Annotated in this window: 43 protein-coding genes, 5 tRNA genes and 1 pseudogene (1 of these 49 running past the window's edge); 37 read left to right on the top strand and 12 right to left on the bottom strand. The window is 73.0% G+C overall.

What is annotated here, in order from left to right; translation table 11 throughout:
* Both AB0953_RS26245 and AB0953_RS26240 read right to left on the bottom strand, forming a co-directional pair.
* A partial coding sequence (locus AB0953_RS26245) for a roadblock/LC7 domain-containing protein (RefSeq protein WP_360880323.1) occupies positions 1-102 on the bottom strand: 102 nt, incomplete at its 3' end.
* Positions 103-3,831 (bottom strand): nitrate- and nitrite sensing domain-containing protein, encoded by a 3,729-nt coding sequence (locus tag AB0953_RS26240; protein ID WP_366862019.1) that lies wholly within the window; start codon positions 3,829-3,831, stop codon positions 103-105.
* Between the two features lie 563 nt (positions 3,832-4,394).
* Between AB0953_RS26240 and AB0953_RS26235 the strand changes: the two genes are divergently transcribed.
* The 9 genes from AB0953_RS26235 (at position 4,395) to AB0953_RS26195 (ending at position 8,490) form a co-directional block, all read left to right on the top strand.
* Positions 4,395-4,583: a hypothetical protein gene (locus tag AB0953_RS26235; RefSeq protein WP_366862018.1), complete on the top strand. Its 189-nt coding sequence runs from the start codon at positions 4,395-4,397 to the stop codon at positions 4,581-4,583.
* Positions 4,584-4,752: 169 nt separating this feature from the next.
* On the top strand, positions 4,753-5,553 hold the full coding sequence (locus AB0953_RS26230; protein WP_366862017.1) for a fumarylacetoacetate hydrolase family protein: 801 nt from the start codon (positions 4,753-4,755) through the stop codon (positions 5,551-5,553).
* Positions 5,546-7,024 (top strand): glutamate--tRNA ligase, encoded by a 1,479-nt coding sequence (gene gltX / locus AB0953_RS26225; RefSeq protein ID WP_366862016.1) that lies wholly within the window; start codon positions 5,546-5,548, stop codon positions 7,022-7,024. The genes AB0953_RS26230 and gltX overlap by 8 nt, the downstream gene beginning before the upstream one ends.
* Before the next feature lie 151 nt (positions 7,025-7,175).
* Complete coding sequence (locus AB0953_RS26220) at positions 7,176-7,904, top strand: HAD family hydrolase (protein WP_366862015.1); 729 nt, start codon at positions 7,176-7,178, stop codon at positions 7,902-7,904.
* Between the two features lie 85 nt (positions 7,905-7,989).
* Positions 7,990-8,061: transfer RNA gene (locus tag AB0953_RS26215), tRNA-Gln, on the top strand.
* A 27-nt stretch (positions 8,062-8,088) separates the two neighbouring features.
* Positions 8,089-8,161: transfer RNA gene (locus AB0953_RS26210), tRNA-Glu, on the top strand.
* A 61-nt stretch (positions 8,162-8,222) separates the two neighbouring features.
* Positions 8,223-8,295, top strand: a tRNA-Glu gene (locus AB0953_RS26205).
* Positions 8,296-8,318: 23 nt separating this feature from the next.
* Positions 8,319-8,390: transfer RNA gene (locus AB0953_RS26200), tRNA-Gln, on the top strand.
* Positions 8,391-8,417: 27 nt separating this feature from the next.
* A tRNA-Glu gene (locus AB0953_RS26195) sits at positions 8,418-8,490 on the top strand.
* 172 nt (positions 8,491-8,662) lie between these two features.
* Here AB0953_RS26195 and ndgR read toward each other — a convergent pair.
* Positions 8,663-9,379 carry an IclR family transcriptional regulator NdgR gene (gene ndgR / locus AB0953_RS26190; protein WP_114054338.1) on the bottom strand — a complete coding sequence of 239 codons (717 nt, stop codon included), beginning with the start codon at positions 9,377-9,379 and terminating at the stop codon, positions 8,663-8,665.
* 185 nt (positions 9,380-9,564) lie between these two features.
* Between ndgR and leuC the strand changes: the two genes are divergently transcribed.
* The 4 genes from leuC (at position 9,565) to AB0953_RS26170 (ending at position 12,808) form a co-directional block, all read left to right on the top strand.
* Positions 9,565-10,995 (top strand): 3-isopropylmalate dehydratase large subunit, encoded by a 1,431-nt coding sequence (gene leuC / locus AB0953_RS26185; protein ID WP_366862014.1) that lies wholly within the window; start codon positions 9,565-9,567, stop codon positions 10,993-10,995.
* Positions 10,996-10,997: 2 nt separating this feature from the next.
* A complete protein-coding gene (gene leuD / locus AB0953_RS26180; RefSeq protein WP_366862013.1) occupies positions 10,998-11,591 on the top strand; it encodes a 3-isopropylmalate dehydratase small subunit in 594 nt (197 codons plus the stop codon).
* A gap of 137 nt (positions 11,592-11,728) precedes the next feature.
* Positions 11,729-11,956, top strand: a complete 228-nt coding sequence (locus AB0953_RS26175) for a hypothetical protein (protein WP_362166723.1) — start codon at positions 11,729-11,731, stop codon at positions 11,954-11,956.
* Positions 11,957-12,100: 144 nt separating this feature from the next.
* Positions 12,101-12,808 carry an HU family DNA-binding protein gene (locus AB0953_RS26170; RefSeq protein WP_366862012.1) on the top strand — a complete coding sequence of 236 codons (708 nt, stop codon included), beginning with the start codon at positions 12,101-12,103 and terminating at the stop codon, positions 12,806-12,808.
* Between the two features lie 284 nt (positions 12,809-13,092).
* Here the strand turns inward: AB0953_RS26170 and cofC are convergent.
* A pseudogene (cofC, locus tag AB0953_RS26165) lies at positions 13,093-13,767 on the bottom strand (2-phospho-L-lactate guanylyltransferase); the annotation flags it as partial.
* A 166-nt stretch (positions 13,768-13,933) separates the two neighbouring features.
* Between cofC and AB0953_RS26160 the strand changes: the two are divergent.
* The 3 genes from AB0953_RS26160 to AB0953_RS26150 are packed head-to-tail and all read left to right on the top strand — an operon-like array spanning position 13,934 to position 16,890.
* Positions 13,934-14,686, top strand: coding sequence for a lysophospholipid acyltransferase family protein (locus AB0953_RS26160; RefSeq protein WP_366862011.1), 753 nt, complete (start codon positions 13,934-13,936; stop codon positions 14,684-14,686).
* A complete protein-coding gene (locus AB0953_RS26155; RefSeq protein WP_366862010.1) occupies positions 14,683-15,693 on the top strand; it encodes an NAD(P)H-dependent glycerol-3-phosphate dehydrogenase in 1,011 nt (336 codons plus the stop codon). The genes AB0953_RS26160 and AB0953_RS26155 overlap by 4 nt, the downstream gene beginning before the upstream one ends.
* A gap of 39 nt (positions 15,694-15,732) precedes the next feature.
* The gene (locus tag AB0953_RS26150) at positions 15,733-16,890 is read left to right on the top strand and encodes a D-alanine--D-alanine ligase family protein (protein WP_366862009.1); all 1,158 of its coding nucleotides are present in this window, start codon (positions 15,733-15,735) and stop codon (positions 16,888-16,890) included.
* Between the two features lie 90 nt (positions 16,891-16,980).
* Here the strand turns inward: AB0953_RS26150 and AB0953_RS26145 are convergent, their stop codons facing one another.
* Both AB0953_RS26145 and AB0953_RS26140 read right to left on the bottom strand, forming a co-directional pair.
* The gene (locus AB0953_RS26145) at positions 16,981-17,475 is read right to left on the bottom strand and encodes a DUF3515 family protein (RefSeq protein ID WP_366862008.1); all 495 of its coding nucleotides are present in this window, start codon (positions 17,473-17,475) and stop codon (positions 16,981-16,983) included.
* Positions 17,476-17,498: 23 nt separating this feature from the next.
* Complete coding sequence (locus AB0953_RS26140; RefSeq protein WP_030162831.1) at positions 17,499-17,732, bottom strand: Lrp/AsnC ligand binding domain-containing protein; 234 nt, start codon at positions 17,730-17,732, stop codon at positions 17,499-17,501.
* Between the two features lie 245 nt (positions 17,733-17,977).
* On the opposite strand from AB0953_RS26140, the gene AB0953_RS26135 reads away from it, so the two are divergent.
* Positions 17,978-18,961, top strand: a complete 984-nt coding sequence (locus AB0953_RS26135; protein ID WP_366862007.1) for a thiamine-phosphate kinase — start codon at positions 17,978-17,980, stop codon at positions 18,959-18,961.
* Entirely contained in the window at positions 18,958-19,761 is an 804-nt protein-coding gene (gene thiD, locus AB0953_RS26130) for a bifunctional hydroxymethylpyrimidine kinase/phosphomethylpyrimidine kinase (protein WP_366862006.1), read from the top strand. Before AB0953_RS26135 ends, thiD begins: the two co-directional genes overlap by 4 nt.
* Positions 19,762-19,923: 162 nt before the next feature.
* On the opposite strand, the gene rpmB is transcribed toward thiD, so the two are convergent.
* Complete coding sequence (gene rpmB / locus AB0953_RS26125) at positions 19,924-20,109, bottom strand: 50S ribosomal protein L28 (protein WP_064070327.1); 186 nt, start codon at positions 20,107-20,109, stop codon at positions 19,924-19,926.
* A gap of 147 nt (positions 20,110-20,256) precedes the next feature.
* On the opposite strand from rpmB, the gene AB0953_RS26120 reads away from it, so the two are divergent.
* The 9 genes from AB0953_RS26120 to mutM all read left to right on the top strand — a co-directional run bounded on the left by AB0953_RS26120 (position 20,257) and on the right by mutM (position 29,490).
* Positions 20,257-21,981, top strand: a complete 1,725-nt coding sequence (locus AB0953_RS26120; RefSeq protein ID WP_366862005.1) for a DAK2 domain-containing protein — start codon at positions 20,257-20,259, stop codon at positions 21,979-21,981.
* Between the two features lie 16 nt (positions 21,982-21,997).
* Entirely contained in the window at positions 21,998-24,208 is a 2,211-nt protein-coding gene (gene recG / locus AB0953_RS26115) for an ATP-dependent DNA helicase RecG (protein ID WP_366862004.1), read from the top strand.
* A gap of 157 nt (positions 24,209-24,365) precedes the next feature.
* On the top strand, positions 24,366-24,941 hold the full coding sequence (rsmD, locus tag AB0953_RS26110) for a 16S rRNA (guanine(966)-N(2))-methyltransferase RsmD (protein WP_366862003.1): 576 nt from the start codon (positions 24,366-24,368) through the stop codon (positions 24,939-24,941).
* Positions 24,942-24,970: 29 nt separating this feature from the next.
* Positions 24,971-25,450: a pantetheine-phosphate adenylyltransferase gene (gene coaD, locus AB0953_RS26105; protein WP_366862023.1), complete on the top strand. Its 480-nt coding sequence runs from the start codon at positions 24,971-24,973 to the stop codon at positions 25,448-25,450.
* Positions 25,451-25,554: 104 nt separating this feature from the next.
* A complete protein-coding gene (locus AB0953_RS26100) occupies positions 25,555-26,619 on the top strand; it encodes an ATP synthase F0 subunit B (protein ID WP_366862002.1) in 1,065 nt (354 codons plus the stop codon).
* Positions 26,620-26,730: 111 nt separating this feature from the next.
* A complete protein-coding gene (locus AB0953_RS26095) occupies positions 26,731-27,399 on the top strand; it encodes a DUF177 domain-containing protein (RefSeq protein WP_366862001.1) in 669 nt (222 codons plus the stop codon).
* Positions 27,400-27,401: 2 nt separating this feature from the next.
* The gene (gene rpmF / locus AB0953_RS26090; protein WP_026165248.1) at positions 27,402-27,575 is read left to right on the top strand and encodes a 50S ribosomal protein L32; all 174 of its coding nucleotides are present in this window, start codon (positions 27,402-27,404) and stop codon (positions 27,573-27,575) included.
* 19 nt (positions 27,576-27,594) lie between these two features.
* Positions 27,595-28,431: a ribonuclease III gene (gene rnc / locus AB0953_RS26085; protein ID WP_366862000.1), complete on the top strand. Its 837-nt coding sequence runs from the start codon at positions 27,595-27,597 to the stop codon at positions 28,429-28,431.
* A 189-nt stretch (positions 28,432-28,620) separates the two neighbouring features.
* Positions 28,621-29,490 (top strand): bifunctional DNA-formamidopyrimidine glycosylase/DNA-(apurinic or apyrimidinic site) lyase, encoded by an 870-nt coding sequence (mutM, locus tag AB0953_RS26080; RefSeq protein WP_366861999.1) that lies wholly within the window; start codon positions 28,621-28,623, stop codon positions 29,488-29,490.
* Here mutM and AB0953_RS26075 read toward each other — a convergent pair.
* Together AB0953_RS26075 and AB0953_RS26070 are read right to left on the bottom strand one after the other, a co-directional pair.
* Entirely contained in the window at positions 29,463-29,858 is a 396-nt protein-coding gene (locus AB0953_RS26075; RefSeq protein WP_366861998.1) for a helix-turn-helix domain-containing protein, read from the bottom strand. The two genes, mutM and AB0953_RS26075, sit on opposite strands and share 28 nt — an antisense overlap.
* A 61-nt stretch (positions 29,859-29,919) precedes the next feature.
* A complete protein-coding gene (locus tag AB0953_RS26070; RefSeq protein WP_366861997.1) occupies positions 29,920-30,849 on the bottom strand; it encodes a CAP domain-containing protein in 930 nt (309 codons plus the stop codon).
* 136 nt (positions 30,850-30,985) lie between these two features.
* On the opposite strand from AB0953_RS26070, the gene AB0953_RS26065 reads away from it, so the two are divergent.
* The 4 genes from AB0953_RS26065 to AB0953_RS26050 all read left to right on the top strand — a co-directional run bounded on the left by AB0953_RS26065 (position 30,986) and on the right by AB0953_RS26050 (position 37,669).
* A complete protein-coding gene (locus AB0953_RS26065; protein ID WP_366861996.1) occupies positions 30,986-31,267 on the top strand; it encodes an acylphosphatase in 282 nt (93 codons plus the stop codon).
* A 349-nt stretch (positions 31,268-31,616) separates the two neighbouring features.
* A complete protein-coding gene (locus AB0953_RS26060) occupies positions 31,617-31,832 on the top strand; it encodes a hypothetical protein (RefSeq protein WP_361905666.1) in 216 nt (71 codons plus the stop codon).
* A gap of 181 nt (positions 31,833-32,013) precedes the next feature.
* Positions 32,014-36,000: an AAA family ATPase gene (locus tag AB0953_RS26055; protein ID WP_366861995.1), complete on the top strand. Its 3,987-nt coding sequence runs from the start codon at positions 32,014-32,016 to the stop codon at positions 35,998-36,000.
* Positions 36,001-36,235: 235 nt separating this feature from the next.
* Entirely contained in the window at positions 36,236-37,669 is a 1,434-nt protein-coding gene (locus AB0953_RS26050) for a sugar porter family MFS transporter (RefSeq protein ID WP_366861994.1), read from the top strand.
* Between the two features lie 48 nt (positions 37,670-37,717).
* Here AB0953_RS26050 and AB0953_RS26045 read toward each other — a convergent pair whose 3' ends face one another.
* Positions 37,718-38,704, bottom strand: a complete 987-nt coding sequence (locus tag AB0953_RS26045; RefSeq protein WP_366861993.1) for an LLM class flavin-dependent oxidoreductase — start codon at positions 38,702-38,704, stop codon at positions 37,718-37,720.
* A 63-nt stretch (positions 38,705-38,767) separates the two neighbouring features.
* Positions 38,768-40,279, bottom strand: coding sequence for a cytosine permease (locus tag AB0953_RS26040; RefSeq protein WP_366861992.1), 1,512 nt, complete (start codon positions 40,277-40,279; stop codon positions 38,768-38,770).
* A 146-nt stretch (positions 40,280-40,425) separates the two neighbouring features.
* On the opposite strand from AB0953_RS26040, the gene ftsY reads away from it, so the two are divergent.
* Positions 40,426-41,643, top strand: a complete 1,218-nt coding sequence (gene ftsY, locus AB0953_RS26035; protein WP_366861991.1) for a signal recognition particle-docking protein FtsY — start codon at positions 40,426-40,428, stop codon at positions 41,641-41,643.
* A 120-nt stretch (positions 41,644-41,763) separates the two neighbouring features.
* Here ftsY and AB0953_RS26030 read toward each other — a convergent pair whose 3' ends face one another.
* Complete coding sequence (locus AB0953_RS26030) at positions 41,764-42,432, bottom strand: bifunctional DNA primase/polymerase (RefSeq protein WP_366861990.1); 669 nt, start codon at positions 42,430-42,432, stop codon at positions 41,764-41,766.
* Positions 42,433-42,867: 435 nt separating this feature from the next.
* Between AB0953_RS26030 and AB0953_RS26025 the strand changes: the two genes are divergently transcribed.
* The 5 genes from AB0953_RS26025 to ffh form a co-directional block, all read left to right on the top strand.
* Entirely contained in the window at positions 42,868-44,358 is a 1,491-nt protein-coding gene (locus AB0953_RS26025) for a hypothetical protein (RefSeq protein ID WP_366861989.1), read from the top strand.
* A gap of 327 nt (positions 44,359-44,685) precedes the next feature.
* Positions 44,686-46,038, top strand: a complete 1,353-nt coding sequence (locus AB0953_RS26020) for an ammonium transporter (RefSeq protein WP_366861988.1) — start codon at positions 44,686-44,688, stop codon at positions 46,036-46,038.
* Positions 46,035-46,373 carry a P-II family nitrogen regulator gene (locus AB0953_RS26015; RefSeq protein ID WP_366861987.1) on the top strand — a complete coding sequence of 113 codons (339 nt, stop codon included), beginning with the start codon at positions 46,035-46,037 and terminating at the stop codon, positions 46,371-46,373. Before AB0953_RS26020 ends, AB0953_RS26015 begins: the two co-directional genes overlap by 4 nt.
* Positions 46,374-46,388: 15 nt before the next feature.
* Positions 46,389-48,815: a [protein-PII] uridylyltransferase gene (locus AB0953_RS26010; RefSeq protein ID WP_366861986.1), complete on the top strand. Its 2,427-nt coding sequence runs from the start codon at positions 46,389-46,391 to the stop codon at positions 48,813-48,815.
* Between the two features lie 284 nt (positions 48,816-49,099).
* Positions 49,100-49,171: the start of a signal recognition particle protein gene (gene ffh / locus AB0953_RS26005; protein ID WP_366861985.1), read on the top strand. Its footprint extends 1,494 nt past the window's final position; only the first 72 of its 1,566 coding nucleotides appear in the window; the start codon lies at positions 49,100-49,102; its stop codon lies beyond the right edge, outside the window.

The raw sequence follows: 49,171 nt of genomic DNA, 5'->3' as shown, positions 1-49,171 counted from the left end.
GTCGGCGGAGACCACCACCGTGTGGGACACCCCGGGGGTGTTGTCCACGAAGTTGGTGATCAACCAGTTCAGGTTCTGTGCCGCCTGGCTCATCGAACTCAACTAACGCTCCTGCTGGTAAGTGGGGTCGATGGGGTAGCTGCCGGTCGCCGGTCCGTTGCCGGCCTGGCGACCCTGCTGGATACCGCGTCGGAGGTTGGTCAGACGGCCGCGGACGTCGTCCGGTGCGCGGCTGACCTGCGGGCCGGCCTGAGTGTCGGCCTGCTGTTGTGCGGTGCCGGCCACGAGGTTCGCCCGCGGTACCCGGCGCGGCAGCCCCGAGGTGGTGATGCCGCCGGCGGCGGGCTGGCGCACGCGCTCGGCCTGCCGCATCAGCTCGTCGTTCGGAGACGACTTCCAGCTGACGGTCGGAGTGGTGCCGGTCGTCGCCTGCGCCGGCTCGGCCGCGGGCTCCTGGCCGCGCCGCTGCAGCGGCTGCTGTGGGCGCTGCCGGGCGGCCGGCGCGGGAGCCGGGGCGGCGGCCTGCGGGTGCTGGGGCACCGCCGGCATCTGACCGGTGGACTGCATCGGCCCGGTCGCCTGGGTGCCCTGCTGCGGGTACCAGTTCGACTCGAGCGTCTCGAAGATCGGGCTGCGCTCGCCGCCGAGGCCCTGGGCCGGGGGCAGCGCCTCCGGCTGGGGGGCCTGGGGCAGCTGCGCCTGCGGCAGCTGTGCCTGCGGCTGCGGGGCGTAGCCGCCGACGCCGGGACCGCCGGGCCGCGGGGCCGGGAGGTCGGGCCGGGCGAACTGCCCCGTGGTGGAGGGGTCCGCCGGGCCGCGCACGTCCGGGCGCTCGAACTGGCCCGTGGTGGAGGCGTGGCCGGCCTGCGGGAGCGGCGCGTTGAAGTCCGGGCGGGGGAACTCGGCCGTCGAGCCGGGGCCCGAGAGCTCGTCGTGGCCGCGCGGGACCTCCTGGCCGCCGGGGCGGGCCGGATCGGCACCCCAGCTGGTGCTCTGCGGGGCCCCGGCGGGCGCACCGCCGGTGCCCGGGAGCTCCGGGCGCAGGGCGCCGCCGCGCGGCGGCAGCTGCGGCCGCGGGCCGCGCTGGGGAGCCGGGGCGGGAGCGGGAGCCTGGGCCTGGCCGGCGGCCGGGCCGGTGGGGGCGCCGGGCTGCGGCGGCTGCGGCCGCTCGAAGCCGTTGCCCTGCGGGAAGCCGGCCGGACCGGAGGGAGCGGAGGCGGGACGGCCCTGGGGGCCGCCGGCAGGGCCGCGGTTCGGCTGCGGAGCGCCGCCGCCGAAGGCACCCTGGCCCTGGCCGGTCGGCGCGGACGGCATGCCGGGACCGCCCGCCATGCCGGGACCGCCGGACATCCCCGGACCGCCGGGCATCCCCGGACCGCCCTGAGGACGCCCGCCGGGACCGCCCTGCCCGGGCAGCGCGGCGCGCTGGCCCATGGCGGCGGCGATACCGGCACGCTGGCCGGCGCCCACGGGCTGGCGGCCACCGCCGCCCGGGCCGGGGCCCTGGCCCGCGGAGGCGCCGGGACCGCCCTGCGGACCGCCGGAGCCGGGGCCGCCGGGGCCGCCCTGGCCGCCGGGACCGCCCTGGCCCGGCTTCTTGCCGCCCTGGGCGACGTCCACCGGAAGCATGACGAGGGCCGTCGTACCGCCCGAGTCGGACGGGCGCAGCTGGATGCGGATGCCGTGTCGCAGGGACAGGCGGCCGACCACGAACAGGCCCATGCGGCGGGAGACGGAGACGTCCACGGTGGGCGGCGAGGCGAGCCGCTCGTTGATGGACGCGAGGTCCTCGGGGGAGAGGCCGATACCGGTGTCGTGGATCTCGACGAGCACGCGGCCGTCGGGCAGGGCGTGGCCGGTGACCTTGACCTTGGTCTGCGGGGAGGAGAACGAGGTGGCGTTCTCCAGCAGCTCGGCGAGCAGGTGCACGAGGTCGTTGACGACGCGGCCGGCGACGTCGGTGCCGGGCACCGCCGCCAGCTCGATGCGCTCGTACTGCTCCACCTCGGACGCGGCGGCGCGGAGCACGTCGACGAGCGGGACGGGGCGGGTCCACCGGCGGCCCGGCTCCTCGCCCGCGAGGACGAGGAGGTTTTCGCCGTTGCGCCGCATGCGGGTGGCGAGGTGGTCGAGCTTGAAGAGCGAGGACAGCTGGTCCGGGTCGGCCTCGCGCGACTCCAGTTCGGAGATGAGCGACAGCTGGCGCTGGATGAGGCCCTGGGAGCGGCGCGAGAGGTTGGTGAACATCGCGTTGACGTTGCCCCGGAGGAGGGCCTGCTCGGCGGCGAGGCGGACGGCCTCGCGGTGCACGTCGTCGAAGGCCGCGGCCACCTGGCCGATCTCGTCGCGGGTGTGCAGGCCGACGGACTCCACGGAGGTGTCGACGTCCTGCGGGTCGGACTCGGACAGCTGCTTGACGAGCTCGGGCAGACGGTCCTGGGCGACCCGGGTCGCGGTGTCCTGCAGGCGGCGCAGCGAGCGGATCATGGACCGGGCCATGACGAAGGCGCCGACGAGGGAGACACCGAGCACGAGGAGGATCAGGGCACCGTTGATGATCGCGTCGCGCTGCGACTCGTTCTTCAGCTCACGGGCCTTCTGCTCCATCTCCTCGAGGAGGGTGAGCTCGATGACCTTCATCGCCTGGAGCTTGTTGTCGTCCGCGTCGTACCAGTCCAGCCAGGACTTGTACTGGGTCTCCTTGGAGAACTGGTCGGCGGTCGACAGGACGCGGCGGGTGTAGTGGTCCGCCTTGCCGATCTCGGGGTTGCCGTCGCCGAGCGCCGCGAGGAGGTCCTCGGACTTGCCCTGGTAGACGAGCTCGAAGGTCTTCTTCGCCTGGCTCTCGCCGCGGAGCGCGGAGAGGGCGTACAGGCGGTCGTTCTCGGTCAGCTTGGCCGCGGTCTTCTCGTTGCCGTCGGGCAGCGAGGCGGCGATGATCGCGCGCTGGATCGAGGCGTACTCCTTGGCGGAGGAGAACGCCGCCAGGGCGCGGGTACGCTTGATCATCTCCGGGCTGGAGGTGGCCTGGGCCATGTCCTGGGAGAGGGAGAGCAGCGAGACGATCAGGGCGTTGTACTCGGTGACGGTCTGCTGGGCGCCGTTCTGGTACGCCTTCTTGCGGATCGACTCGATCTCGGTGAGCTGGCGGCCGATCTGCAGGATGTTGTTGCGGATCGACTTGAGGGTCTCGTCCTTGTCCTCCGAGCTGTCGACCTTGTCGGTCGCGGCGGCGAAGGCCTTGGCGGCGGCGTCGGTCGTCGCGCGGACGCCCATGACGGAGCTGTCGGGCTTGTCCGTCTTGTTGATGGACAGCGGACCGGCCGACTTGTCGCGCTCCTCCTGGAGCGCGGCGGCCAGGTTGGTGGCCTGCCGGGTCATCGTCGTGAGCAGCTGCATGTGCTCGAGCTGCGCGATGTCGGTCAGCGAGTCGTTGATGCGGAAGCCACCGAGGGTGGTGGCGGCGACGACGGGCAGGGTCAGCAGCGACACCAGGCGCGTGCTGATGCGCCAGTTCTGCATGTGCAGACGGGAACCGGGGCCGGGCGGGGCCTTCGGTATCGAGCCGTCCTTCTCCGCGGACTCGTCGGTCGCCGCCGTGCCCTTGCCCTTGCCCTTGGTCTTGCCCCGGGGCTTGATGCGGGAGGCCTTGGCCTTGGCTTCGGAGGAGTCGGGGCCTGCGCCTTCGATGGCGGGCCCGCGGCCCTGGGCGTGCTGGGGCGAGGAGCCGCGGTCGGTCCCGCCGCGCGGGTCCTGCTCCGCAGCAGCTTCCCCTCGGCCCTGAAGGGCCTGGGGAGACCCCTTGCCATCCCTCTTGAATCGTCCCTGCACTAGCGTCGCAACCTCTGGACCAGGCGTCCCGCCGGGTGACCGGTGGGACGGTGTCGAGTCGTGGGGCGTCGCGGCCCCATGGTGGTCGTCGGTGACCGGCGCGTCTTTGTCTCCTTGCACCACCGCGCGGCGCGTCTCGCGCCACCTGCGCGCCGGCTGTCTCCCGCGGCGGTCCCGCGAATTCCAGCACAGTGGCGGATCTCCAACAAGGTGCGCGTGTCGGCCTCCAGCGTCGGCCACGATGCGTGACAGGCACGCTACGCGATGTGGCACAGGTTTCGGGGCGAATCGGACTTACGCCGCCCAAACGCCGAGGCTGGCAAGGTGTCCCAGTCGTAATGATCAGGAGCGGAATGGCTGATTCAGTGGCGCAATGTCCGTTTCGTGTACCCGAATTGACTGACTGTTATGCCCGTATTGTCGGCTCGCTGGTGAGCAAACTCACATGGCCGTGGCCAATACTTCCCGGTTCAGGCGGGGAATCGGATGTTTAGCCTTGCCCTTTACAGGGTTGACGGAACCGACAACCCCACCGACGACCGAGCCGAGGGCCCGAAAATCCGATGAAGACGACGATGATGTTCCGCAACATAGCCAACCCGCGCCGCACCACCCTCGCGCACCTCAAGGACGCCGAGGAGCTGCAGGCCGTCGAGGCTCCGGAGCACGCCGTCGAGCTGCCCACCCAGACCGCGAACCCGCGCCGCACCGTGCTGATGCACGCCCCGGCCGCCGCCCCCGCCGCCCCGTAACAGGGGCCCGCGGCTCCGGGAGCGCTCCGGAGCAGCCCGGGAGGGAGCACGCAGACGCCCCGCCGCCGGCCCGGCGGCGAAATGAGCGCGGGGCGCCGCTGCCCGCCGCGTTAGCCTGGAGTCCGCAGACTCCAGCCAGCGGACAAACAAAGAGGGGCAGACGCAGCACGTGCGCATCGCCAGGTTCTCGATCGACGGCAATGTCGCGTTCGGCGCGGTCGAGGGCGACACCGCCCCCGGCGCCGAGGGTGAGCTCGTCCTCGACATCATCAAGGGCATCCCGTTCGCGGACTTCGAGCTCTCCGGCACGAAGGTCCCGCTGAGCAAGGTCCGGCTGCTGCCGCCCGTGCTCCCCAACAAGGTCGTGGCCGTCGGCCGCAACTACGCGGAGCACGCCGCCGAGCTCGGCCACGAGGTCCCGGACGCCCCCCTCACCTTCTTCAAGCCCTCCACCTCGGTGGTCGGCCCGGGCGACCCGATCACGTACCCCTCCTTCTCCCAGGACCTCCACCACGAGGCGGAGCTCGCCGTGGTCATCGGCCGCATGTGCCGCGAGGTCCCGCGCGAGCGCGTCAAGGACGTGATCCTCGGCTACACCTGCGCCAACGACGTCACCGCGCGCGACGTCCAGCAGCGCGAGAAGCAGTGGGCCCGGGCCAAGGGCTTCGACAGCGCCTGCCCCCTCGGCCCCTGGATCGAGACCGCCCTGGACCCGGAGGCGGTCTCCGCCGGCCTGGCCGTCCAGTGCACGGTGAACGGCCGGCAGCGCCAGCTCGGCAGCACCCGCGACATGGTCCGCTCCGTCGAGGACCTGGTCGTCCACATCACCGAGGCCATGACGCTGCTCCCCGGCGACGTCATCCTCACGGGGACCCCGGCCGGAGTCGGCCCCCTCAACGTCGGCGACGAGGTCGCCGTCACCATCGAAGGCATCGGCACTCTCACCAACAAGGTGATCAAGCGTGGCTAACGCGACCCCCGTCCGCGTACGTTTCTGTCCCTCCCCGACCGGCAACCCCCACGTGGGCCTGGTCCGCACCGCCCTGTTCAACTGGGCGTTCGCCCGCCACCACGGCGGCACGTTCGTCTTCCGCATCGAGGACACCGACGCGGCCCGCGACTCCGAGGAGTCCTACACCCAGCTGCTCGACTCGCTGCGCTGGCTCGGCTTCACCTGGGACGAGGGTCCCGAGGTGGGCGGCCCGCACGAGCCGTACCGCCAGTCGCAGCGCATGGACATCTACGCGGACGTCGCGAAGAAGCTCAAGGACGGCGGCTACGCGTACGACTGCTACTGCACCACCGAGGAGCTCGACGCCCGCCGCGCGGCCGCCCGCGCCGCCGGCAAGCCCTCCGGCTACGACGGCCACTGCCGCGAGCTGACCACCGTGCAGCTGGAGGCGTACCAGGGCGAGCACCGCACGCCCATCGTCCGCTTCCGGATGCCCGACGAGCCGATCACCTTCACCGACCTGGTCCGCGGCGAGCTGACCTTCACCCCGGAGAACGTGCCGGACTTCGGCATCCTGCGCGCCAACGGCGCCCCGCTGTACACGCTCGTCAACCCCGTCGACGACGCGCTGATGGAGATCACCCACGTCCTGCGCGGCGAGGACCTGCTGTCCTCCACCCCGCGCCAGATCGCGCTGTACAAGGCGCTGATCGAGCTCGGCGTGGCCAAGGGCGTCCCGCAGTTCGGCCACCTGCCGTACGTGATGGGCGAGGGCAACAAGAAGCTCTCCAAGCGCGACCCCGAGTCCTCGCTCAACCTCTACCGCGAGCGCGGCTTCCTCCCCGAGGGCCTGCTGAACTACCTCTCGCTCCTCGGCTGGTCCTTCTCCAAGGACCAGGACATCTTCTCGATCGAGGAGATGGTGGCGAAGTTCGACATCACCGAGGTCAACGCCAACCCCGCCCGCTTCGACCTGAAGAAGGCCGAGGCGATCAACGCCGACCACATCCGCCGGCTGGACCCGAAGGCCTTCGCGGACGCCTGCGCCCCCTGGCTGCAGGCCCCGTTCGCCAACTGGGAGCCCGAGGAGTTCGACACCGCGGCCTGGGAGGCCATCGCGCCGTACGCCCAGACCCGCGTGACCGTCCTGTCGGACATCACCGCCAACGTCGACTTCCTGTTCCGCAAGGAGCCCGTCGAGGACCAGGCCTCCTGGGACAAGGCGATGAAGGGCGAGCCCGCGGCCCTGCTGACCACGGCCCGGGCCCACCTGGAGGCCGCCGACTGGAGCGACCCGGAGTCCCTCAAGCAGGCCGTCCTGACGGCGGGCGAGGCCCACGGCCTCAAGCTCGGCAAGGCCCAGGCGCCCGTCCGCGTGGCCGTCACCGGTCGCACCGTCGGCCTGCCCCTCTTCGAGTCCCTCCAGATCCTGGGCAAGGACCGCTCCCTGTCCCGCATCGACGCGGCCCTGGCCAAGCTGGCCGCGTAGGCGCCCGCGCACCCCGTACGTCCCCGCAGGGGCGGCAGCCGGACCTCCGGCCGCCGCCCCTGCGGCGTTTCGGGCGCCGGCCGGCGCGGGCCGGCGGCGGAGTTCGCCGAGGCGCCCCCGCGGGACGGGCGGGCGGCGTAGCCTCGGCCGTATGCCGATCCGTGCCGTGCTGTGGGACATCGACGACACCCTCTTCGACTACACGGGTGCCGACAGCGCGGGCCTTGCGCGCCGGCTCGCCGAGGACGGGATCGCGCACCGGTACGGGACCCCCGCCGAGGCCCTCGTGCGCTGGCGGGAGGCCACGGCGCGGCACTGGGACCGCTTCGCCGCGGGGGAGGTGTCCTTCCAGGGGCAGCGCCGGGACCGGGTGCGGGACTTCCTGGAGGACCCCGCGATGGACGACGACACCGCCGACGCCTGGTTCGAGCGGTACGTGGAGCACTACCAGGCCGCCTGGACGGTCTTCCCGGACGTCGTGCCCGCCCTGGACGTCCTGGCTGGCCGCTACCGGCACGGGGTGCTGTCCAACTCCTCCAGCGCCAACCAGGACCCCAAGCTGCGCCGGCTCGGCCTGCGCGAGCGCTTCGAGGTGCTCGTGTGCGCCGCCGAGCTCGGGGTCAGCAAGCCCGAGGCCGCGGCCTTCCTCGCGGCCTGCGAGGCGCTGCGCCTGCCCCCGGGCGAGGTGGCGTACGTGGGGGACCAGCCGGAGATCGACGCGCGCGGCGCGCGGGACGCCGGGCTGACCGCGGTCTGGCTGGACCGCGACGGCGGCCGGGGCCCCGGACCCGACGGGGTGCACCGGATCGCCGGGCTCTCCCAGCTCGCCGGGGTGCTGGCCGGGGATACCCGTTTTGGAGCACGGTCAGGCATCCGGTAATGTTCTTTCTGCGCCGCCGAGCGGGCCGAAAGGCCGGACGGAGGCGCCGCCCGAAGGAAAGTCCCCGCAAGGGATTGACTTTTGGTGGGGTATGGTGTAATTGGCAACACGAGGGTTTCTGGTTCCCTTATTCTAGGTTCGAGTCCTGGTACCCCAGCGCAGTGCAGCAGTAACGCAGTGCTTTGCCCCCGTTGTGTAGCGGCCTAGCACGCCGCCCTCTCAAGGCGGTAGCGCCGGTTCGAATCCGGTCGGGGGTACAGATCCTTCCCGCGAGGTGTTCTGGGTAGCTCCCGGACGTCTTGATGCAGGATCGCTAGGGCCCCCGTTGTGTAGCGGCCTAGCACGCCGCCCTCTCAAGGCGGTAGCGCCGGTTCGAATCCGGTCGGGGGTACTGAGGTCTGGTTTAGACCACCTTGGGCTATGGTGTAATTGGCAACACGAAGGTTTCTGGTTCCTTTGTTCTAGGTTCGAGTCCTGGTAGCCCAGCGCAGTGCAGCGTCAGCTGCAAGGCATGCCCCCGTTGTGTAGCGGCCTAGCACGCCGCCCTCTCAAGGCGGTAGCGCCGGTTCGAATCCGGTCGGGGGTACGCATACAGGAGGCCCTCCGCGTTCATCGCGGAGGGCCTCCTTGCTGTTCCCGCCCGACCGGGCCGGGCCCCCCACAAGTACGGGCCCGGAGGCGCGTGTTCGGACGTGTGCGGCGTCGTACGCGCCCCCGGGCCCGGGGGAGTGGGGGAGGGATCTGCGGCCGGAAGCGGCTCAGCCGGCGCGGCGCAGCGCCTCGGTGAGGCGGGCCGCGGCGTCGATGACGGCCTGGGCGTGCATCCGGCCCGGGTGGCGGGTCAGGCGCTCGATCGGCCCGGAGACCGACACGGCGGCCACCACGCGGTTCGACGGCCCGCGCACCGGCGCCGAGACGGACGCCACACCGGGCTCCCGCTCGCCGATCGACTGCGCCCAGCCGCGGCGCCGCACGCCCGACAGGGCCGTCGCCGTGAAGCGCGCGCCCTGCAGGCCGCGGTGGAGCCGCTCCGGCTCCTCCCAGGCCATGAGGATCTGCGCGGCCGAGCCGGCCTTCATCGGGAGCGTGGAGCCCACCGGGACGGTGTCCCTGAGGCCCGACAGCCGCTCCGCGGCCGCCACGCAGATGCGCATGTCCCCCTGCCGGCGGTAGAGCTGTGCGCTCTCGCCGGTCACGTCGCGCAGGTGGGTCAGTACCGGTCCCGCCGTGGCCAGCAGGCGGTCCTCGCCGGCCGCGGCGGCGAGCTCCGCCAGCCGCGGTCCGAGGATGAACCGGCCCTGCATGTCCCTCGCCACCATCCGGTGGTGTTCCAGTGCCACGGCCAGGCGATGTGCCGTGGGTCGTGCGAGCCCTGTCGCCGCGACCAGCCCGGCGAGGGTGGCCGGACCGGACTCCAGTGCGCTCAATACCAGAGCTGCCTTGTCGAGAACGCCGACGCCGCTAGAGTTGTCCATGAAACGATATTCACGTCTCACACTGTGAAACGCAAGTTCAATTTTTCCAAGAACAAGCGAGTCTGTATGTGCGGGTCCACGAACCACTGGGTCCGAGGCCGTCGTCCGGCACGTGGGGTACCGGCGATCAGCCGCACCAGATCTCTATGAAGCGCCGGCCCCACCGGCCGGCCGGAGGGAAAGCGATGGGTAGGACACTCGCGGAGAAGGTCTGGGACGACCACGTCGTCCGGCGCGCCGAGGGCGAGCCCGACCTCCTCTTCATCGATCTGCACCTGCTGCACGAGGTGACCAGCCCCCAGGCCTTCGACGGTCTGCGCCAGGCCGGCCGCAAGGTCCGCCGTCTCGACCTCACCATCGCGACCGAGGACCACAACACCCCCACCCTCGACATCGACAAGCCGATCGCGGACCCGGTCTCCCGGGCCCAGCTGGAGACCCTGCGCAAGAACTGCGCCGAGTTCGGCGTGCGCCTGCACCCGCTGGGCGACGTCGAGCAGGGCGTCGTCCACGTGGTGGGACCGCAGCTGGGCCTGACCCAGCCGGGCACCACCGTGGTCTGCGGCGACTCGCACACCTCGACGCACGGCGCCTTCGGCGCGCTGGCCTTCGGCATCGGCACCAGCCAGGTCGAGCACGTCCTGGCCACGCAGACGCTGCCGCTGGCCCGCCCCAAGACGATGGCGATCACCGTCACGGGCGAGCTGCCGGAGGGCGTCACCGCCAAGGACCTGATCCTGGCGATCATCGCCAAGATCGGCACCGGCGGCGGCCAGGGCTACGTCCTGGAGTACCGCGGCGAAGCCATCGAGAAGCTCTCGATGGAGGCCCGGATGACCATCTGCAACATGTCGATCGAGGCCGGCGCCCGGGCCGGCATGATCGCTCCCGACCAGACCACCTTCGACTACCTGCAGGGCCGCGACCACGCCCCGCAGGGCGAGGACTGGGACGCGGCGGTCGCGTACTGGAAGACGCTGCGCACCGACGAGGATGCGGTCTTCGACGCCGAGGTCGTCATCGACGGCGCCTCCCTGGCGCCGTTCGTCACCTGGGGCACCAACCCGGGCCAGGGCGCGCCGCTGTCCGCCAGCGTCCCCGACCCCGCTTCGTACGAGGACGCCTCGGAGCGCCTCGCCGCCGAAAAGGCCCTGGAGTACATGGGGTTGACCGCCGGGCAGCCGCTGCGCGACATCAAGGTCGACACCGTCTTCGTAGGTTCCTGCACCAACGGCCGGATCGAGGACCTGCGCGCCGTCGCCGGCGTCATCAAGGGCCGCAAAGTCGCCGACGGCGTGCGGATGCTGGTCGTCCCCGGCTCGGTCCGGGTCGCCCTGCAGGCCGTCGAGGAGGGCCTGGACCGGGTCTTCAAGGAGGCCGGCGCCGAGTGGCGGCACGCGGGCTGCTCCATGTGCCTGGGCATGAACCCCGACCAACTGGCCCCCGGCGAGCGCTCCGCGTCCACCTCCAACCGCAATTTCGAGGGCCGGCAGGGCAAGGGCGGCCGGACGCACCTGGTCTCCCCGCCGGTGGCCGCCGCCACCGCGGTGCTGGGCCATCTGGCCTCGCCCGCCGACCTGTCCGACGTCCCCGCCACCGCCACCGCCGGAGTCTGAACATGGAAGCCTTCACCACCCACACCGGCCGGGCCGTACCGCTGCGCCGCAGCAACGTCGACACCGACCAGATCATCCCGGCCCACTGGCTGAAGAAGATCACCCGCGACGGTTTCGAGGACGGGCTCTTCGAGGCCTGGCGCAAGGACCCCGAGTTCATCACGAACCGCCCGGAGCGCGCGGGCGCGACGGTGCTGGTCGCCGGCCCCGACTTCGGCACCGGATCCTCGCGCGAGCACGCCGTGTGGGCCCTGCAGAACTACGGATTCAAGGCGGTCATCTCCTCCCGCTTCGCCGACATCTTCCGCGGCAACTCGCTGAAGAACGGCCTGCTCACGGTGGTCCTGCCGCAGGAGACCGTCGACCGGATCTGGGAGCTGACCGAGGCCGACCCCACCGCCGAGGTGACGGTCGACCTGGTCGCCCGGCAGGTCCGTGCAGCGGGAATCGAGGCCGAGTTCGAGCTCGACGACAACGCGCGCTGGCGTCTGCTGGAGGGACTGGACGACATCTCGCTCACCCTTCAGAACGAAGCCGACATCGCCGCGTACGAAAGCGCGCGCCCCGCCTTCAAGCCGCGCACGATTCGGGCCTGATTCCAGCCTGATCAGCGCTTATTCACCTTCGGGTGATCACGTGAAGAACACTGTGCCCCTCGCCTTCCGGCGGGGGGCACAGCTGTGTGTTGAGGCCCCGTGGGGCGACAACTCGCCCCAGATGGCACAATCTGTGCATGGAACGCGACAGTCAACTTGAGCTCTACGAACTCGTCGCGGACCGGTTGAAAGAAGCACACACACGGGTGCGCACACTGCAAGTCCCGGAGGCGGTAAGGATGGCGCTGTCCCGGAAGCTGTTGGTCGTCACGGCCGCGGCGAAGCACGATCTCGCCGATGCGGCAAGGCGCCTGGACAGGTTGATGAAGGACCTCGACGAGGGTCGATTCCCTGAAGGCGACTGATGCGAAGGAACTCCGCAACGGGCACTTCCGTTGCGGCACTAGGGTGATTAGCCCGTTTCGTGTTTGATTTGCGGTATATATCCGCCTAACGTGCGAAATAAGCTTGAACACATTCGTTCTGGCGAAGTCTCCGAAGGGGAAGACGTGAACAAGGCGCAGCTCGTAGAAGCGATTGCCGACAAGCTGGGCGGCCGCCAGCAGGCCGCTGACGCTGTCGACGCGGTACTGGACGCCATGGTCCGCGCGGTCGTCGCGGGCGACCGGGTCTCGGTCACGGGCTTCGGCTCGTTCGAGAAGGTCGACCGGCCGGCCCGCTACGCCCGCAACCCGCAGACGGGTGAGCGCGTCCGGGTCAAGAAGACCTCGGTTCCCCGCTTCCGCGCGGGCCAGGGCTTCAAGGACCTGGTCAGCGGCACCAAGAAGCTCCCCAAGGGCGAGGAGATCGCCGTCAAGAAGGCCCCCAAGGGCAGCCTGATGGCGGCGGCCGCCGCCGGCATCAGCAGCCGCAGCACGATCAAGAAGGCCGCGGCGAAGAAGACGACCACCGCGAAGAAGACCACCGCCAAGAAGGCGACGCCGGCCGCCGCGAAGAAGACGACCGGCGCGGCGAAGAAGACGACCGCGGCGGCGACCAAGAAGAGCGCGGCGGCGAAGAAGACGACCCCGGCGGCCGCGAAGAAGGCCACCACGGCGAAGAAGGCCGCTCCCGCCAAGAAGACGGCCACCGCCAAGAAGACGGCGCCCGCCACCAAGGCCGTCGCGAAGAAGGCCCCCGCCAAGAAGGCCGCCGCGCGCTCGACCGCCACCAAGAAGACCACCACCGCGAAGAAGACCACCGCCCGCAAGAAGTAGGGCGCACGGTCACACACGCCGGGCCGGCTTCCCCCTGGGGGAGGCCGGCCCGCGGTGCGTTTTCGCAGGTGAGCGGCTCAGAACGTCTGCAGCGTGACCAGGGTGATCCGCAGGCCGGCGCCCTCGCCCTCGGTCTCGATCCGCACCCGCTGGCCGGGGCGCAGCAGCCGCAGCCCGCCCGCGTCGAACGCCGCCGCCTCGAAGGGCACGGGGGTGCCGTCGTCGAGCAGCACACTGCCGCTTCGGGTCCGGGAGTCGTACGTGTACGCGGTCGCCTGCATACGGGAACTGTATCGGGCCGTGTGGGGGCCGACGCCGAGGGAGAGGGCCGTGCGCAGATCCGCCCCGGTGTCCACGTCCCGGCGCACGCTGTCCACCCCCGCCAGCGCGATTTCCGACGCCCCGGACGCGGAATGCCGGGCCCGCGACGGGCCCCCGAACGAGGGTGCCAATTCCGACTCCGGACCCGCGGAAAGCAGCGTCGTACCGATTCCCGCCGCATCCGCCAGAAATGCCCGGGGAAATACCGATGCGGCTTCGAGCACGCGTAGCAATTCCCGCGGGCGCAGAGCGGGGAGATCCGCGTTCATCGCCGCGACGGCCGCCCCCGGCCGGGCCGCCCGTATCCGCCGGGCCCCGTGGGCGAGCGCCGCGTTGAGACCCGCCGCCGGGGCGTCCGGCACGATCCGCGCCCCCAGCCGGGCCAGTTCCGCCCCGGCCGCCGCGTCGTCCGTGACGACCACCACATCCCGCACCGCCGTGCAGGCCAGCGCGCCCGCCACCGTGTCCTGCGCGAACGCCAGGGCCAGGCCCGCCCGGGAGGCGCCCACGGCCGCCGCGAGCCGGCTCTTGGCCACCGCCAGGGGCTTGAGCGGGATCACCAGGCTCCAGACGGCGTTCGTGGCGGACCCCTTCCCTCCGGTGCCCTGCGGCACGTGCCCGGACCACGGCCGGGTCATGGCCTGGTCATGCGTCGGCCCATTGTCACCCGCGCCCGGGCAACCCGGAGGTCCGGCGGCCGGAGCGGGGCGTACGGTGTTCTCGACAGACTCCGGACCTGACGCCACACTTGTCCGGCCGACGAGGTGCCCAAGCCGCGCACCGGTCATAGAGGAAGGTGTTCCAGTGTCCCGCCGCAGAATCGGCTTCTGGTACCGCCTGGCGGCGGTCATTGCAAAACCGCCGCTGGTGGTGCTCTTCAAGCGGGACTGGCGGGGAGCGGAGCACATGCCGGCCGACGGCGGGTTCATCACCGTCGTCAACCACAACTCGTACCTGGACCCGCTGTCCTACGCGCACTTCCAGTACAACACCGGCCGGGTGCCCCGCTTCCTCGCGAAGGCCGCCCTGTTCAAGGTGCCCTTCGTCGGTGCGATCCTGCACGGCTCCGGCCAGATCCCCGTCTACCGCGAGACCACCAACGCCCTGGACGCGTTCCGGGCCGCCGTGGACGCGATCCAGCGCGGGGAATGCGTGGCCTTCTACCCGGAGGGCACCCTCACCCGCGACCCCGAGGTCTGGCCGATGGCCGGCAAGACCGGTGCGGCCCGCGTCGCGCTGATGACCAGGGCGCCGGTCGTCCCGGTGGCCCAGTGGGGCGCCAACCTCGTGATGCCGCCCTACGCCAAGGAGAACAAGGTCCGGCTCTTCCCCCGCAAGACCCTCCAGGTGCTCGCGGGACCGCCGGTCGACCTCTCCGCGTACTACGACCGGGAGCCCACCCCGGACGTGCTCAAGGAAGTCACCGAGATCATCATGGCGGCCATCACCGCGCTGCTGGAGGAGCTGCGCGGCGAGAAGGCGCCCGAGACGCCCTACGACCACCGCAAGGCCCGGGCGGAGCAGCGGCGCAAGGCCGCGGGGGAGGACCGCAAGTGACACGTCCCGTGAAGGCGGCCGTCTTCTCGGCGGGCTCCTGGGGTACCGCCTTCGGCATGGTGCTGGCCGACGCCGGCTGCGAGGTGGTCCTGTGGGCACGCCGCCCGGAGGTCGCCGACGCCATCAACACCGGCCGGACCAACCCGGACTACTTCCCCGGTGTGGAGCTCCCGGCGAACCTGCGCGCCACCACCGATCCGGCCGAGGCCGCCCGCGGCGCCGACCTCACCGTGCTCTCGATCCCCTCCCAGACCCTGCGCGGCAACCTCGCCGAGTGGGCCCCGCTGCTCGAGCCCGACACCGTCCTCGTCTCCCTGATGAAGGGCATCGAACTCGGCAGCGCCAAGCGGATGAGCGAGGTGATCGAGGAGGTCGCGAAGGTCCCCGCCTCCCGCGTCGCCGTGGTCACCGGCCCGAACCTGGCCCGCGAGATCGTCGCCAGGCAGCCCGCCGCCGCGGTCGTGGCCTGCGCCGACGAAGCGGTCGCCCAGCGCCTCCAGGCGGCCTGCCACACCCCGTACTTCCGCCCGTACACGAGCACCGACGTCATCGGCTGCGAGCTCGGCGGCGCCGTGAAGAACGTCATCGGCCTCGCCGTCGGCATCGCGGACGGCATGGGCCTCGGCGACAACACCAAGGGCTCCCTCATCACCCGAGGGCTGGCCGAGGCGACCCGGCTGGGCCTGGCGATGGGCGCCGACCCGCTCACCTTCTCGGGCCTCGCCGGCCTCGGCGACCTGGTCGCCACCTGCTCCTCGCCGCTCTCCCGGAACCACACCTTCGGCACCAACCTGGGCCGCGGGATGACCCTGGAGGAGACCATCGCGGTCACCAAGCAGACCGCCGAGGGCGTCAAGTCGTGCCAGTCGGTGGCCGATCTGGCGCGCCGCCACGGGGTCGACATGCCGATCACCGACACGGTCGTCGACATCGTCCACCACGGCAAGCCCCCGCTGGTCGCGCTGAAGGAACTCATGGCGCGCAGCGCCAAACCGGAACGGCGCTGACTCCTTTCCGGACGTCTGAGCGGGTACTCTCGTGGCGATATGAGCAGCGAGAACCTCCCCCAGTCCCCGGAGCAGCAGGGGCGCAAGCCCCGCGTGGCCGTCGTGTTCGGCGGCCGCAGCTCGGAACACGCCATCTCGGTCGTCACGGCGGGCGCCGTGCTGCGCGCCATCGACCGCTCCAAGTACGAGGTGCTGCCCATCGGCATCACCACGGACGGACGGTGGGCGCTGACCGCCGACGAGCCCGAGCGGATGGCCATCGCCGACCGCAGGCTCCCGAGCGTCGAGGAGCTCGCGGACTCCGCGGAGGGCGCCGTCGTGCTCTCCGTCGATCCCGCGAGCCGCGAGGTCGTCTACACCGAGCCGGGGGCCGTTCCCAAGGCCCTGGGCGACGTCGACGTCGTCTTCCCGATGCTGCACGGCCCGTACGGCGAGGACGGCACCCTCCAGGGCCTGCTGGAGCTCTCCGGCGTGCCGTACGTGGGCTCCGGCGTACTCGCCTCGGCCGTCGGCCAGGACAAGGAGTACATGAAGCGCGTCTTCACCTCCTTCGGCCTGCCCGTGGGCCCCTACCTGACCGTCCGCCCGCGCGAGTGGGACGCCGACCGGGACGCCGCCAAGGGCCGGATCCTGGACTTCGCCGCCGAACACGGCTGGCCGCTGTTCGTCAAGCCCGCCCGGGCCGGGTCCTCCATCGGCATCACCAAGGTCGACGACGTCTCCGGCCTGGACGCCGCCCTCGACGAGGCCAGGCGCCACGACCCGAAGGTCATCGTGGAGGCGCTGCTGCGCGGCCGCGAGGTCGAGTGCGGCGTGCTGGAGTTCGAGGACGGCCCGCGCGCCAGCGTGCCCGCCGAGATCCCGCCGGTCTCCAGCCACGACTTCTACGACTTCGAGGCGAAGTACATCGACTCGGCCTCCGGCATCGTGCCCGCCCCGCTCACCGCGGAGCAGACCGCCGAGGTGCAGCGGCTCGCCGTCGAGGCCTTCGAGGCCGCGTCCTGCGAGGGCCTGGTGCGCGCCGACTTCTTCCTCACCGAGGACGGCACCTTCGTGATCAACGAGATCAACACCATGCCCGGGTTCACGCCGATCTCGATGTACCCGCGGATGTGGCAGGAGTCGGGCGTCTCCTACCCGGAGCTGGTGGACCGCCTGATCCAGGCGGCCCTGCGCCGCTCCACCGGACTGCGCTAGCGCGGACCGCAGCGCGCCCGCCCGCACGCCGACCGCCCGCCGGGAATCCCGGCGGGCGGTCGGCGCGAGAGCAGGGGGGCGTCCGGGGCGTCAGTACGAAGCGATCCCCTCGGGGACCGTCCTGGCGATCGCGGCGGAGAGCCCGACCAGCATCCCCGCGTCCATGGCATGCTCCTTGTCGACCCGGACCTCCGTGTAGGCCAGCCGCAAACCGGTGGTGAAGCGGAAGGACCCGTCGTCGAGCTTTTCCAGCAGCCACGCCACGTCGTTCACGTGCACGCCCTCCTGCTTCGGATCGCGCATCTTGGCGGGCTGGGGGATGCCGCACCGCAGTACGATCGCCGAGCCGCCCCACGCGGCGGTCAGATCGGACTGTGGCTCGGCGGGACTGCGCGCCAGGCCGGCCACCGTCCCCGGGAGCTCCTTGTGCAGCGCTGCACAGTAGCCCGCGACATCGGACGGCGGCGGGGGCGGCGGCTCCACGCGGGCCTCGCCGCCGCCGGCGGAGCAGCCGGCGAGGGCCGCCGCGGCGGCCAGGGCGGGCAGCAGGGCGGGCACACGGAGGGGCCGGCGGTGCAGTGACATCACCGGCCAAGAGTAGACGGGGGCTACAGATGGACCACCGGGCAGGTCAGGGTGCGGGTGATGCCCTCCACCTGCTGGACCTTGGCGACGACCATGCGGCCGAGCTCGTCCACGGTGTCGGCCTGGGCGCGCACGATCACGTCGTAGGGGCCCGTCACGTCCTCCGCCTGGATCACCCCCGGGATCTGGCTGATGGACTCGGCGACGAACGACGCCTTGCCCACCTCGGTCTGGATGAGGATGTACGCCTGTACCACGGAACCTCCAGGGCGGCCACGAGGATCGAGTCCCCTAACCTCAGGGTGGGCCCGCGGAGAGCGGGCGGGCCCGGGGAAGAAGGGACGCCACGGTACCGCGTTGCCGTGCACCAGCGGGAGACCCGGGTGTGCGGCGCCACGCACAGCGGGGCGTACGAAGAGCAGAAGTTGACGTATCTGTTGACGGTACCCAGAGCTGTGACGGCTCGCGACCGCAAGCGGACTGGGCAAGAAGGGGCACAGCGATGAAGGGCACTGTGGGCGAGCTGGGGGAGTTCGGGCTCATTCGGGAGCTCACCTCACGGCTCACCACCACCCCGGCGGTCCGGCTCGGACCCGGTGACGACGCCGCAGTGGTGTCCGCCCCCGACCGGAGGGTCGTGGCGAGCACGGACATCCTGCTGGAGGGCCGGCACTTCAGGCGCGACTGGTCCACGGCCTACGACGTCGGCCGCAAGGCCGCCGCGCAGAACCTCGCCGACATCGCCGCCATGGGCGCGGTGCCGACCGCGCTGCTGCTCGGCCTCGTCGTCCCGGCGGAACTGCCGGTGACCTGGCCCACCGAGCTGATGGACGGGCTGCGCGACGAGTGCCAGGTCGCCGGCGCCGCCGTGGTCGGCGGCGACGTCGTCCGCGGGGACACCATCACCGTCTCCATCACCGCCCTCGGCGACCTGCGCAACCACGAGCCCGTGCTGCGCTCCGGCGCCCAGCCCGGGGACGTCGTGGCCGTCACCGGCTGGCTCGGCTGGTCCGCGGCCGGATACGCGGTGCTCTCGCGCGGCTTCCGCTCGCCGCGGGCCTTCGTCGAGGCGCACCGCCGCCCCGAGCCGCCCTACCACGCCGGCCCCGCGGCCGCCGGACTCGGCGCCACCGCCATGACCGACGTCAGCGACGGCCTGATCGCCGACCTCGGCCACATCGCCGAGGCCAGCAAGGTCCGCATCGACCTGCGCTCGGCCGCCGTGGACATCCCCACGCAGATGTACGACATCGGCCAGGCCGTGGGCGTCGACCCCTTGCAGTGGGTGCTCACCGGAGGGGAAGACCACGCCATCGTGGCGACCTTCCCGCCCGACGTGAAGCTGCCCGCCCGGTGGAAGGTCATCGGGGAGGTGCTGAACCGGTCCGCGCTGCCCCAGGTGACCGTGGACGGCGCGCCCTGGACGAGCACGGGCGGCTGGGACCACTTCGGTTCCGACCCGTCCCCGGAGGAGACCCCGAGATGAGCGGCGCGCCGCCGCTGTGCCTGACCGTGGCCGGATCCGACTCCGGAGGCGGCGCCGGCATCCAGGCCGACCTCAAGACCATGCTGGCGCTCGGCGTGCACGGGATGAGCGTGGTCACCGCCGTGACCGCGCAGAACTCCCTCGGCGTCCACGGTGTCTGGGAGCTGCCCGCGGAGGCCGTCTCGGCCCAGTACCGGGCCGTGGCCGAGGACATCGGCGTCCAGGCGGTCAAGACCGGCATGCTGTCCTCCGCGGCGCTCGTGGAGACCGTGGCCGGGCTGCTCGCCGCCACGGACGCCCCGGCCGTCGTCGACCCGGTCGGGGTCTCCAAGCACGGGGACGCGCTGCTCGCCGCCTCGGCGCTGGAGGCCGTACGCACGCAGCTGCTGCCGCGCGCCACCGTGGCCACCCCCAACCTGGACGAGGTGACGCAGCTCACGGGCGTGGTGGTGGAGAGCGAGGACGACATGCAGCGGGCCGCCGAGGCGGTCCTCGCCTTCGGGCCCGAGTGGGCGCTGATCAAGGGCGGGCACCTGGCCGCCCACGGGGACGAGGCCGCCGACCTGCTGACCGACGGCGACACCCGGCTGTGGCTGCGGGCGCCCCGGCACGACAACCGGCACACCCACGGCACCGGCTGCACCCTCGCCAGCGCGATTGCGGCCGGGCTCGCCAAGGGGCAGGACGTGCCGCAGGCCGTCATGCAGGCGAAGGAATACGTCACCGGGGCCATCGCGGCCGGCTTCGCGCTCGGCGGCGGCATCGGCCCGGTCGACCACGCCTGGCAGTGGCACCGCTGACACCGGCCGTACGACAGGAGGGCCGCCGCATCACGTCAGGAACGCGAAGCGGCGGCCCTCCTGCCGCATCCGCCGGATCCGGGAAAGGCAAAAGGCCGGTCCACCGAGGTGGACCGGCCTTCTTGGCAACCGGGAAGGGCTGCGCTACGACGACGGGACGCGTCAGCGCGAGACCTTGCCGGCCTTGATGCACGAGGTGCAGGCGTTGAGGCGCTTCGGCGTCCCACTGACCACGGCACGGACGCGCTGGATGTTCGGGTTCCAGCGACGGGACGTACGGCGGTGCGAGTGCGAGATGTTGTTGCCGAAGCCCGGCCCCTTGCCGCAAACGTCGCAGTTGGCAGCCACAGGTCACTCCAAAGACTTCAGATGCACTTACAGTGAAATCCGGCGCACCGGATCAGAGATCTGAAGTGGTTTGCCGGGGGAACAGCCCGACTCTCATCGGGCAACCGGAGCAGCATACAACGGCTGCTCCCGTCCAAGAAAACTACCATGGCTGCCGCCCGGCCCGCCCGCGGGCCCGGGACCCCGGCGGTCCTTCGTTACCCTGCGGTGAACCCTGGCCCGCACAAGGAGGAACGCCCGGTGCCGCACGAGCCGCAGCCGCAGCCCCTCGACGAGCTCGACGCCGAAGCGGTGCGCACCTGGAGCTCGCTGGCCCTGGCCGCACTCGGCCGCGCCCGCGAGGACATCGACGCCATCAACGTCTACCCCGTCGCGGACGCCGACACCGGCACCAACCTCTACCTCACCGCCGAGTCGGCGGACCGCGCCCTCGGCGCCGCCGGCGCCGCCTCCCTCGCCCAGGCGGTGCGGGCCTGGGCGCACGGCGCGCTCATAGGCGCCCGCGGCAACTCCGGGACCATCCTCGCCCAGCTGCTGCGCGGCGTCGCCGACGTCCTCGGCGACGACCCCGGCGGGCGCGGCCCGGGCCCCCTGCTCGCCACGGCGCTCGCCCGGGCCGCCCAGGAGGCCTACGAGGCCGTCGCCCACCCCGTCGAGGGCACCATGCTCACCGTCGCCGCCGCCGCGGCGAAGGCCGCGCAGAGCGCCGAGGCCGCCGCCGGGACCGCCGCGGACGTCGCCCGCGCCGCGTACGACGGCGCCCGCGCCGCCCTCGCCGCGACCCCGGGGCAGCTCGCCGAGCTGGGCAGGGCCGGGGTCGTCGACGCCGGGGGCTGCGGGCTGGTCGCCGTCCTCGGGGCGCTGTGGCAGGCGCTGTCGGGGCAGGAGCCCGCCGCCGAGGCGGTGCGCGGCCGGGCCGTGCCCGTACCGCAGCCGGCCCGGCCCTGCGACGCCGAGGAGCAGGCCGGGCCCGCGTACGAGGTGGTCTACCTGCTGGAGGCGGGCGAGCCGGCCGTGGCCCGGCTGCGCGAACGGCTCGACGGCCTCGGGGACTCCCTGGTCGTCGTCGGCGGCGACGGGCTGTGGAACGTCCACGTCCACGTCGACGACCCCGGAGCCGCCGTCGAGGCCGGCGTCGCCGCCGGCCGGCCCCACCGCATCCGCATCACGCACTTCGGGGACGAACGCCGCCGCGCGCGCGGCGAGCGGGTCCAGCGGGCCGTGGTCGCCGTGGTCCCCGGCGAGGGCCTGGCCGAGCTGTGCGCGGAGGCGGGCGCGACCACCGTCCTCGCCCGGCCCGGCCGGGCACCCGGCGCCGAGGCGCTCCTCGACGCCGTCCGGCGCGCCCACGCCCGCGAGGTGGTGCTGCTGCCCGGCGGCCCCGGCGAGCGGGCCGCCGCTGCCGCCGCGGCCGAACGGGCCCGCGCCGACGGGGTCCGGGTCGCGGTCATCCCCACCCGCTCCGCGGTCCAGGGCCTGGCCGCCCTCGCCGTCCACGACCCGGAGGGCAGCTTCGACGAGGACGTCGTCGCCATGACCGCCGCGGCCGGCGCCACCCGCTACGCGGAACTCGCCGTCGCCGAACGGCAGTCCTTCACCTCCGCCGGCATCTGCCAGGCCGGCGACGTGCTCGGCCTCATCGACGGCGACGTCGCCGTGATCGGCCGCGACCTCGCCGAGACCGCGCAGGCCGTCCTGGACCGGATGCTCGGCTCCGGCGGCGAACTGGTCACCCTCGTCCTCGGCCCCGACGCACCCGACCCGCTCGCCGCGCGCCTGGAGGCGTACGTCCAGAACGGCCACCTGGCGGTGGACACCGTCACCTACCGGGGCGGGCGCTACTGCGCGCCCCTGCTCATCGGGGTCGAATAGCCGCCTTGTCGGCGCCATGGTGTGCAATGAACACGTGCCCGCGCTCGACGAAGACCTCAAGAAGACGCTCGGCCCCGCCACCGCGAAGGTGCTGGCCGAGCAGCTCGGCCTGCACACGGTCGGCGACCTGCTGCACCACTACCCCCGCCGGTACGCCGAGCGCGGCGAGCTGACGTCGCTCGCCGACCTCGGCGACCAGCTCGACGAGCACGTGACGGTGGTCGCGCAGGTCGCCGACGCCCGGGTGCACACCTTCAACGGAGGGCGGGGCAGACGCCTGGAGGTGACCATCACGGACGGGTACGGCCGCCTCCAACTGGTCTTCTTCGGCTCCGGCGTGCACAAGCCGCACAAGGACCTGCTGCCGGGCAGCCGGGCGATGTTCGCCGGCAAGGTCGGGCGGTTCAACCACCGGCTCCAGCTCTCGCACCCCGCGTACGAACTGCTGGACGCCGACGCCGGAGCCTCGGCGGTCGACGCGTTCGCCAACCGGCTCATCCCGATCTACCCCGCCTGCGCCAAGCTGGAGAGCTGGAAGATCGCCAAAGCCGTGGACGCGGTACTGCCGAGCGCTCAGGAGGCCGCGGACCCCCTGCCGCCCGCACTGCGTGAGGGCCGGGGGCTGCTCGCCCTCCCCGAGGCCCTCCTGAAGGTCCACCGCCCGGGCACCAAGGCCGACGTCGCGCAGGCCCGCGACCGCCTCAAATGGGACGAGGCCTTCGTCCTCCAGGTCGCCCTGGCCCGCCGCCGGCACGCCGACTCCCAGCTGCCCGCCGTCCCCCGCCGCCCCGTCCCCGGCGGCCTGCTCGACGCCTTCGACGCCAAGCTGCCCTTCACCCTCACCGACGGCCAGCAGGCCGTCTCCCGCGAGATCTTCGCCGACCTCGCCGCCGACCACCCCATGCACCGCCTCCTGCAGGGCGAGGTCGGCTCGGGCAAGACCCTGGTGGCCCTGCGGGCGATGCTCGCCGTGGTGGACGCCGGCGGGCAGGCCGCGATGCTCGCGCCCACCGAGGTGCTCGCGCAGCAGCACCACCGGTCCGTCACCGAGATGATGGGCGAGCTCGCCGAGGGCGGCATGCTGGGCGGGGCCGAGCGGGCCACCAAGGTGGTGCTGCTCACCGGGTCCATGGGCACGGCCGCCCGCCGCCAGGCCCTGCTCGACCTGGTCACCGGCGAGGCCGGCATCGTGATCGGCACCCACGCCCTGATCGAGGACAAGGTGCAGTTCCACGACCTCGGCCTGGTCGTGGTGGACGAGCAGCACCGCTTCGGGGTCGAGCAGCGCGACGCCCTGCGCTCCAAGGGCAAGCAGCCGCCGCACCTGCTGGTGATGACCGCGACCCCGATCCCGCGCACGGTCGCGATGACGGTCTTCGGCGACCTGGAGACCTCCGTCCTCGACCAGCTGCCCGCCGGGCGCTCGCCGATCGCCACCCACGTGGTGCCCGCGAAGGACAAGCCGCACTTCCTCACCCGCGCCTGGGAGCGGGTCCGCGAGGAGGTGGACAAGGGCCACCAGGCGTACGTGGTCTGCCCCCGCATCGGCGACGAGGAGGACGAGAAGAAGGCCGCCAAGGCCGCGAAGTCCCTCGAGGACGAGGCCGAGAAGCGCCCGCCGCTCGCCGTCCTGGAGACCGCCGAGAAGCTGCGCACCGGGCCGCTGGCCGGGCTGGCGGTGGAGGTGCTGCACGGCAGGATGGACCCGGCCGACAAGGACGACGTCATGCGGCGGTTCGCCGCCGGCGAGGTCCAGGTGCTCGTCGCCACCACCGTCATCGAGGTCGGGGTGAACGTGCCCAACTCCACCGTCATGGTGATCATGGACGCGGACCGGTTCGGCGTCTCCCAGCTCCACCAGCTGCGCGGCCGCGTGGGCCGCGGCTCGGCCCCCGGCCTGTGCCTGCTGGTCAGCGAGATGCCCGAGGCCAGCCCGGCCCGGGCCCGGCTGGCCGCCGTGGCCGCGACCCTCGACGGGTTCGAGCTGTCCCGGATCGACCTGGAGCAGCGCCGCGAGGGCGACGTGCTCGGCCAGGCCCAGTCCGGTGTCCGCTCGTCCCTGCGCATGCTGGCCGTCATCGAGGACGAGGAGATCATCGCGCAGGCCCGCGAGGAGGCCGCCCGGACCGTCGCCGCCGACCCGGAGCTTGAGCACCTGCCCGCGCTGCGCACGGCCCTCGACGCCCTGCTGGACGACGAGCGCGAGCAGTACCTGGAGAAGGGCTGAGCACCGGCCCGGAAGGGCTGGGCGGCGCCGTCCGGCGCCCTGGACCTATCGTGGAACCCCGCAGCGGCCGGCGGTGCCCGGCAGCCGCCGCAGGAACCGCCGCATCCGGCCGCGGACCCGCCGCCCCACCCCCGACCGCCGTACCGAAGGACCCCAGATGACCCGCGTGATCGCCGGCAGCGCCGGCGGGCGACGGCTGGCCGTGCCCCCCGGCACCGGCACCCGTCCGACCTCCGACCGGATGCGCGAAGGGCTCTTCTCCACCTGGGAGTCGCTGCACGGCGTCGAAGGGGCCCGCGTGCTCGACCTGTACGCCGGCTCCGGCGCCGTGGGCCTGGAGGCCCTCTCGCGCGGCGCGGCGCACGCGCTGCTGGTGGAGACCGAGGCCAAGGCCGCCAAGGCGATCCGGGACAACATCAAGGCGCTCGGCCTGCCCGGAGCGGAGTTCCGCGCGGGCAAGGCGGAACAGGTCGTAGCCGTGCCGGCGGGGGAGCCGTACGACGTGGTCTTCCTGGACCCGCCGTACGCCGTCAGCCACGGCGATCTTGGCGAGATCCTCCTCACACTCCGCGCCAATGGCTGGCTCACCGACGATGCGCTCGTCACCGTGGAGCGCGGCACGAGGAGCGGGGCCTTCCCGTGGCCCGAGGGGTTCGAGCCGCTGCGCTCGCGCAAGTACGGCGAAGGCACCCTTTGGTACGGTCGCGCCGCCTTCACCAGCGAAGATTCATGATGCCCGCACCGGACACCAAGGGGACCAAGTTGCGCCGCGCCGTCTGTCCGGGGTCCTTCGATCCCATCCACAACGGTCACCTCGACATCATCGGACGCGCCTCCAGGCTCTATGACGTCGTCCACGTCGCCGTGATGATCAACCAGTCGAAGAAGGGCCTGTTCACCGTCGAGGAGCGGATCGAGCTGATCCGCGAGGCGACGGCGCACTACGGCAACGTCCAGGTGGAGTCCTTCCACGGACTGCTCGTCGACTTCTGCAAGCAGCGGGACATCCCGGCCATCGTCAAGGGCCTGCGCGCGGTCAGCGACTTCGACTACGAGCTCCAGATGGCCCAGATGAACATGGGCCTCTCGGGCGTCGAGACGCTGTTCGTGCCGACCATCCCCACCTACAGCTTCCTGTCCTCCTCCCTGGTCAAGGAGGTCGCCGCCTGGGGCGGCGACGTCTCGCACCTGCTGCCGCCGCACGTGCACGCGGCCCTGACCGCCCGGCTCGCCGAGCGCTGACCTGCTGACGGGGCGTCACCCGGTGTCCGGCGCCGCCCCGGTGCGCATACAGTCGTCCCGTCCGTCTCAGGAACCGCCCCGAGGCCGAGAGAGTGCGAGCCCCCATGGACGTGCAGAAGAAGCTCGACGAGATCGTCGCGGCCGTCGGCGGCGCCCGGTCCATGCCCATGTCGGCCTCCTGCGTCATCAACCGCGCCGAGCTGCTCGCGCAGCTCGAGGAGGTGCGCCAGGCCCTGCCCGGCTCCCTCGCGCAGGCGCAGGAGCTCATCGGCGGCCGCGACCGGATGGTCGAGGAGGCCCGCCGTGAGGCGGAGCGGATCATCGAGTCGGCCCACGCCCAGCGCGGCTCGCTGATCTCCGACACGGAGGTCGCGCGCCGCTCCCGGGACGAGGCCGACCGGATCCTGGCGGAGGCCCGCAGGGAGGCCGAGGAGATCCGCGCCCAGGCCGACGACTACGTCGACAGCAAGCTCGCGAACTTCGAGGTCGTCCTCACCAAGACCATCGGCTCGGTGGACCGCGGCCGCGAGAAGCTCCTGGGGCGCGGGCCGGGCCTGGACGAGCAGGGCTACCCGGACGCCGACGCGCCCGAGCGCAGCAGCGATCCCGAGACCCAGCGCCGGCAGGCCGACGCCTACGTGGACACCAAGCTGGCCACCTTCGAGGCGGTGCTCTCCAAGACCCTGGAGGCGGTCGGCCGCGGCCGGCAGAAGCTCCTGGGCCGGGTGCCGACCGACGACCTCGGGGCGCACATCGCGGCCCAGGACGCGGCCGGCGCCGCGCACTCCCGCTCGGCGAGCGACGCGGACTTCCTGGCGGGCCTCGCGGAGCCGGCGGAGCCCTTGGCCCCGGCCGCCCCCCTGATCCCGCAGCAGGCCCGGCCCGAGCCGGTCTACGACGCGTACGGCTACCCCCAGCAGCCGGCCGCCCACGACGGCTACCCGTACCAGGACGCGTACGGCTACCAGCAGCCGGTCCAGCAGGCCGCCCAGCAGCCGGACCCGTACGCGATGGGCTACGCCCAGCAGCCCGACCCGTACGCCGCCTACGCGCAGCAGGGGGCGCCCGAGGAGGGCGGCAGGCAGCAGCCCGCGCTCGACGAGACCAGCTTCTTCGACACGAGCATGATCAACCTGGACCAGCTGCGCCAGTACGAACAGGGCCGCTGATCCCGGATTGGGCTCAGAGCGGAGCGCCGGGTATCCTGGCTGTTCGGTCGCGCGTATGCGCCGCGATCCGTGCTGCCCTTGAGCGGCAGAAATCCCGATCTTCAGCGATCTGTGAAAGCAGGAACGGCCCTGAACACCCGCCTCGACCACCGCAACCCCCTCGTGTTCGACACGCACGAGCTGGGCCGGCGTCCTGGTGCCATGCAGCGGCTGTCCCGCGAGATCGCGGCACCGGCGGACCTCGGTCTCGCCGGCGTCATCGGAGTGCCGGAGGGCGCGCCGCTGAAGCTCGAGCTCCGCCTGGAGTCGGTCATGGAAGGGGTGCTCGTCACAGGCACCGTCCGTGCATCGGCCGAGGGGGAGTGCGTAAGGTGTCTGGAGGCCGTCGGGCGCGAGCTCACGGCGGACTTCCAGGAGATGTACTCGTACCCTGACGCCGACGACCGGGGCCGCCCCAAGGCGGAGCCGGCCGACGACGCCGAGGACGACGAGGACACGCTCTACCTTGAGGACGGCTTGTTCGACCTCGAACCCGTGCTGCGGGACGCGGTGGTGCTCGCACTGCCGCTGCAGCCGGTGTGCCGGGAGGACTGTCTCGGACTGTGCCCCGACTGCGGGACCAGCCTGAACGAGGACCCGGAGCACCACCACGACGCCGTCGACATCCGTTGGGCGGCTTTGCAGGAACTCGTCGTGACCGATCAGGACGGCGAGAAGGACAACATGAGCGGCACTGCATCTGACGACGTTCAGAGCGCCGCCGAGAAGCAGGAGAAGTAGCCGTGGCTGTTCCGAAGCGGAAGATGTCGCGCAGCAACACGCGCCACCGCCGGTCGCAGTGGAAGGCTGCGGTCCCCACCCTGGTTTCGTGTGAGCGTTGCCAGGAGCCGAAGCAGCAGCACATCGCGTGCCCGAGCTGCGGCACCTACAACAAGCGCCAGGTCCTCGAGGTCTGAGCGGCTGGTGAGAGGCGCAATGTCTGAGCTGTCCAACGCTGAGAAGCAGGCAGACAGTAACAACGCGGCCTCGTCCCACACGCTTCTGGAAGGGCGGCTCGGGTACCAACTCGAGTCCGCCCTTCTGGTGCGTGCGCTGACCCACCGTTCGTACGCGTACGAGAACGGCGGCCTGCCCACCAACGAGCGGCTGGAGTTCCTCGGGGACTCCGTGCTCGGCCTGGTGGTCACGGACACGCTGTACACGACCCACCCCGACCTTCCCGAGGGCCAGCTGGCCAAGCTCCGGGCCGCGGTGGTCAACTCGCGTGCGCTGGCGGAGGTGGGGCGCGGCCTCGACCTCGGCTCCTTCATCCGGCTCGGCCGGGGCGAAGAGGGCACGGGGGGCCGGGACAAGGCCTCCATCCTCGCCGACACCCTCGAAGCGGTGATCGGCGCGGTCTACCTCGACAAGGGCCTCGAAGCGGCCTCGGAGCTGGTGCACCGGCTCTTCGACCCGCTCATCGAGAAGTCCTCGAACCTCGGGGCCGGCCTGGACTGGAAGACCAGCCTCCAGGAGCTGACGGCGGCCGAAGGCCTCGGCGTGCCCGAATACCTGGTCACCGAGACCGGCCCGGACCACGAGAAGACCTTCACTGCTGCCGCCCGCGTCGGTGGTGTCTCGTACGGCACCGGCACCGGCCGCAGCAAGAAGGAAGCGGAACAGCAGGCGGCGGAGTCCGCGTGGCGCGGGATCCGCGCCGCGGCGGACCAGCGGAAGGCCGCGGAAGCGGCGTCCGCAGGCGCCGGCGACGCACCGGCCACGGCCGGGGACGGCGGGGCGCCGGCCTCCGTCGATCCGGCGCCCAAGGCCTGACGCGACGCTTCCTTGCCCTCGGGTACTCCCGCCCGCTCCCGCCACCGGCAGGGGCGGGCGGCCCCGTTTCCGGGCGGGGCCCCTGCCGCGGCGGACCGCCGGGTAGGCTCGCGGCAGAGGCGGATGCCCGCCGTTCGGGGCCCCGTCCGGGCGCCCGTCCGCATGTCGTGTCGCAGGAAGAGGAACACCGTGCCCGAGCTGCCCGAGGTCGAAGTGGTACGGCGCGGCCTGGAGCGCTGGGTGGCCGGGCGGACGATCGACGCCGTCGAGGTGCTGCACCCGCGCGCCGTACGCCGCCACCCCGCCGGCGGGGCCGACTTCGCGGCGCGGCTGGCCGGGCAGACCATCGGCGTCCCGCAGCGGCGCGGCAAGTACCTGTGGCTGCCGCTCCAGGGGCGGGAGCTGTCCGTCCTCGGCCACCTCGGGATGAGCGGCCAGCTGCTGGTCCAGCCCGAGGACGCCCCCGACGAGAAGCACCTGCGCATCCGCCTGCGGTTCAAGGACGGCGCCGGCACAGAGCTCCGCTTCGTCGACCAGCGCACCTTCGGCGGGCTCTCGCTCCACGAGGCCGCAGCCGACAGCGAGGACGGGCTGCCCGACGTCATCGCGCACATCGCGCGGGACCCGCTGGACCCCCTGTTCGACGAGGCCGTCTACCACCTCGCGCTGCGGGCCAAGCGGACCACCGTCAAGCGGGCCCTGCTGGACCAGTCCCTGATCAGCGGCGTCGGCAACATCTACGCCGACGAGGCGCTGTGGCGGTCCCGGCTGCACTACGAGCGCCCCACCGCCGGCCTGACGCGCGCCAAGAGCATCGAACTCCTCGGCCACGTCCGCGACGTGATGAACGCGGCCCTCGCCGTCGGCGGCACCAGCTTCGACAGCCTGTACGTCAACGTCAACGGCGAGTCCGGCTACTTCGACCGCTCGCTCGACGCCTACGGGCGCGAGGACGAGCCCTGCCGGCGCTGCGGCACCCCGATGCGGCGCCGGCCGTGGATGAACCGCTCCAGCTACTTCTGCCCGCGCTGTCAGCGGGCGCCGCGCGCGGCGTCGTAGGCCTCCCGGGCCGAGAGCACCTGCGGCATGCTGCCTTCCAGAAAGTGGATGAGGGCGAGCAGCCGGTCGGCGACCTCCATGCCGAGCGGGGTCAGCTCGTAGTCGACGCGCGGGGGGTTCGTCGGCTGGGCCTCGCGGCGGACGATGCCGTCGCGCTCCAGGGCGTGCAGGGTCTGCGAGAGCATCTTCTCGCTGACGCCGTCCACCTTGCGGCGCAGCTCGTTGAAGCGGCAGGAGCCGTCGCGCAGCGCCCCGACCGTGAGGCTGCCCCAGCGCCCGGTGACGTGCTCCAGCGTCGCCCGCGAGGGGCAGGCGCGTGCGAAGGCGTCGAACGGAAGGTCCGCCATCGGTTCCGCAGTGGTCTCCATGCGGCCAGCTTAGGGGTCGGAGGCGCTTGCCAAAAGGTTGCGCTTTCGTTCGGTAAGTGGATCAGAAGCCGAAGTCCTGGGTCCACCAGGGGCCGCCGTCGGCGACGTACACGCCGACGCCGAGGGTGCGGTACTCGCAGTTGAGGATGTTGGCCCTGTGGCCGGGGCTGTTCATCCACGCCTTCATGACGGCCTCGGCATCGCCCTGTCCGCGGGCGATGTTCTCGCCGCCGAGGCCGGCCAGGCCCGCCTTGGCGGCGCGGTCCCACGGGGTGTTCCCGTCGGGGTCGGTGTGGTCGAAGAAGCCGCGGAGGGCCATGTCCTTGCTGAAGGCCGCGGCCAGCGCCGCGAGCGGCGGGTTGGCCCGGACCGGGCCGCAGCCGGCCTGGGCGCGCTCCTGGTTGACCAGGGCCAGGACGGCGGCCTCCTCGGCCGAGTGCCCGTCGCCGGCGGCAGGCGCCGCCGGCTTGGGGGCCGTCGGCTTGGGGGCCGCCGGCTTGGGGGCGGCGGGCTTGGGCGCGGCGGGCTTGGGGGCCGCCGGCTTGGCGGCGGGCGGCTGGGGTGCGGCCGGCTTCGCAGCCGCGGCCTTGGGCTTCTCTGGCGTCGGGGCCGGGGCCGCCGCGGTGGGGGAGGCCGAGGGGCTCGGCGTGGCCGAAGGGGTGGGCGAGGCGGAAGGCGAGGGGGAGGCGGCGGCGTCGGCGGGCGCGGAGGCGCGGCCGGAGAGGTTGGGCAGGCCGCCCGGGCGGTTCTGGGTGACGGGCTCGGGGCGCGGGGTGGCCTTCGCCGCGGCCTGCGGCGGCCGCGCCTTGGCCGCCGAACCGGCCGCGCTGACGCCGACGTACGGGAACGAGGTGCCGACCGGCACCATGCCGGTGCTGACGGCCGCCGTGCCGAGGACCACCGCCACGCAGGCGCCCAGCAGGCCGGCGCGCACGGCGGTGCGGCGCTTGTCCCCGCGGCGCGGCGCGGCCTGGAGTCGGTGGCGTCCCATCGGCGCGGGCCTTCCTGACGAGCTGAAGATCATCCTTAACCCACCCAAATGGGTGAGTTCATTGGTCCGCGACTGTACGCCATGGGGCCCCGGGGGCGGTGTGCCGCCGAGCGGGCCCGCCCGTTAGCGTGCACGCATGAATGACGACGTCCGCCTGACCGCGTGGGTGCGCGGCCGTGTACAGCGCGTGGGCTTCCGCTGGTTCACCAGGGCCAATGCACTCGAGATCGGCGGGCTCCTCGGCTTCGCGCTCAACCTCGACGACGGGCGAGTACAGGTGGTGGCCGAGGGTCAACGTGAGAATTGCCACCGGCTGCTCGACTGGCTGCGCTCCGACGACACGCCCGGGAGGGTCGACGGAGTGACGGAAATCTGGGGGACGCCGCGCGGCGTCTACGACGACTTCGCGATCCGGTGACCGATCGGCTGATCATGTACTGATCACACCTGTCGGAGGCGCGCAGGGCGCCGGAACTGCACGTTCGCCCGCCGCGCGTTGCCGCGCACGGTCATCCGTGGAAGGCTCGGAAGCAAGGACGATCTCCGCGTCCTGCGCCGGACCCGGGCGGCCCGCCGATACGGGGCGTGATCGTGTTGACCGTCAAACTTTTTGGTGAGACGCTGGAAGCCCCGCGCACCCGAGCTGTTTGGCAGTGCTGGCAGAGTTAAGCGCAGTGACTGACAGTCGCTGCCGGACATCCGCGGGTGCGATTCCCTCACGACCCACACCGCTTCGGTCGGTCACTCAGTGTGGAGGACCATCCATCATGGCAAAGGCGCTTCTCGGTTACGTCGGCGGCTCCGACCCGCGACTCCTCGCCGAGATGCGACGGCTTCAGCAGCGCGTCCAAGACCTCGAGTCCGAGCTCGTACGGATTCAGTCCGAGAACGACGCGCTGAACGCGGCCGCCGCTCAGCACGGAGAGACGCTGCTGGACCGCATCGACATCGACGTACCCCAGGCGGAGCCTGCGCTCACCTGATCCGCTGATCCGCGCTACTCGTTGCTCGAACTCAGCCCCGCACGATCTGCAAGGGACGCCCCGGCGTCCCTTCTCTCTTTCGCCGCCGCGTTCCACCAGGTGAGGGGCTGATCTCCTTGACGTCAGTTGTGCCCTGCACCTTCATGGGTGAAACCGAACGCGAAAGGTAGAGTCCGGCGGCGTGCACCTCAAGTCCCTGACCCTGCGCGGCTTCAAATCCTTCGCCTCCGCCACCACCCTGCGGTTCGAGCCCGGCATCACGTGCGTGGTGGGCCCGAACGGCTCCGGCAAGTCCAACGTGGTCGACGCGCTGTCCTGGGTCATGGGCGAGCAGGGGGCCAAGTCGCTGCGCGGCGGGAAGATGGAGGACGTCATCTTCGCCGGGACGACCGGGCGACCGCCGCTCGGCCGGGCCGAGGTCTCGCTGACGATCGACAACTCCGACGGCGCCCTGCCGATCGACTACGCCGAGGTCACCATCACGCGGATCATGTTCCGCGGCGGCAGCAGCGAGTACCAGATCAACGGCGACACCTGCCGGCTCCTCGACATCCAGGAGCTGCTCTCCGACTCCGGCATCGGCCGCGAGATGCACGTCATCGTCGGGCAGGGGCAGCTCGACTCGGTCCTGCACGCCGACCCGATGGGCCGCCGCGCCTTCATCGAGGAGGCCGCCGGCGTACTGAAGCACCGCAAGCGCAAGGAGAAGGCGCTGCGCAAGCTCGACGCGATGCAGGCCAACCTCGCGCGCGTCCAAGACCTCAACGACGAACTGCGCCGGCAGCTCAAGCCGCTCGGGCGGCAGGCCGCCGTGGCGCGGCGGGCCGCCGTGATCCAGGCCGACCTGCGCGACGCGCGGCTGCGGCTGCTCGCCGACGACCTGGTCGCGCTGCGCGGGGCGCTCGCGGCGGAGATCGCCGACGAGACCGCGCTGAAGGAGCGCAAGGAGGCGGCCGAGGCGCAGCTCGCCGGGGCGCTGCGGCAGGAGGCCGAGCTCGAGGAAACGGTGCGGCAGCTGACCCCCCGCCTCCAGCGGGCGCAGCAGACCTGGTACGAGCTGTCGCAGCTGGCCGAGCGGGTGCGCGGCACGGCGTCCCTGGCCGAGGCACGGGTGAAGTCCGCCTCCGCGCCGGTGGAGGAGGAGCGGCGGGGCCGCGACCCCGAGGACATGGAACGCGAGGCGGCGCGGATCCGCGAGCAGGAGGCGGAGCTCGCGGCCGCGCTGGAGGCGGCCTCCCGCGCGCTGGAGGACACCGTCGAGCACCGCGCCGAGCTGGAGCGGGCCCTGGCCGAGGAGGAGCGGCGGCTGCGCGACGCGGCGCGGGCCGTCGCCGACCGGCGCGAGGCCCTGGCCCGGCTGACCGGCCGGCTGGGCGCGGCCCGGTCCCGCGCGGGCGCCGCCCAGGCGGAGATCGACCGGCTCGTGGCCGCCCGGGAGGAGGCGGCGCTGCGGGCGGAGGCCGCGCAGGCCGAGTACGAGGCCCTGGCCGAGGAGGTCGGCGGGCTCGAGGAGCCGGCGTCGGCGGAGGAGGAGTACGAGGCGGCGCGGGCCGGGCTCGCGGCGGCGGAGACGGCCCTCGCGGCGGCGCGGGACGCGGTCACCGCCGCCGAGCGCTCGCGGGCCGCGGTGGCCGCCCGGCGCGATGCGCTCGCGCTCGGGCTGCGGCGCAAGGACGGCACGGGGGCGCTGCTCGCGGCGAAGGAGAAGCTGGCCGGCCTGCTGGGCCCGGCGGCGGAACGGCTCACGGTGACCCCGGGGTACGAGGCCGCCGTGGCGGCCGCCCTCGGCACCGCGGCCGACGCCCTGGCGGTGGCCTCCCCGCCCGCCGCCGCCGAGGCCCTGCGCCACCTGCGCACCACGGACACCGGCCGGGCCACCCTCCTGATCACCCCGTCGACGCTCCCCGGCCGGATCGCACCCGCCGGTCCGGTACCGACCACCCACTCCGACTGCCTTCTGCCCGGCCAAACGGCACCTGGCGCCGCTGCGCCCGGCCCCGCCGCTCCCGGCGGCGCGGTGCCGCGGGCGGCCGCCGCTCCCGGCCCGGCCGGCGGTGCGGCCGCTGCCGGGACGTCGGCCTCGGGTCCGGTTCCGGTCGGTGACCGGGCGGCCGCCGCGGCAGTGCAGACGGCCCTGCCGGAGGCGAGTTCCGCGTCCGCCGAGGCCGCGGCCCCCGGTGTCGTTTCCGGAGCGGCCGGCGGGGACGCGATGCAGCCGGAGGCTGCGCCCGCCGGCGCCACCCCCTCGACCGTGGTCGCCGACCATGCCCGGGACGAGGCGGCGCTGCCGCAGGGCGGGGCCGCGGTCGTCAGCGTGCCCGGACAGGCTGACGGGGGCGATCGGCCGCCCGGCGGCGTGCCGCTGGAGCGGTTCGTGCGGGGGGACGGCGCAGCGGTACGGGCCGTCGGATGGGTGCTGCGGGGCCACGTGCTCGTCGCAGATCTGGACGAGGCGCAGCAGCTCGTCGCCGGGCGGCCGGATCTCGTGGCCGTGACGCCCGACGGGGACGTGCTCGGGGCGCACCTCGCGCACGGCGGCTCCGCCGGGGCGCCCAGCCTGATCGAGGTGCAGGCCGCCGTCGACGAGGCCACCGCCGAGCTGGACCGGCTCGACGGGCAGTGCAAGGAGCTGGCCGAGGCCCAGGAGGCCGCCCGGGAGGCGCGCCGCGACCTCGCCGCCCGCGTCGAGGAGATCGGCGAGCGCCGCCGGGCCGGCGAGCAGGCCCGGGCCGGGGTCGCCCAGCAGCTGGGGCGGCTCGCCGGCCAGGCCAAGGGCGCCGCCGGTGAGGCCGAGCGCACCGCGGCCGCCGCGCAGAAGGCCCAGGCCGCGCTGGAGCAGGCCCTCGCCGAGGTGGAGGAGTGCGCCGAGCGGCTCGCCGCCGCCGAGGAGAGCGGCCCCGGCGGGGACGACGCGGCCGAGGAGCTCGACAGCGCCCGGCGCGACCGGCTCGCCGCCGACGGGGCCAACGCCCGCCAGACCGAGATGGAGGCCCGCCTCCAGCTGCGTACGCACGAGGAGCGGGTCAAGGGCCTGGCCGGCCGGGCCGACAGCCTCGACCGCGGCGCCCGTGCCGAGCGCGAGGCCCGCGCGCGGGCCGAGCGGCGCCGGGCCCGGCTGCGCCACGAGGCCGCGGTGGCCCGGGCCGTGGCCGACGGCGCCCGCCAGCTCCTCGCCCACCTGGAGGTGTCCCTCGGCCGGGCCGACGCCGAGCGCACCGCAGCCGAGCACGCCAAGGGCCTGCGCGAGCAGGAGCTCGCCGAGGCCCGCACCCGCGGCCGCGACCTCAAGGCCGAGCTCGACAAGCTCACCGACTCCGTGCACCGCGGCGAGGTCCTCGGAGCCGAGAAGCGGCTGCGCATCGAGCAGGTGGAGGGCCGCGCCCTGGAGGAGTTCGGCATCGGTCCGGCCGCCCTCGTCGCCGAGTACGGCCCGGACCAGCCGGTCCCGCCGAGCCCGCCCGCGGAGGGCGAGGAGCTGCCCGCGGACCCGGAGCACCCCCGCAACCGCCCGGGCCCCTTCGTGCGCGCCCAGCAGGAGAAGCGCCTCAAGGCCGCCGAACGGGCCTACCAGCAGCTCGGCAAGGTCAACCCGCTCGCGCTGGAGGAGTTCGCGGCGCTGGAGGAGCGCCACCAGTTCCTCAGCGAGCAGCTGGAGGACCTGCGCAAGACCCGCGCGGACCTGCTCCAGGTCGTCCGGGAGGTGGACGAGCGCGTCGAGCAGGTGTTCACCGAGGCCTACCGGGACACCGCCCGCGAGTTCGAGGGCGTCTTCTCCCGGCTGTTCCCCGGCGGGGAGGGCCGCCTCGTCCTCACCGACCCCGACCACATGCTCACCACCGGGGTCGACGTGGAGGCGCGGCCGCCCGGCAAGAAGGTCAAGCGGCTCTCCCTGCTCTCCGGCGGCGAGCGCTCGCTGACCGCCGTCGCCCTGCTGGTGTCGATCTTCAAGGCCCGCCCGAGCCCGTTCTACGTGATGGACGAGGTGGAGGCGGCGCTGGACGACACCAACCTGCAGCGCCTGATCCGGATCATGGAGGAGCTCCAGGAGAGCTCGCAGCTGATCGTCATCACGCACCAGAAGCGGACGATGGAGGTCGCGGACGCGCTCTACGGCGTCTCCATGCAGGGCGACGGCGTCTCCAAGGTCATCAGCCAGCGTCTGCGCTGATCCACACGCGGACCCTTCGTTCAAGAAATGAAAGTCACTGCTCGGGGCTTCCGCCTGGGCTTTACGCGGTGGCGTTCATCTCGCTGCTGGCCCCCCTCTTGACTTCAACCTCTGAACACATAGGCTCGCTCCGCCGCCTCTTCCCTTCGAGTGGTGCCGGATGTTGCCGTGTGCGCCACTGGAAGGACCCCACCCCCACCGCCCGCCACCGCAGCCGGGCACGCAGGAGCAGACCTTGACCAGCAGCACAGCGCCGGCGCCGGCCCCGAAGGGCGGGCGGGCCGCCCACCCCGCCCACCTCGGCCACGTCGTCTTCATCACCGCCGCGGCCGCCATGGGCGGCTTCCTCTTCGGCTACGACAGCTCCGTCATCAACGGCGCCGTGGTCGCCATCCGCGACCGGTTCGACGTCGGCTCCGAAGTCCTCGCCCAGGTCATCGCCGCCGCACTGATCGGCTGCGCCTTCGGCGCCGCCACCGCCGGCCGCATCGCCGACCGGATCGGCCGCATCCGCTGCATGCAGATCGCCGCCGTCCTGTTCACGGCCAGCGCCCTCGGCTCGGCCCTGCCCTTCGCGCTGTGGGACCTCGCGCTGTGGCGCGTCATCGGCGGCTTCGGCATCGGCATGGCCTCGGTCATCGGCCCGGCCTACATCGCCGAGGTCTCCCCGCCCGCCTACCGCGGCCGGCTCGCCTCGTTCCAGCAGGCCGCCATCGTCATCGGCATCGCCGTCTCCCAGCTCGTCAACTGGGGCATCCTCAACCTCGCCGACGGCGACCAGCGCGGGGAGATCGCCGGGCTGGAGGCCTGGCAGTGGATGCTCGGCGTCATGGTGGTGCCGGCCGTGCTCTACGGCCTGATGTCCTTCGTCATCCCCGAGTCACCGCGCTTCCTGATCTCCGTCGGCCGCACCGACGACGCCCGCGCGGTCCTGCGCGAGGTCGAGGGCTCCGGCGCCGACCTCGACGCCCGCATCGGCGAGATCGAGCTCGCGATGCGCTCCGAGCACAAGTCCACCTTCAAGGACCTGCTCGGCGGCCGCTTCGGCCTCCTGCCCATCGTCTGGGTCGGCATCGGCCTGTCGGTCTTCCAGCAGCTCGTCGGCATCAACGTGATCTTCTACTACAGCTCCGCGCTGTGGCAGTCGGTCGGCATCGACCCGTCCAGCTCGTTCCTGTACTCCTTCACCACGTCCATCATCAACATCATCGGCACGGTGATCGCGATGATCTTCGTCGACCGCCTCGGCCGCAAGCCGCTCGCCCTGATCGGCTCCGTCGGCATGGCCCTCTCCCTCGGCCTGGCCGCCTGGGCGTTCTCGTACAAGGAGGGCAGCGGCGACGACATCACGATGCCCGACACCCAGGGCACCGTCGCCCTGGTCGCCGCCCACTCCTTCGTGCTCTTCTTCGCCCTCTCCTGGGGCGTCGTGGTCTGGGTGCTGCTCGGCGAGATGTTCCCCAGCCGCATCCGGGCCGCCGCGCTCGGCGTGGCCGCCGCCGCGCAGTGGGTCGCCAACTGGCTCGTCACCGTCACGTTCCCGACCCTGGCCGACTGGAACCTCTCCGGCGCCTACGTGATCTACACCGTCTTCGCCGCGCTCTCGATCCCGTTCATCCTCAAGTGGGTGCCGGAGACCAAGGGCAAGGCGTTGGAGGAGATGGGGTAACCACCCCCGCCACCACCCCCTCTCCTCGTCGACAGGTGCTGCCCCGGCTCATCCGCTGAGCCGGGGCAGCACCTGTTCGCACAGCAGGTGCAGGCTGCGCCAGCCCTCGTCCAACGGCATCCCGCCGCACAGCGGGTGCAGCACCAGGTTCCCCGCCCCGCCCGCGCCCCGCGCGTACGCGACCGCCTCGTCCGGGGTCAGCACCCGGTACACCCCCTCCGCCCGCAGCTCCGCCACCGAGCGCGCCCGGGAGCGCACGGCGCTGCGGATGTCCTTGGACTGCCAGGACGCGTACGTGGCCGCCTCGTGCAGGAAGCAGCCGCCGTGCTCGGCCCACACCCGGTCCGGGTCCTCGGCGATGTGCAGCAGCGGGGTCTCGGCCGCCGGCATCATGCAGAACCCCTCGGTGCCGTGCTCCGCGAGCTGCTCCGCGTAGTACGCCTCGAGCTCCGGCAGGTGCGCACTGGGGAAGAAGGGCAGCCCGAGCCGGGCCGCCCGCCGCGCCGCGGCCCGGGAGCTGCCGCCGACCAGCAGCAGCGGGTGCGGCCGGGTGAAGGGCACCGGGGTCACCCGCACCGTGCGGCCGCGGAAGGCGAACGGCTCGCCCGTCCACGCGGACAGCAGCGTCTCCAGCAGCTCGTCCTGCAGCCGTCCGCGCCGGCCCCAGTCGACGCCGTGCTGCTCGTACTCCTGCGGCCGGTAGCCGATGCCCGCGACCGTCACCAGGCGGCCGCCGCTCAGCAGGTCCAAGACGGCGATGTCCTCGGCGACCTTCAGCGGATCGTGCAGCGGGCCGATGATCGCCGAGACGGTGACCGCGATGCGCCGCGTGGCGCCCAGGACCGCGCCCGCGAACGCGAAGGGAGAGGGGAGCCAGTTGTTGTCGGTGCCGTGGTGCTCCTCGGTCTGGACGGTGTCGATCCCGCGGTCGTCGGCGTACCGGGCCATCTCCAGCGCGGCCCGGTAGCGGGCCGAGAGGCTCTCGGGGGTGCCGTTCGGGTCGACGAGATTGAACCGGGCCACGGTGACGGGCATGGCGGAAGTCCCCCTTCGCCGGATGTGGACGGGCGGCGAAGAGGGACGGTAGCTGACGGAGCGTCAGTCGGCCAGGGATCCGGCGGGCTCGGGCTCGGGGCGCGCCGCGGGCGCCGCCTGCGCCCCGGCCGCGGCCGGCTGCGCCGGCCCGGGTGCCTGCGCCGCCGTGCGCGGCAGTACGGCGTACAGCGCACCGGAGGTGAGGATGCCGGCTGCCCAGCCCAGCCCGTTCGCCCCGATCCAGGTGTCCGCGAGGGGGCCCGCGAACCAGTCGACCTCGGTGAACAGCAGGCCCACGGCGAGCGCCGTGCCCCAGGCGGCCATCGCCTGCCAGGCGAAGCCGCCCCGGTACCAGTAGGCGCTGCCCGGGGTGGTGTCCAGCAGGGCCGCGCCGTCGTAGTCCTCGCGGCGCAGCATGTCCACGCCGAAGACGCCGATCCACGCGGAGAAGGCCACCGCCAGCAGGGTCAGGAAGGAGATGAACGAGCCGAAGAAGCTGGTCGCGACCACCATCAGCAGGAAGCCGAAGACCAGGCTGATCACGGCGTTCACGCTCACCGCAGCGGCCCGCGGCACCCTGATGCCCAGGGTCTGCGCCGTGAAGCCGGCCGAGTACATGGACATCGAGTTGATCAGCAGCATGCCGACCAGCGCGATCAGCAGGTACGGGACCGCGATCCAGGCGGGCAGCAGGCTGCCGATGAAGGAGACCGGGTCCTGCGCGGAGGCCAGGTCGGGTGTGCCGACCGCCATGACCGCACCCATCAGCACCATCGGGACGACCACCACGGCCGCACCGCCGACGGTGGCGCCGACCATGCCCCGCGCGGAGGCCGTACGCGGCAGGTAGCGGGTGAAGTCCGGGCCGGAGGGCACCCAGCTGATGCCGCCGGCGGCGATCGTGCCGATGCCCGCGACCATCATCGCGGTGGAGCCGGCCGGCTTGTCGAGGACGGCCGCCCAGTCGGTCTCGGCGACCAGGTAGCCCATCACGAGCACGCTGAAGGCACCGAACAGGTACGTCGACCAGGTCGAGCACGCGCGCAGCGCGCCGATGCCGAGACCGGAGACCAGGAAGGTGCAGCCCACGAAGAGCAGCAGGGTGACCACGACCAGGGCGGTGTTCTTCCGCACGCCGAACAGCAGGTCCAGCACCGTCAGCATGGCGAAGGCGCCGCTGACGGCGTTGATCGTCTCCCAACCCCAGCGCGCCACCCAGATCAGGGCGCCGGGGAACAGGTTGCCGCGCTGGCCGAAGACGGCCCGCGACAGCGCCATGCCGGGGGCGCCGCCCCGCTTGCCGGCGATCGAGATCAGGCCGACGAGCCCGTACGAGACCACGGGCGCGGCGACCGCCACGACGAGGACCTGCCAGATGTTGAGCTTGTTGAAGATCACCAGGCCGGCGCCCATGGTGAGCAGCAGCACGCTGATGTTGGCGGCGACCCAGGTGGGGACCAGCTCGCGGACCCGGCCGGTGCGCTCGGCGTCGGGGACGGGTTCGAGGCCCCGGGTCTCCAGGGCGGTCTCGGTCGTCGGGGGCTCCAGCGCGCCGTCTGCGGGCTCGGCGGACATGCGGTTTCTCCGGAAGGGGCGGGTATGGGTGGGCAAGTCGCCCATCATCGTAGATCTGATGCCTATACAACAAATGGGGCCTTACGGTCCGCTCCGTCCCTCGGCGTCCGCGGCGCGGGGCGGCCGTGGCCGATACTGGTGCCGTTATGGACATCCTCATCCTTGCTGTAGTCATCGCCCTGGTCGCGGTCGGCGCGATCAGCGGGTTCCTGGTCAGCAGCCGCAGGAAGAAGCAGCTGCCGCCGACCCCGCCGAGCACGCCGACCATCACTGCCCCGCCCGCCGAACCGCAGGTGGGGGAGGACGCCGCAACAACGGTCGAAGAACCGCGCCGCACGATCGAGGAGGTCGCCCTCCCCGAGGCGGAGGCGGCGCCCGCCCCCGCCGAGGCGCCGGCCGCCGAGGCCGAGCTGCCGGCCGCACCCGAGATCGAGGTGCCCGAGCCCACCGCGGGCCGCCTGGTCCGCCTGCGCGCCCGCCTCGCGCGCTCGCAGAACTCGCTCGGCAAGGGGTTGCTCACGCTGCTCTCCCGCGAGCACCTCGACGAGGACACCTGGGAGGAGATCGAGGAGACCCTCCTCATCGCCGACGTCGGCGTCGTCCCGACGCAGGAGCTGGTCGACCGGCTGCGCGAGCGGGTCAAGGTCCTCGGCACCCGCACCCCGGCCGAACTGCGCACCCTGCTCAAGGAAGAGCTGCTGACCCTGGTCGGCACCGACTTCGACCGCACCGTGAAGACCGAGAGCGGCATGGACACCCCGGGCGTCGTGATGGTCGTCGGCGTCAACGGCACCGGCAAGACCACCACCACCGGCAAGCTCGCCCGCGTCCTCGTCGCCGACGGCCGCAGCGTGGTGCTCGGCGCCGCCGACACCTTCCGCGCCGCCGCCGCCGACCAGCTCCAGACCTGGGGCGAGCGGGTCGGGGCGCGCACCGTGCGCGGCCCCGAGGGCGGCGACCCGGCCTCGATCGCCTACGACGCGGTCAAGGAGGGCATCGCCGAGGGCGCCGACGTGGTGCTCATCGACACCGCCGGCCGCCTGCACACCAAGACCGGCCTGATGGACGAGCTCGGCAAGGTCAAGCGCGTCGTGGAGAAGCACGGCCCGCTGGACGAGGTCCTGCTCGTCCTCGACGCCACCACCGGTCAGAACGGCCTGATGCAGGCCCGCGTCTTCGCCGAGGTCGTCGACATCACCGGCATCGTGCTGACCAAGCTCGACGGCACCGCCAAGGGCGGCATCGTCGTCGCCGTCCAGCGCGAGCTCGGCGTCCCGGTCAAGCTCGTCGGCCTCGGCGAGGGTCCGGACGACCTGGCCCCGTTCGAGCCGGAGGCGTTCGTCGACGCCCTGATCGGCGACTGAGCCCCGCCCGTACGGGGCCGCCCGCGCGGCCCGTGCCCACGCCGGCGCCCCCGCGTTCCGTCCGGAACACGGGGGCGCCGGCGTACGTACGGGCCGGGGCCGGCCCCGTACGGGCGGGGCTCAGCGGCGCAGGCGGTGGCAGATGTACGCGAGGGTGCCGAGCAGCAGCCGCGCCTGCGGCGGCCCGCCCGCGGAGTCCAGGGCGGGCGGCCGCAGCCAGCTCACCGGGCCCAGCCCCGCGTGGTCGGACGGCGGCGCCGTCACGTAGGCGCCCGCCCCCAGGGCCCGCAGGTCCAGCCCGGCGTCGTCCCAGCCCATCCGGTAGAGCAGTTGCGGCAGCCCGTCCGCCGCGCCCGGGGCCACGAAGAACTGGGCGCGGCCGTCCGGGGTGGCGGTGACCGGCCCGAGCGGCAGGCCCATCCGCTCCAGGCGGACCAGCGCCCGGCGCCCGGCCTCCTGGGGGACCTCGATGACGTCGAAGCCGCGGCCCGCGGGCAGCAGCACGGCCGCCCCCGGGTACTCGCCCCAGATCTCGGTGACCCGGTCCAGGGTGGCGCCCGCGGGGACCGTCGGCGCGAGGGGCAGCGGGTGCGCCCCCGGCGCCGCGCACTGCGCATGGCCGCAGGAGCAGTCGCGGGCCGGCGCGGCGGCCCGGGCCCCGGGAACCACGTCCCAGCCCCACAGGCCGGTGTACTCCGCCACCGCCGTGCACTCCGACATGCGTCCGCGCCGCCGGGCGGCAGAACGGAATTCCTTGGTGCTGCGGCTGCCGCCGATCGTGAAGCCCATGCCCATGCCCCCTCCAACGGGTCGGACGCGCCGGTGGTTACGACGTCGGCAGGGCGGGTTCGGGCCCGGTTCCCGATGCGGCCCGGCGCACTCCTCGCCGCGCGCGCCCCGGACGCACTCCTGTCCAACCGATCGTTTCGCCTCACTGTCAAGTGAATCGTGCCTGGCGGGTGGCGAGTTCATTCGAAGGGGTGGCGAATGGTGGCGTTTGTGGAATCGACCTCGCGGGAGGGGTGATCGTAGGATTACTTTCGGTGCACGAACCCCCGCGGCGGACCGGTTCGTGGTCATGCCGGAGGCAAGGTGTGAGGGACCTGTGAAGGTCCCCGGCGGCACGCGCCGCACGGGCCAGGGTTTCGTGCGAGGAGTTCCAGAGCGGATGGGGGCGTTCCAGTGAGCGGCAACGGCGCAAGCGGAACGAGCGCGGAGCCGGACGTGCCGGACGTGCAGGACGTCCCGGACGCTGCGGGCCCGGCCGCCCGCAACGAACAGCTCACCTCCTGGTTCGTGCGCAGCGGCTGGTCCAAGGGCGAGCTCGCCCGCCAGGTGAACCGGCGAGCCCGCCAGATGGGCGCCCACCACATCTCCACCGACACCTCCCGCGTCCGCCGCTGGCTCGACGGCGAACAGCCCCGCGAACCCGTCCCGCGGATCCTCTCCGAGCTGTTCTCGGAGCGGTTCGGCTCGGTCGTCGCCATCGAGCAGCTGGGCCTGCGCACCGCCCACCAGACGCCCTCCGTCTCCGGCGTCGACCTGCCCTGGGCGGGTCCGCAGACCGTCGAGCTCCTCGGCGAGTTCTCGCGCAGCGACCTGATGCTGGCCCGCCGCGGGTTCCTCGGCCCCTCCCTCGCCCTCTCGGCCGGCCCCGCCCTCATCGAGCCCATGCAGCGCTGGCTCGTCCCCGTCCCGACCGCCGACCCCGGCCTCCGCGACACCCTGCCGGGCGGCGCCCCGGGCGGCCACCGCCCGCCGCGGCTCTCCGAGCCGGAGCTCGACCTGCTCGAAGCCACCACCGTGATGTTCCGGCAGTGGGACGCCCAGTGCGGCGGCGGACTGCGGCGCAAGGCCGTCGTGGGCCAGCTGCACGAGGTGACCGACCTGCTCCAGGAGCACCACCCGGCCCCGGTCATGAAGCGGCTGTTCAAAGTGGCCGCCGAACTGGCCGAACTGGCCGGGTGGATGAGCTACGACGTCGGTCTGCACCCCACCGCCCAGAAGTACTTCGTCCTCGCGCTGCACGCCGCCAAGGAGGCGGGGGACAAGCCGCTGGGCTCGTACATCCTCTCCAACATGAGCCGCCAGATGATCCACCTCGGCCGCCCCGAGGACGCCCTGGAGCTCATCCACCTCGCGCAGTACGGCAGCCGCGACTGCGCAGGCCCCCGCACCCAGGCCATGCTGTATGCGATGGAGGCCCGGGCCTACGCCAACATGGGCCAGCCCAGCCGCTGCAAGCGCGCCGTCCGCATGGCCGAGGACACCTTCTGCGACGTCGGCCTCGGCGGCGAGCCCGAGCCCGACTGGATCCGGTTCTTCTCCGAGGCCGAGCTCAACGGCGAGAACTCCCACTCCTACCGGGACCTCGCCTACGTCGCGGGCCGCAGCCCCATGTACGCCTCCCTGGCCGAGCCCGTCATGGAGCGGGCCGTCGAGCTCTTCCAGAAGGACGAGGTGCACCAGCGCTCCTACGCCCTCAACCTCATCGGCATGGCCACCGTCCACCTGCTCCAGCGCGAGCCCGAGCAGGCCGCCGTCCTGGTGGACCGCGCCCTGGACGTGGCCGGAAAGGTGCGGTCCGAAAGGGTCAACACGCGGCTGCGCAAGACCGTCGACACCGCCGCCCGTGAGTACGGCGACGTCGCCGAGATCGTCCGGCTCACCGACCACCTCGCCTCGCGGCTCCCCGAGGCCGCGGAGGCCGTCTGACGGCCCTCCCCGGCCGCCCCCCAAGGCCCCGGCCGCGGCAGACACCCCGTGAAGCCCGATCAGGCTCCCCCAGCCAGGTCTCCCGGGTGCTGCCGCGGCCGGCCGTACCGCACCGCCTCCCCCCCGACCCGTTCATGGACGCGTAACACGTCCGACCTCTTCGTCACGGGCGCGAAACATCGAGCGGCGCCGCCGGAAACCGGCCTGCGCGAATCTCAGGGCCAATAACCGGCCAGCCCCCAGGCCCCACCCCCGGCCTTACGCCTTGCGCCGCTCAGGTTTTCACGATCGCCCGCACGCGACCGTACCGACGACGAGGAGACGCCGATGGCCTCAGCAGCAGCCATCACGACCCTCGCGGCAGACGCCCCGACGCTCTCTGCCGCGAACACCGGGTTCATGCTCATCTGCTCCGCCCTGGTCATGCTGATGACTCCGGGACTCGCCTTCTTCTACGGAGGCATGGTCCGCGTCAAGAGCAGCCTCAACATGCTGATGATGAGCTTCATCAGCCTCGGGATCGTCACGATCCTGTGGGTCCTCTACGGCTTCAGCCTCGCCTTCGGCACGGACTCCGGCAGCGTCATCGGCTGGAACTCCGACTACGTCGGCCTCAGCGGCATCGGCATCACCGAGCTCTGGGACGGCTACACCATCCCGGTCTACGTCTTCGCCGTCTTCCAGCTCATGTTCGCCGTGATCACCCCCGCCCTGATCAGCGGCGCCCTGGCCGACCGCGTCAAGTTCAGCGCCTGGACCCTGTTCACCGCCCTGTGGGTCAGCCTCGTCTACTTCCCCGTCGCCCACTGGGTCTGGGGCACCGGCGGCTGGCTCTTCGACATGGGCGTCATCGACTTCGCCGGCGGCACCGCCGTCCACATCAACGCCGGCGCCGCCGCCCTCGGCGTCATCCTCGTCATCGGCAAGCGCGTCGGCTTCAAGAAGGACCCGATGCGCCCGCACAGCCTCCCCCTGGTGATGCTCGGCGCCGGCCTGCTGTGGTTCGGCTGGTTCGGCTTCAACGCCGGATCCTGGCTCGGCAACGACGACGGCGTCGGCGCCGTCATGTTCGTCAACACCCAGGTCGCCACCGCCGCCGCCATGCTCGCCTGGCTCGCCTACGAGAAGCTGCGCCACGGCTCCTTCACCACCCTCGGCGCCGCCTCCGGCGCGGTCGCCGGCCTCGTCGCCATCACCCCCTCCGGCGGCTCCTGCTCCCCGCTCGGCGCGATCGCCATCGGCGCCATCGCCGGCCTGCTGTGCGCCATGGCCGTCGGCCTGAAGTACAAGTTCGGCTACGACGACTCCCTCGACGTCGTCGGCGTCCACCTCGTCGGCGGCATCGTCGGCTCCCTCCTCGTCGGCTTCTTCGCCACCGGCGGGGTCCAGTCCGACGCGGCCGGCCTCTTCTACGGCGGCGGCCTGGAGCAGCTCGGCAAGCAGGCCGTCGGGGTCTTCTCGGTCCTCGCCTACTCTCTCGTCGCGTCCGCGGTGCTCGCCCTCCTCCTCGACAAGACGATGGGGATGCGCGTCAGCGAGGACGACGAGGTCTCCGGCATCGACCAGGTCGAGCACGCCGAGACCGCCTACGACTTCAGCGGAGCCGGCGGCGGCGCCTCCTCGCGGAGCACCGCCGTCCTCGCCACCGCTGCCGCCGCGACCAAGAAGGTTGACGCATGAAGCTGATCACCGCGATCGTCAAGCCGCACCGGCTCGACGAGATCAAGGACGCCCTCCAGCGCTACGGGGTCCAGGGCCTGACCGTCTCCGAGGCCAGCGGATACGGCCGCCAGCGCGGCCACACCGAGGTCTACCGCGGCGCCGAGTACACCGTCGACCTCGTACCGAAGATCCGCATCGAGGTCGTCGTCGAGGACGACGACGCCGAGCCCGTCATGGAGATCCTGGTGCAGGGCGCCCGCACCGGGAAGATCGGTGACGGCAAGGTGTGGAGCGTCCCCGTCGACGCCCTCATCCGCGTCCGCACCGGCGAGCGCGGCGCCGAAGCGCTCTGACGAGGGAGAACCTGGGTGGCGAGCGTGGAAGAGACACCGGACACCTCCGACCCCGGAAGCGGCGGCTACGCCGCGGCCCGGCTGCGGCTCCTCCACGAGGAGTCGCGGTCCGGGCCCTCGCGGCGTTCCGCGCTGGCCGGGCTGACCGACGACTGGCTGAAGGCCCTGTTCACCGGCGCCGCCCGGGAGAGCGGCGTGCGCGGCGCCGCCCTCGTCGCCGTCGGCGGCTACGGGCGCGGCGAACTCTCCCCGCGCAGCGACCTCGACCTGCTGCTCCTGCACGACGGCAAGGCCGCCCCCGCCGACCTGGCCCGGCTCGCCGACCGCCTCTGGTACCCCGTGTGGGACCTCGGACTCTCCCTGGACCACTCCGTCCGCACCCCCGGCGAGGCCCGCAAGACCGCCGCCGAGGACCTCAAGGTCCACCTCGGGCTGCTCGACGCACGCCCCGTCGCCGGCGACGCCGGACTGCTGGCGGGACTGCGCACCTCCGTCCTGGCCGACTGGCGCAACCAGGCCGCCAAACGGCTGCCCCAGCTGCACGCCCTGTGCCGGGAGAGGGCCGAACGCTCCGGCGAACTGCGCTTCCTCCTCGAACCCGACCTCAAGGAGGCCCGCGGCGGCCTGCGCGACGCCGCCGCCCTGCGCGCCGTCGCCGCCTCCTGGCTGGCCGACGCCCCCCGCGAGGGGCTCGCCGACGCCCGCCGCCGGCTCCTCGACGCCCGCGACGCCCTCCACCTCGTCACCGGACGCGCCGGAGACCGCCTCGCCCTGCAGGAGCAGGCCCAGGTCGCCGCCCGGCTCGGCCTCCTCGACGCCGACGCGCTCCTGCGCGAGGTCTACGAGGCCGCCCGGACCGTCGCCTACGCCGCCGACGTCACCTGGCGGGAGGTCGGCCGCGTGCTGCGCGCCCGCTCCGCCCGGCCCCGGCTGCGCGGGCTCCTCGGAGGCGGCCGCGGCGCCCCCGCCGGGGAACGGGCCCCGCTGGCCGACGGGATCGTCGAGTCCGACGGCGAGGCCGTGCTCGCCCTCGCCGCCCGGCCCGAACGCGACCCCGTGCTGCCGCTGCGGCTCGGCGCGGCCGCCGCCCAGGCCGGACTGCCGGTCTCCCCGCACGCCGTACGCCGCCTCGCCGCGCACGGCAGGCCGCTGCCCGTGCCCTGGCCGGGCGAGGCGCGGGAGCAGCTGCTCACCCTGCTCGGGGCGGGGGAGCCCACCGTCGGGGCCTGGGAGGCCCTGGAGGCCGAGGGGATCATCTCCGCGCTCCTGCCCGACTGGGAGCGCGTCCGCTGCCGCCCGCAGCGCAATCCCGTGCACACCTGGACCGTGGACCGGCACCTGGTGGAGACCGCCGTCCGGGCCTCCGCGATGACCCGCCGGGTCGGCCGGCCCGACCTGCTGCTGATGGCGGCCCTGCTGCACGACATCGGCAAGGGCTGGCCCGGCGACCACTCCGTCGCGGGGGAGACCATCGCCCGCGACACCGCCCTGCGGGTCGGGTTCGACGCGGCCGACGCCGACGTGCTGGGCGTGCTGGTCCGCCACCACCTGCTGCTGGTGGAGACCGCGACCCGGCGCGACCTGGACGACCCGGCCACCGTGCGGGCGGTCGCCGAGGCCGTCGGCAGCCCCGGAACGCTGGAGCTCCTGCACGCCCTGACCGAGGCCGACGCGCTGGCCACCGGGCCGGCGGCCTGGTCGGCCTGGCGGGCCTCGCTCGTGGCCGACCTGGTCGGGCGGGTCGCGGCCGTCCTCGGCGGGGCCCCCGTCCCCGACGAGCCCGACCCGGCGCCCTCCGCCGAGGAGGAGCGGCTCGCGGTCGAGGCGCTGCGGACCGGGGAGCCGGTGCTGGCGCTGCACACCCGGCAGGAGGAGGACGCGGTCGGTGGGGAGCTGGCCGTCGCGGTCCCCGACCAGCCGGGGGTGCTGCCCGCGGTGGCCGGGGTCCTGGCCCTGCACCGCCTCACCGTCCGCGCGGCCGACCTGCGCTCCCTGGAACTGCCCGACCGGCTGGGCGAGGTCCTGGTCCTGCGCTGGCGGGTGGCCGCGGAGTACGGCTCGCTGCCCGAGGCGGCGCGGCTGCGCAGCGACCTGATCCGGGTGCTGGACGGGTCCCTCGACGTCGCGGCGAAGCTCGCCGAGCGCGAGGCGGCGTACCCGCGCCGGCGCGGGGTCGTCCCCCCGCCGCCCCGGGTGACCGCCGTCCCGGGCGTCTCCTCGCTCGCCACCGTCCTGGAGGTCCGCGCCCCCGACGCCGTCGGGCTCCTGCACCGGATCGGCCGGGCCCTGGAGGCCGCCGGCGTGCGCGTGCGCAGCGCCCACGTCTCCACGCTGGGCGCCAACGCGGTGGACTCGCTCTACGTCACCACCGCCGAGGGAAAACCCCTGTCCCCGGCGGAATCAGCCGTGGTCACCGAAGCCCTGTCCCAGGCCCTGTGCTGAAGGCCCCGCCGCTGCGCGCAGCGATCCCCTCCCCGCCCCTTCCCGCTGTGCCGGATAGGCGGCTCCGCTGCATGGCGGGCTCCGCCCGGGCCGTTTTCGCCTCAGGCGCCGGCGGGGCTGAAATCAGCCCCGCCGGCGCCTGAGGCGCGGGGGTCGGGGGGCGGAGCCCCCGGTTTCGGGAAGGGGCGGGGAGGGGAAAAGCGCCCGCAGGGCCGGGCCGGCGGCTCGGACCGATACCCTGGGGTACGACCACCCCGCCCCCGACCCGAGGAATCGCGACCACCGTGTTCGATACGCTTTCCGACCGCCTCAGCGCGACTTTCAAGAGCCTTCGCGGCAAGGGCCGCCTGAGCGAG

This window comes from Streptomyces sp. NPDC046866 (genome assembly GCF_040704625.1).
In the GTDB taxonomy this organism is placed as follows: domain Bacteria; phylum Actinomycetota; class Actinomycetes; order Streptomycetales; family Streptomycetaceae; genus Streptomyces.
Note: the sequence above shows the minus strand (reverse complement) of the source record. Positions and strands in the feature narration are given on the sequence as shown.

What these genes read in the sequence shown, in the direction of transcription:
- AB0953_RS26235 (WP_366862018.1), top strand. Translation starts at nt 4,395, where the DNA reads ATGAAGACGACGATGATGTTCCGCAACATAGCCAACCCGCGCCGCACC.
- AB0953_RS26220 (WP_366862015.1), top strand. Translation starts at nt 7,176, where the DNA reads ATGCCGATCCGTGCCGTGCTGTGGGACATCGACGACACCCTCTTCGAC.
- ndgR (WP_114054338.1), bottom strand. Translation starts at nt 9,379, where the DNA reads ATGGACAACTCTAGCGGCGTCGGCGTTCTCGACAAGGCAGCTCTGGTA.
- leuC (WP_366862014.1), top strand. Translation starts at nt 9,565, where the DNA reads ATGGGTAGGACACTCGCGGAGAAGGTCTGGGACGACCACGTCGTCCGG.
- leuD (WP_366862013.1), top strand. Translation starts at nt 10,998, where the DNA reads ATGGAAGCCTTCACCACCCACACCGGCCGGGCCGTACCGCTGCGCCGC.
- AB0953_RS26175 (WP_362166723.1), top strand. Translation starts at nt 11,729, where the DNA reads ATGGAACGCGACAGTCAACTTGAGCTCTACGAACTCGTCGCGGACCGG.
- AB0953_RS26150 (WP_366862009.1), top strand. Translation starts at nt 15,733, where the DNA reads ATGAGCAGCGAGAACCTCCCCCAGTCCCCGGAGCAGCAGGGGCGCAAG.
- AB0953_RS26145 (WP_366862008.1), bottom strand. Translation starts at nt 17,475, where the DNA reads ATGTCACTGCACCGCCGGCCCCTCCGTGTGCCCGCCCTGCTGCCCGCC.
- AB0953_RS26135 (WP_366862007.1), top strand. Translation starts at nt 17,978, where the DNA reads ATGAAGGGCACTGTGGGCGAGCTGGGGGAGTTCGGGCTCATTCGGGAG.
- thiD (WP_366862006.1), top strand. Translation starts at nt 18,958, where the DNA reads ATGAGCGGCGCGCCGCCGCTGTGCCTGACCGTGGCCGGATCCGACTCC.
- AB0953_RS26120 (WP_366862005.1), top strand. Translation starts at nt 20,257, where the DNA reads ATGGCTGCCGCCCGGCCCGCCCGCGGGCCCGGGACCCCGGCGGTCCTT.
- recG (WP_366862004.1), top strand. Translation starts at nt 21,998, where the DNA reads ATGGTGTGCAATGAACACGTGCCCGCGCTCGACGAAGACCTCAAGAAG.
- rsmD (WP_366862003.1), top strand. Translation starts at nt 24,366, where the DNA reads ATGACCCGCGTGATCGCCGGCAGCGCCGGCGGGCGACGGCTGGCCGTG.
- AB0953_RS26100 (WP_366862002.1), top strand. Translation starts at nt 25,555, where the DNA reads ATGGACGTGCAGAAGAAGCTCGACGAGATCGTCGCGGCCGTCGGCGGC.
- rnc (WP_366862000.1), top strand. Translation starts at nt 27,595, where the DNA reads ATGTCTGAGCTGTCCAACGCTGAGAAGCAGGCAGACAGTAACAACGCG.
- AB0953_RS26075 (WP_366861998.1), bottom strand. Translation starts at nt 29,858, where the DNA reads ATGGAGACCACTGCGGAACCGATGGCGGACCTTCCGTTCGACGCCTTC.
- AB0953_RS26070 (WP_366861997.1), bottom strand. Translation starts at nt 30,849, where the DNA reads ATGGGACGCCACCGACTCCAGGCCGCGCCGCGCCGCGGGGACAAGCGC.
- AB0953_RS26065 (WP_366861996.1), top strand. Translation starts at nt 30,986, where the DNA reads ATGAATGACGACGTCCGCCTGACCGCGTGGGTGCGCGGCCGTGTACAG.
- AB0953_RS26060 (WP_361905666.1), top strand. Translation starts at nt 31,617, where the DNA reads ATGGCAAAGGCGCTTCTCGGTTACGTCGGCGGCTCCGACCCGCGACTC.
- AB0953_RS26045 (WP_366861993.1), bottom strand. Translation starts at nt 38,704, where the DNA reads ATGCCCGTCACCGTGGCCCGGTTCAATCTCGTCGACCCGAACGGCACC.
- AB0953_RS26040 (WP_366861992.1), bottom strand. Translation starts at nt 40,279, where the DNA reads ATGTCCGCCGAGCCCGCAGACGGCGCGCTGGAGCCCCCGACGACCGAG.
- ftsY (WP_366861991.1), top strand. Translation starts at nt 40,426, where the DNA reads ATGGACATCCTCATCCTTGCTGTAGTCATCGCCCTGGTCGCGGTCGGC.
- AB0953_RS26030 (WP_366861990.1), bottom strand. Translation starts at nt 42,432, where the DNA reads ATGGGCTTCACGATCGGCGGCAGCCGCAGCACCAAGGAATTCCGTTCT.
- AB0953_RS26020 (WP_366861988.1), top strand. Translation starts at nt 44,686, where the DNA reads ATGGCCTCAGCAGCAGCCATCACGACCCTCGCGGCAGACGCCCCGACG.
- AB0953_RS26015 (WP_366861987.1), top strand. Translation starts at nt 46,035, where the DNA reads ATGAAGCTGATCACCGCGATCGTCAAGCCGCACCGGCTCGACGAGATC.